The organism is Aquimarina macrocephali (assembly GCF_051627225.1).
Classification (GTDB): Bacteria; Bacteroidota; Bacteroidia; order Flavobacteriales; family Flavobacteriaceae; genus Aquimarina; species Aquimarina macrocephali.
Genome location: NZ_CP151795.1, coordinates 403,699 through 460,914, shown reverse-complemented (window position 1 = coordinate 460,914; position 57,216 = coordinate 403,699). Strand labels below are relative to the sequence as shown.

General features: G+C 33.0%; 60 protein-coding genes and 2 tRNA genes (2 of these 62 cut by a window edge). 29 read left to right on the top strand and 33 right to left on the bottom strand.

Going from position 1 to position 57,216, the window contains the following annotated elements; translation table 11 throughout:
* The 4 genes from lgt to folE form a co-directional block, all read right to left on the bottom strand.
* Window positions 1-151 carry the 5' end (the start) of a prolipoprotein diacylglyceryl transferase gene (lgt, locus tag AAFU52_RS02050; protein WP_024770790.1) on the bottom strand. It extends 779 nt beyond the left edge of the window, so the window shows 151 of its 930 coding nt (coding positions 1-151); its start codon is at window positions 149-151; its stop codon lies off the left edge, out of view.
* 124 nt (window positions 152-275) lie between these two features.
* The gene (gene yidD / locus AAFU52_RS02045; protein ID WP_024770789.1) at window positions 276-524 is read right to left on the bottom strand and encodes a membrane protein insertion efficiency factor YidD; all 249 of its coding nucleotides are present in this window, start codon (window positions 522-524) and stop codon (window positions 276-278) included.
* A gap of 24 nt (window positions 525-548) precedes the next feature.
* Complete coding sequence (gene cysS, locus AAFU52_RS02040) at window positions 549-2,045, bottom strand: cysteine--tRNA ligase (RefSeq protein ID WP_438425050.1); 1,497 nt, start codon at window positions 2,043-2,045, stop codon at window positions 549-551.
* A gap of 38 nt (window positions 2,046-2,083) precedes the next feature.
* Window positions 2,084-2,761, bottom strand: a complete 678-nt coding sequence (gene folE / locus AAFU52_RS02035) for a GTP cyclohydrolase I FolE (RefSeq protein WP_024770787.1) — start codon at window positions 2,759-2,761, stop codon at window positions 2,084-2,086.
* Window positions 2,762-3,059: 298 nt separating this feature from the next.
* On the opposite strand from folE, the gene AAFU52_RS02030 reads away from it, so the two are divergent.
* On the top strand, window positions 3,060-4,547 hold the full coding sequence (locus AAFU52_RS02030) for a T9SS type B sorting domain-containing protein (RefSeq protein WP_438425049.1): 1,488 nt from the start codon (window positions 3,060-3,062) through the stop codon (window positions 4,545-4,547).
* Between the two features lie 71 nt (window positions 4,548-4,618).
* Here the strand turns inward: AAFU52_RS02030 and AAFU52_RS02025 are convergent, their stop codons facing one another.
* Entirely contained in the window at window positions 4,619-6,130 is a 1,512-nt protein-coding gene (locus tag AAFU52_RS02025) for an OmpP1/FadL family transporter (RefSeq protein ID WP_438425046.1), read from the bottom strand.
* 98 nt (window positions 6,131-6,228) lie between these two features.
* Complete coding sequence (locus tag AAFU52_RS02020) at window positions 6,229-7,302, bottom strand: hypothetical protein (protein ID WP_438425044.1); 1,074 nt, start codon at window positions 7,300-7,302, stop codon at window positions 6,229-6,231.
* A gap of 99 nt (window positions 7,303-7,401) precedes the next feature.
* Here AAFU52_RS02020 and proS point away from each other — a divergent pair, with 99 nt between their 5' ends.
* From proS to rpsT, 4 genes are all read left to right on the top strand, one after another.
* On the top strand, window positions 7,402-8,880 hold the full coding sequence (proS, locus tag AAFU52_RS02015) for a proline--tRNA ligase (protein ID WP_024770783.1): 1,479 nt from the start codon (window positions 7,402-7,404) through the stop codon (window positions 8,878-8,880).
* Window positions 8,881-8,956: 76 nt separating this feature from the next.
* Window positions 8,957-9,028 (top strand) — tRNA-Glu (locus AAFU52_RS02010).
* Between the two features lie 66 nt (window positions 9,029-9,094).
* Window positions 9,095-9,166: transfer RNA gene (locus tag AAFU52_RS02005), tRNA-Glu, on the top strand.
* 34 nt (window positions 9,167-9,200) lie between these two features.
* A complete protein-coding gene (gene rpsT, locus AAFU52_RS02000; protein WP_024770782.1) occupies window positions 9,201-9,449 on the top strand; it encodes a 30S ribosomal protein S20 in 249 nt (82 codons plus the stop codon).
* 125 nt (window positions 9,450-9,574) lie between these two features.
* Here rpsT and AAFU52_RS01995 read toward each other — a convergent pair whose 3' ends face one another.
* The 3 genes from AAFU52_RS01995 to AAFU52_RS01985 form a co-directional block, all read right to left on the bottom strand.
* Window positions 9,575-10,816, bottom strand: coding sequence for a glycosyltransferase (locus AAFU52_RS01995; protein WP_024770781.1), 1,242 nt, complete (start codon window positions 10,814-10,816; stop codon window positions 9,575-9,577).
* A 63-nt stretch (window positions 10,817-10,879) separates the two neighbouring features.
* Window positions 10,880-11,656, bottom strand: a complete 777-nt coding sequence (locus tag AAFU52_RS01990; RefSeq protein WP_024770780.1) for a zinc ribbon domain-containing protein — start codon at window positions 11,654-11,656, stop codon at window positions 10,880-10,882.
* 3 nt (window positions 11,657-11,659) lie between these two features.
* Window positions 11,660-12,754 carry a Nif3-like dinuclear metal center hexameric protein gene (locus AAFU52_RS01985; RefSeq protein ID WP_438425039.1) on the bottom strand — a complete coding sequence of 365 codons (1,095 nt, stop codon included), beginning with the start codon at window positions 12,752-12,754 and terminating at the stop codon, window positions 11,660-11,662.
* A 105-nt stretch (window positions 12,755-12,859) separates the two neighbouring features.
* Here AAFU52_RS01985 and lpxK point away from each other — a divergent pair, with 105 nt between their 5' ends.
* Window positions 12,860-13,870, top strand: coding sequence for a tetraacyldisaccharide 4'-kinase (lpxK, locus tag AAFU52_RS01980; RefSeq protein ID WP_024770778.1), 1,011 nt, complete (start codon window positions 12,860-12,862; stop codon window positions 13,868-13,870).
* A gap of 95 nt (window positions 13,871-13,965) precedes the next feature.
* Here lpxK and AAFU52_RS01975 read toward each other — a convergent pair whose 3' ends face one another.
* The 3 genes from AAFU52_RS01975 to lipA all read right to left on the bottom strand — a co-directional run bounded on the left by AAFU52_RS01975 (window position 13,966) and on the right by lipA (window position 18,125).
* Window positions 13,966-16,095, bottom strand: coding sequence for a response regulator (locus AAFU52_RS01975; protein WP_084050378.1), 2,130 nt, complete (start codon window positions 16,093-16,095; stop codon window positions 13,966-13,968).
* Between the two features lie 126 nt (window positions 16,096-16,221).
* Window positions 16,222-17,226: a type I glyceraldehyde-3-phosphate dehydrogenase gene (gap, locus tag AAFU52_RS01970; RefSeq protein ID WP_438425037.1), complete on the bottom strand. Its 1,005-nt coding sequence runs from the start codon at window positions 17,224-17,226 to the stop codon at window positions 16,222-16,224.
* Window positions 17,227-17,252: 26 nt separating this feature from the next.
* Entirely contained in the window at window positions 17,253-18,125 is an 873-nt protein-coding gene (gene lipA / locus AAFU52_RS01965) for a lipoyl synthase (RefSeq protein ID WP_438425034.1), read from the bottom strand.
* Between the two features lie 276 nt (window positions 18,126-18,401).
* On the opposite strand from lipA, the gene AAFU52_RS01960 reads away from it, so the two are divergent.
* Entirely contained in the window at window positions 18,402-18,632 is a 231-nt protein-coding gene (locus AAFU52_RS01960) for a hypothetical protein (protein ID WP_024770774.1), read from the top strand.
* A gap of 15 nt (window positions 18,633-18,647) precedes the next feature.
* On the opposite strand, the gene AAFU52_RS01955 is transcribed toward AAFU52_RS01960, so the two are convergent.
* From AAFU52_RS01955 to AAFU52_RS01940, 4 genes are all read right to left on the bottom strand, one after another.
* Window positions 18,648-19,220, bottom strand: a complete 573-nt coding sequence (locus AAFU52_RS01955; protein ID WP_024770773.1) for an RNA polymerase sigma factor — start codon at window positions 19,218-19,220, stop codon at window positions 18,648-18,650.
* Window positions 19,221-19,258: 38 nt separating this feature from the next.
* Window positions 19,259-19,465 (bottom strand): hypothetical protein, encoded by a 207-nt coding sequence (locus AAFU52_RS01950; protein ID WP_024770772.1) that lies wholly within the window; start codon window positions 19,463-19,465, stop codon window positions 19,259-19,261.
* Window positions 19,466-19,615: 150 nt separating this feature from the next.
* On the bottom strand, window positions 19,616-20,629 hold the full coding sequence (murB, locus tag AAFU52_RS01945) for a UDP-N-acetylmuramate dehydrogenase (protein ID WP_438425030.1): 1,014 nt from the start codon (window positions 20,627-20,629) through the stop codon (window positions 19,616-19,618).
* 136 nt (window positions 20,630-20,765) lie between these two features.
* Window positions 20,766-21,959, bottom strand: coding sequence for a pyridoxal phosphate-dependent aminotransferase (locus AAFU52_RS01940; protein ID WP_024770770.1), 1,194 nt, complete (start codon window positions 21,957-21,959; stop codon window positions 20,766-20,768).
* 137 nt (window positions 21,960-22,096) lie between these two features.
* Here AAFU52_RS01940 and AAFU52_RS01935 point away from each other — a divergent pair, with 137 nt between their 5' ends.
* Window positions 22,097-23,443 carry an aspartyl protease family protein gene (locus tag AAFU52_RS01935; RefSeq protein ID WP_084050370.1) on the top strand — a complete coding sequence of 449 codons (1,347 nt, stop codon included), beginning with the start codon at window positions 22,097-22,099 and terminating at the stop codon, window positions 23,441-23,443.
* A gap of 79 nt (window positions 23,444-23,522) precedes the next feature.
* Entirely contained in the window at window positions 23,523-24,872 is a 1,350-nt protein-coding gene (locus AAFU52_RS01930) for an aspartyl protease family protein (protein WP_438425026.1), read from the top strand.
* Window positions 24,873-24,933: 61 nt separating this feature from the next.
* Here AAFU52_RS01930 and AAFU52_RS01925 read toward each other — a convergent pair whose 3' ends face one another.
* Complete coding sequence (locus AAFU52_RS01925) at window positions 24,934-25,338, bottom strand: DUF1573 domain-containing protein (protein WP_035092068.1); 405 nt, start codon at window positions 25,336-25,338, stop codon at window positions 24,934-24,936.
* A 256-nt stretch (window positions 25,339-25,594) separates the two neighbouring features.
* On the opposite strand from AAFU52_RS01925, the gene AAFU52_RS01920 reads away from it, so the two are divergent.
* Window positions 25,595-28,228, top strand: a complete 2,634-nt coding sequence (locus AAFU52_RS01920; protein ID WP_438425024.1) for a valine--tRNA ligase — start codon at window positions 25,595-25,597, stop codon at window positions 28,226-28,228.
* A gap of 64 nt (window positions 28,229-28,292) precedes the next feature.
* Here the strand turns inward: AAFU52_RS01920 and AAFU52_RS01915 are convergent, their stop codons facing one another.
* The 6 genes from AAFU52_RS01915 to rsfS all read right to left on the bottom strand — a co-directional run bounded on the left by AAFU52_RS01915 (window position 28,293) and on the right by rsfS (window position 33,075).
* Window positions 28,293-28,559 carry an acyl-CoA-binding protein gene (locus tag AAFU52_RS01915; protein WP_024770766.1) on the bottom strand — a complete coding sequence of 89 codons (267 nt, stop codon included), beginning with the start codon at window positions 28,557-28,559 and terminating at the stop codon, window positions 28,293-28,295.
* A gap of 2 nt (window positions 28,560-28,561) precedes the next feature.
* Window positions 28,562-29,209, bottom strand: a complete 648-nt coding sequence (locus tag AAFU52_RS01910; protein WP_024770765.1) for a phosphatidylserine decarboxylase family protein — start codon at window positions 29,207-29,209, stop codon at window positions 28,562-28,564.
* Window positions 29,199-30,008 (bottom strand): phosphatidate cytidylyltransferase, encoded by an 810-nt coding sequence (locus AAFU52_RS01905; RefSeq protein ID WP_024770764.1) that lies wholly within the window; start codon window positions 30,006-30,008, stop codon window positions 29,199-29,201. The genes AAFU52_RS01910 and AAFU52_RS01905 overlap by 11 nt, the downstream gene beginning before the upstream one ends.
* Before the next feature lies 1 nt (window position 30,009).
* Window positions 30,010-30,621, bottom strand: a complete 612-nt coding sequence (locus tag AAFU52_RS01900) for an LUD domain-containing protein (RefSeq protein WP_024770763.1) — start codon at window positions 30,619-30,621, stop codon at window positions 30,010-30,012.
* A 116-nt stretch (window positions 30,622-30,737) separates the two neighbouring features.
* Entirely contained in the window at window positions 30,738-32,690 is a 1,953-nt protein-coding gene (gene ftsH / locus AAFU52_RS01895) for an ATP-dependent zinc metalloprotease FtsH (protein WP_024770762.1), read from the bottom strand.
* 13 nt (window positions 32,691-32,703) lie between these two features.
* Complete coding sequence (rsfS, locus tag AAFU52_RS01890; protein WP_024770761.1) at window positions 32,704-33,075, bottom strand: ribosome silencing factor; 372 nt, start codon at window positions 33,073-33,075, stop codon at window positions 32,704-32,706.
* Window positions 33,076-33,164: 89 nt separating this feature from the next.
* On the opposite strand from rsfS, the gene AAFU52_RS01885 reads away from it, so the two are divergent.
* Window positions 33,165-33,896: a biotin--[acetyl-CoA-carboxylase] ligase gene (locus AAFU52_RS01885; protein ID WP_024770760.1), complete on the top strand. Its 732-nt coding sequence runs from the start codon at window positions 33,165-33,167 to the stop codon at window positions 33,894-33,896.
* Here the strand turns inward: AAFU52_RS01885 and AAFU52_RS01880 are convergent, their stop codons facing one another.
* Entirely contained in the window at window positions 33,897-34,289 is a 393-nt protein-coding gene (locus tag AAFU52_RS01880) for an orotate phosphoribosyltransferase (protein WP_024770759.1), read from the bottom strand.
* Window positions 34,290-34,304: 15 nt separating this feature from the next.
* Window positions 34,305-34,946, bottom strand: a complete 642-nt coding sequence (gene pyrE, locus AAFU52_RS01875) for an orotate phosphoribosyltransferase (protein ID WP_024770758.1) — start codon at window positions 34,944-34,946, stop codon at window positions 34,305-34,307.
* A gap of 8 nt (window positions 34,947-34,954) precedes the next feature.
* Here pyrE and AAFU52_RS01870 point away from each other — a divergent pair, with 8 nt between their 5' ends.
* The 3 genes from AAFU52_RS01870 to AAFU52_RS01860 all read left to right on the top strand — a co-directional run bounded on the left by AAFU52_RS01870 (window position 34,955) and on the right by AAFU52_RS01860 (window position 37,427).
* Window positions 34,955-35,563, top strand: coding sequence for an NUDIX hydrolase (locus tag AAFU52_RS01870; RefSeq protein ID WP_024770757.1), 609 nt, complete (start codon window positions 34,955-34,957; stop codon window positions 35,561-35,563).
* A 67-nt stretch (window positions 35,564-35,630) separates the two neighbouring features.
* Entirely contained in the window at window positions 35,631-36,092 is a 462-nt protein-coding gene (gene lysM, locus AAFU52_RS01865; RefSeq protein ID WP_024770756.1) for a peptidoglycan-binding protein LysM, read from the top strand.
* Window positions 36,093-36,194: 102 nt separating this feature from the next.
* Window positions 36,195-37,427, top strand: coding sequence for a glycosyl hydrolase family 18 protein (locus tag AAFU52_RS01860; protein ID WP_438425017.1), 1,233 nt, complete (start codon window positions 36,195-36,197; stop codon window positions 37,425-37,427).
* 21 nt (window positions 37,428-37,448) lie between these two features.
* On the opposite strand, the gene AAFU52_RS01855 is transcribed toward AAFU52_RS01860, so the two are convergent.
* Window positions 37,449-39,194: a M14 family metallopeptidase gene (locus AAFU52_RS01855; RefSeq protein ID WP_438425015.1), complete on the bottom strand. Its 1,746-nt coding sequence runs from the start codon at window positions 39,192-39,194 to the stop codon at window positions 37,449-37,451.
* Between the two features lie 158 nt (window positions 39,195-39,352).
* On the opposite strand from AAFU52_RS01855, the gene AAFU52_RS01850 reads away from it, so the two are divergent.
* Window positions 39,353-41,194 (top strand): SulP family inorganic anion transporter, encoded by a 1,842-nt coding sequence (locus tag AAFU52_RS01850; RefSeq protein ID WP_438425014.1) that lies wholly within the window; start codon window positions 39,353-39,355, stop codon window positions 41,192-41,194.
* A 150-nt stretch (window positions 41,195-41,344) separates the two neighbouring features.
* Here the strand turns inward: AAFU52_RS01850 and AAFU52_RS01845 are convergent, their stop codons facing one another.
* Window positions 41,345-42,478 (bottom strand): hypothetical protein, encoded by a 1,134-nt coding sequence (locus AAFU52_RS01845; protein ID WP_438425013.1) that lies wholly within the window; start codon window positions 42,476-42,478, stop codon window positions 41,345-41,347.
* A gap of 311 nt (window positions 42,479-42,789) precedes the next feature.
* On the opposite strand from AAFU52_RS01845, the gene AAFU52_RS01840 reads away from it, so the two are divergent.
* From AAFU52_RS01840 to AAFU52_RS01825, 4 genes are read left to right on the top strand one after another with little or no spacing between them, the layout of a single operon-like run.
* Complete coding sequence (locus AAFU52_RS01840; RefSeq protein ID WP_438425010.1) at window positions 42,790-43,527, top strand: prolipoprotein diacylglyceryl transferase family protein; 738 nt, start codon at window positions 42,790-42,792, stop codon at window positions 43,525-43,527.
* Window positions 43,524-43,979 (top strand): lysozyme inhibitor LprI family protein, encoded by a 456-nt coding sequence (locus AAFU52_RS01835; protein ID WP_024770750.1) that lies wholly within the window; start codon window positions 43,524-43,526, stop codon window positions 43,977-43,979. Before AAFU52_RS01840 ends, AAFU52_RS01835 begins: the two co-directional genes overlap by 4 nt.
* Before the next feature lie 56 nt (window positions 43,980-44,035).
* A complete protein-coding gene (locus AAFU52_RS01830; protein ID WP_024770749.1) occupies window positions 44,036-45,430 on the top strand; it encodes a radical SAM protein in 1,395 nt (464 codons plus the stop codon).
* Complete coding sequence (locus tag AAFU52_RS01825) at window positions 45,427-45,648, top strand: hypothetical protein (RefSeq protein ID WP_024770748.1); 222 nt, start codon at window positions 45,427-45,429, stop codon at window positions 45,646-45,648. Before AAFU52_RS01830 ends, AAFU52_RS01825 begins: the two co-directional genes overlap by 4 nt.
* Window positions 45,649-45,914: 266 nt before the next feature.
* On the opposite strand, the gene AAFU52_RS01820 is transcribed toward AAFU52_RS01825, so the two are convergent.
* Window positions 45,915-46,202, bottom strand: coding sequence for a hypothetical protein (locus AAFU52_RS01820; RefSeq protein ID WP_438425006.1), 288 nt, complete (start codon window positions 46,200-46,202; stop codon window positions 45,915-45,917).
* A gap of 196 nt (window positions 46,203-46,398) precedes the next feature.
* On the opposite strand from AAFU52_RS01820, the gene AAFU52_RS01815 reads away from it, so the two are divergent.
* On the top strand, window positions 46,399-46,716 hold the full coding sequence (locus tag AAFU52_RS01815) for a roadblock/LC7 domain-containing protein (RefSeq protein WP_035092063.1): 318 nt from the start codon (window positions 46,399-46,401) through the stop codon (window positions 46,714-46,716).
* 43 nt (window positions 46,717-46,759) lie between these two features.
* Window positions 46,760-47,134 (top strand): hypothetical protein, encoded by a 375-nt coding sequence (locus AAFU52_RS01810; protein WP_024770745.1) that lies wholly within the window; start codon window positions 46,760-46,762, stop codon window positions 47,132-47,134.
* Between the two features lie 81 nt (window positions 47,135-47,215).
* Here the strand turns inward: AAFU52_RS01810 and AAFU52_RS01805 are convergent, their stop codons facing one another.
* The 4 genes from AAFU52_RS01805 to AAFU52_RS01790 all read right to left on the bottom strand — a co-directional run bounded on the left by AAFU52_RS01805 (window position 47,216) and on the right by AAFU52_RS01790 (window position 49,661).
* The gene (locus tag AAFU52_RS01805) at window positions 47,216-47,674 is read right to left on the bottom strand and encodes a GyrI-like domain-containing protein (RefSeq protein WP_024770744.1); all 459 of its coding nucleotides are present in this window, start codon (window positions 47,672-47,674) and stop codon (window positions 47,216-47,218) included.
* An 85-nt stretch (window positions 47,675-47,759) separates the two neighbouring features.
* A complete protein-coding gene (locus AAFU52_RS01800) occupies window positions 47,760-48,149 on the bottom strand; it encodes a VOC family protein (RefSeq protein ID WP_024770743.1) in 390 nt (129 codons plus the stop codon).
* A gap of 9 nt (window positions 48,150-48,158) precedes the next feature.
* Complete coding sequence (gene coaD / locus AAFU52_RS01795; RefSeq protein ID WP_024770742.1) at window positions 48,159-48,614, bottom strand: pantetheine-phosphate adenylyltransferase; 456 nt, start codon at window positions 48,612-48,614, stop codon at window positions 48,159-48,161.
* 63 nt (window positions 48,615-48,677) lie between these two features.
* Entirely contained in the window at window positions 48,678-49,661 is a 984-nt protein-coding gene (locus AAFU52_RS01790; RefSeq protein ID WP_024770741.1) for a D-alanine--D-alanine ligase, read from the bottom strand.
* A 198-nt stretch (window positions 49,662-49,859) separates the two neighbouring features.
* Here AAFU52_RS01790 and AAFU52_RS01785 point away from each other — a divergent pair, with 198 nt between their 5' ends.
* The 3 genes from AAFU52_RS01785 to AAFU52_RS01775 all read left to right on the top strand — a co-directional run bounded on the left by AAFU52_RS01785 (window position 49,860) and on the right by AAFU52_RS01775 (window position 51,838).
* Window positions 49,860-50,456 carry a PASTA domain-containing protein gene (locus AAFU52_RS01785; RefSeq protein WP_106791760.1) on the top strand — a complete coding sequence of 199 codons (597 nt, stop codon included), beginning with the start codon at window positions 49,860-49,862 and terminating at the stop codon, window positions 50,454-50,456.
* Window positions 50,453-51,508: an RluA family pseudouridine synthase gene (locus tag AAFU52_RS01780; RefSeq protein ID WP_438425002.1), complete on the top strand. Its 1,056-nt coding sequence runs from the start codon at window positions 50,453-50,455 to the stop codon at window positions 51,506-51,508. Before AAFU52_RS01785 ends, AAFU52_RS01780 begins: the two co-directional genes overlap by 4 nt.
* 138 nt (window positions 51,509-51,646) lie before the next feature.
* Window positions 51,647-51,838 carry a cold-shock protein gene (locus AAFU52_RS01775; RefSeq protein ID WP_024770737.1) on the top strand — a complete coding sequence of 64 codons (192 nt, stop codon included), beginning with the start codon at window positions 51,647-51,649 and terminating at the stop codon, window positions 51,836-51,838.
* A 72-nt stretch (window positions 51,839-51,910) separates the two neighbouring features.
* Here AAFU52_RS01775 and AAFU52_RS01770 read toward each other — a convergent pair whose 3' ends face one another.
* Window positions 51,911-53,287, bottom strand: coding sequence for a glycoside hydrolase family 71/99-like protein (locus AAFU52_RS01770; protein ID WP_438424999.1), 1,377 nt, complete (start codon window positions 53,285-53,287; stop codon window positions 51,911-51,913).
* 415 nt (window positions 53,288-53,702) lie between these two features.
* Between AAFU52_RS01770 and AAFU52_RS01765 the strand changes: the two genes are divergently transcribed.
* The 5 genes from AAFU52_RS01765 to AAFU52_RS01745 all read left to right on the top strand — a co-directional run.
* Window positions 53,703-54,104 (top strand): VOC family protein, encoded by a 402-nt coding sequence (locus tag AAFU52_RS01765; protein ID WP_438424996.1) that lies wholly within the window; start codon window positions 53,703-53,705, stop codon window positions 54,102-54,104.
* 93 nt (window positions 54,105-54,197) lie between these two features.
* Window positions 54,198-54,959, top strand: a complete 762-nt coding sequence (yaaA, locus tag AAFU52_RS01760; RefSeq protein ID WP_438424995.1) for a peroxide stress protein YaaA — start codon at window positions 54,198-54,200, stop codon at window positions 54,957-54,959.
* Between the two features lie 132 nt (window positions 54,960-55,091).
* Window positions 55,092-55,592, top strand: a complete 501-nt coding sequence (locus tag AAFU52_RS01755) for a TRAP transporter small permease subunit (RefSeq protein ID WP_438424993.1) — start codon at window positions 55,092-55,094, stop codon at window positions 55,590-55,592.
* Between the two features lie 2 nt (window positions 55,593-55,594).
* Entirely contained in the window at window positions 55,595-56,941 is a 1,347-nt protein-coding gene (locus AAFU52_RS01750) for a TRAP transporter large permease (RefSeq protein WP_438424992.1), read from the top strand.
* 86 nt (window positions 56,942-57,027) lie between these two features.
* A protein-coding gene (locus tag AAFU52_RS01745; RefSeq protein WP_438424991.1) for a TRAP transporter substrate-binding protein crosses the window boundary here: on the top strand, window positions 57,028-57,216 show its start. Its footprint extends 942 nt past the window's final position; the window shows 189 of its 1,131 coding nt (coding positions 1-189); the start codon lies at window positions 57,028-57,030; its stop codon lies beyond the right edge, outside the window.

Here is a 57,216-nt window from a genome sequence, read left to right as displayed (position 1 = left end):
CCATAGAGACATTCTCTCGGATATAGATTTTCTTCATTAGATACCAGCCTAATGTAAAGGCAATTACAAACATTAAGCTGTAAAAACGAATAACAAAAAAGCCGAGATCTATTCCTTCAACTGGATTCCAGGTAATTTTTGTAAATATCATGCGTGAGTTTTATTTTTTAAAAGTAAATATAAGTATTTATATGAGAAACGTATTACACATTTATATATTGAGAAAATGACCGAACGTTTTATGAATACAATCATTATGAACGTATTTTTTTCATTCATTTTTTAATTGATTCGTTCTCAACATCAGGAACCGGATCATAGCCACTGCCTCCCCAGGGGTGACAGCTAAAAATACGTTTAATTGAAAGCATTCCTCCTTTAAAAAGCCCATGTTTTTGTAATGCTTCGAGGGTATAATGCGAACAAGTAGGTTGATAACGACAGGTAGCCGGAGTTAATGGTGATATCAGGTTTTGATATAGCTTAACCAATACCACAAATGGAAATATTAAAATTTGTTTTATAGTCGTCTTAAAAGCCAAAACGATTTAATTTAATGAAAAACTAGTGCCATCTCGGCCATCCTTAAGTTGAATACCAATTTCTATAAGTTCATCCCTTATTTTATCACTAGTAGCAAAATCTTTATTGGCTCTTGCTTCTGCTCTTAGGTTAATCAATAATTCTACAGTTCCAGAAAGCTTATCACTTATATCTGAAGCAGTTTCATTTATATTCACTAATCCAAGAACATCAAATACAAAACCATGTATGGTTTTACGCAATAATTCAAGATCTGCTGCAGAAATTGTAGCCTTTTGTTCTTTAATTGTATTAATAAACTTAACAGCATCAAATAACTTAGCAATTAGGATAGGACTGTTAAAATCATCGTTCATCGCATCATAGCATTCCTGTCTCCAGGCTTGTATATTAAATCCTTTGGTAGCAGAACTAACTGATAGTGAATCGATAGCTTGTATGGCATCTATTAATCTGTAAAATCCCTTTTCTGAAGCTTCTAATGCATCATTAGAAAAATCCAGGATACTTCTGTAATGTGCCTGAAGCATAAAAAACCGAACAATAGTAGGGTCAAATGGCTTATCTAAAAAATCATTGTTTCCCGAAAACAATTCTCCCGGAGAGATAGTATTTCCAGTTGATTTAGACATTTTTTTGCCATTAAGAGTAAGCATATTGGCATGCATCCAATAATTAACAGGGGTTTGACCACAAGCGGCTTCGCCCTGTGCAATTTCACATTCGTGATGAGGGAATTTTAAATCCATTCCTCCTCCATGAATATCAAATCGTTCACCTAGATATTTGGTGCTCATTACAGTACATTCTAAGTGCCAACCTGGGAAACCATCACTCCATGGCGATGGCCAACGCATAATGTGTTGAGGTTCTGCTTTTTTCCAAAGTGCAAAATCCTGAGGATTTTTTTTGTCACTTTGAGCAGATAACTCCCGGGTATTTGCAATCATATCCTCGAGATTACGCCCACTTAACTTCCCGTAATTGTTAGTTTCATTAAATTTTTGAACATCAAAATATACAGAACCATTGGATTCATATGCAAAACCATTACCAATGATGGTTTTGATAATCTCAATTTGTTCTACGATATGCCCCGTTGCTGTAGGTTCTATACTTGGCGATATTGCATTAAATTTAGACATAACATTATGAAAATCTAATGTATATCGCTGAACGATTTCCATGGGCTCTAACTGTTCTAATCGTGCTTTTTTTGCAACTTTATCTTCACCTTCATCTGCATCATTTTCAAGATGACCAGCATCCGTAATATTTCTAACATAGCGAACTTTATACTCCAAATGTCTTAGGTATCTAAATACTAAGTCGAAAGAAATAAATGTACGACAGTTTCCTAAATGTACATTGCTATAAACCGTAGGGCCACATACATACATACCTATATTACCTTCTGTAATAGATTTAAATGTTTCTTTTTGACCTGAAATAGAATTATAAATTTTTAATTCCTGAGTTTTATACAACGAAGTTGCTGCCATAATGTAGAGTGATGCTTATGATTTTGTTGAAAATAAAATTAAAAGGTAGTGTCTAATTTGATATAATCTAAAAATTCTCTTTTTACAGATTGCTCTTTAAATTTACCACCGAACTCACTAGTAACGGTACTGCTTTCTATGTCTCTGATTCCTCGTGAATTTACACATAAATGCTTTGCATCGATAACACAAGCTACATCCTTTGTTCCTAGGACTACTTGTAAATCTTGAACAATTTGCATAGTCAGGCGTTCCTGTACTTGTGGGCGTTTTGCATAATAATCAACAATACGATTCATTTTGGATAACCCAACGACAGTGCCATTAGATATATACGCCACATGAGCCCGACCAACTATAGGAAGTAAATGATGTTCGCAAGTAGAATATACAGTAATATTTTTCTCTACCAGCATCTCTCCATATTTGTAATGATTGTCAAATGTAGAGGCATCAGGTTTTCTTTGAGGATGAAGGCCTGAAAAAATTTCATTTACAAACATTTTTGCTACACGTTGAGGAGTACCTTTAAGACTATCATCGGTTAGATCTAGTCCCAAAGTTTCCATAATATGTTTTACATCTTCTTTAATCAAAGCAATTTTTTCGGTATCACTAAGTTTAAAGGCATCTTCTCTAAGAGGAGTGGTAGCGCTAGTAGCTACATGATTATCACCTAGCGCTTCAATAGCTTCAAGGGCCTTGTCAATTTTCACACTTCAAAATTTTATAATTTATCAAAATTCTCACAAAAAAATAGTAAAGCAAAAAAAGTCATGCATAGAAGTATTTCTTAGCCAATTCTTACTTTTTTGTTTTTTTTGTAACATAAATAGAACAGTATTAATTAATACCTTCTATATTATGGTGTGCAAAGATACGATTTTGTTGTTTTACTTAGTAAAAGCTATGTTAAACAATTGTAGATATTAGTTTTCTTGGAGAAGTTCTGTATATTTAAGTCCCAAATTGAACTGTAACACACGAAAAATAAAGTTTTAACGTTATATGAAAATGGCAAAAGGATTACCTCAAATTTTGTTGCTTTTTAGCATTCTTGTTTTTAAAAGTACTTTTTTTTATGCTCAGGACTTTGATGTAGCTTGTAGAGCTGCTCAACCTTTTTGTTCTGATGCTTCTTTAGAATTGACCTTCCCTAATGTAACTGGTGATATGGATGGCCTTGGTGAAGTAGGTTGTTTAAATACGACTCCTAATCCAGCATGGTACTTTATTCGTATTGATCAACCAGGAGAATTGATTTTTGATATCCAGCAATGGGTTGATGGTAATGATAATAGTAATTTAGATAGAGGAGAAAGGCAACTTGATGTAGATTTTATTGCCTGGGGACCTTTTACCACCTCATTTGTGAATTGTGATATTCTCTCTCAGGGATGTGATAATAATGGGGACGGAGATAATATACGTCCAGCAGAATGTGTAAATAATGTCGATGATCCAGATTATTATATTAATAATATGGACAATACTAATATTGTGGATTGTAGTTATGCAAGAACGCCAGATGATGATATTTATATAGAGACACTAACGATACCTAATGCTCAATCTGATGAGTACTATATTATTCTAATTACTAATTTTGCAGATGAGGCAGGAGTTATTCAACTTCAGCAAACCAATCTTAATGAAGATAATGCAGGAACTACAGATTGTAGTATTTTAGAACCAGGTGTAGGACCTGATATTGCGACATGTGGTGAATTTCCGATTACTATAGAAGGAAGATTTCCTAGAGCTGTAACCTATCAATGGGCTAGAGCAGATGTAGGGACTACTAATTTTGTAAATGTTCCGGGTCCTCCTGGAGTAATACCATTTTTAGAAGTTACTACAGAAGGAGTGTACCAATTGAGAGGTTTTGATGAAACGGGAACCGAAGTTCCGGATTCTCCAGATGATTTGGTGGTTCTGGATGTTTCAGATGCTGTTGTTTCTGTAGGGTATTCTATCGCAGAAGAATCTTTTGCAGGTGGGTATACGATTACAGCAGAAGTAGTAGCTGCTCCTGATGTAGAAGCTGCAGGGTTTGATGATTTTGAGTATAGACTTGACCGAGATATAGGGAATGGTTTTTTAGAATATAGACCTTTTCAATCTTCTCCCGTATTTTCTAATGTTCCTCCAGGAGATTATTTTGTTACGGCCAGATATGCAAACTGCCCTGCCAGTGAAGAAATATCTGATGTTATTATGATTTTAGGATATCCTAAATATTTTACACCAAATGGTGATGGTTTTCACGATACCTGGAGTCTGATTAATATCGAAGGCCAGCCTACAGCACAGATTTATATATTTGATAGATATGGTAAGTTGCTAAAACAACTAAGAGCCGGAGGTCCGGGATGGGATGGTACTTATAACGGAAAAAATATGCCTTCTTCAGATTATTGGTTTAGAGTAGAATTTAATGAACCCAGAGATCCGAATATGCGTCGGAGAGTTTTTGCTGGTAATTTTTCATTAATACGATAAAATACTTTTATATAAAAAAACCGAGATTATAGTATCTCGGTTTTTTGTTGTTGTATAAGGTAAATATTATTCTAAAAATTCATACCAAAAGTAAATGTAAGGTTTTGGGTATGACTATCTACAAGAGTAGTGTTATTAAAACCAGAATTAGGATAAAATTGCTCGGTATGTTCTTGTTCACTGTAATCATAAGCAATATCAATTTTAAATTTTCCAAAAGAATACCCTGCTCCAAAAGAATATCCTGTTTTTTCTCCAAGAATCAAATCATTTTTATAAGGACTCTCTTCAAAACGATATCCGCCTCTAATGCTCCAGTTTTCAACCCTCCATTCGGTACCAAGTCTTATGGTAGAGACGGCTTGTAAATTGTCATTAATCTCTCGATTAAGATTAGAGAAGCTAATATTTTCATCAGAGCTTAGTTTTGTTGTAGAATAATCTTTGTAAGAATAATCCAGACTGATTAAGCCATGTTGTTTGAATAATATAGCAATACTACCTGTCGCTTTTGCTGGTGTACGTAATTTATATTCAGGAAAAACATTGATAACATCAGGATCTACAATGGATCTTCCGTCTGCATCGCTAAATGTTTCTAGGCGTTGAGTGGTCTCTTCTTCGATATAATACCAGGTAGGTGATTCAAAAGAAGCTCCTAAACGAATCATTTCAGAAACTTTGGCAATTCCACCAACTTGAGCAGAAAACCCTCCACCGGTAGTGGATAATTTATTGGTAAATGTTACTTCATTAACATTACTGCCGGCATTGTTATTTCCTTCAAAAAACTCGGTAACTCTATCATAATTAATAAAGTGCGAGTTTATATTGAGTCCTACATAAAAAGTTTGATTAATTTGTGCGCCTCCATTTAAAGTGAATTTTCCATTTAGACCAGTGCTTTCATGATAATATTCCTGGTCAAAAACGCCAGGTGCAATATTCGAAAAATAAGAAGTGTTGTCAGGGTTATTAACATCGGTTGCTTCTATGACAAAGGCTTCACGGCCTAAGAAAGCTTGCTGAGTAGCATATCCTTCAGATTCTCCAAGAAAACTATAAAGTTGATCTACAGATTCTCCTGCTCTTCTTGAAATCAAATCCAGAGGGAGTCCTTGTGCTTCAGAAAGAAAAAAGTTATCGATTGAATTAGAACTTCTTCCTAGGGCAACAAATTCATTAGCGTTATTTGCAGTTTGATCATAGGCTAGTCCTAATGAAAGTTTATTAATAATCGATTCATCATTGTAATGATCGAAAACAAAAACTGCTCCTACTTGATTAAAATTTAAGTTTCTAGAATCACGATTAGTTAAACGATCAGAATAGTTTGCGTCGTTATCTATATGGGTTGTAGAAAGAGTAACTGAGCCATGAGGATTCAGAAAAACTGCTGATCCTGCCGGGTTAATTTGCAGAGCAGATAAATCTCCCCCTAGAGCACCAAAAGCACCACTCATAGCTCTATAACGTGCAGTACCAAGGATATCTTGTTGTGAATAACGTAATGCATCAGTAATATCTTGAGCACTCAAAAAAGACATAGACAGTATACCTATGAATAAGAATAGCTTTTTCATCAATTTTTTAAATTTTGAATTACAGAATACCCCAAAAATAAATAAGATATTCGGGAAAGTTATCTAACAATTGTTTTTTTAGGTTAGAATTAAGGTTTTTAGTTTCTTCCGCGACTTCTGCTTCTGCTACCACCACGACTTCCGCTGCTTCTAGATCTGCTACTGCTGCTTCTTGCCGAAGAACCACTACTACGAGGAGCGCTACTTCTTGAGTACCCAGAACTTCGACTTCTTGATGAACTGTTCGATGAAGGAGAATATCCTCTGCTTCTGGTTGAAGAATTACTTCTTGATCTTGTCGTCGTTGTAGGGCTAGAGTATCTTGTAGAATTATTTCTTCCTACAGAAGATGATCGTGAACGAGAATATGTGTTATTTGAAGACCTCGATCTGTTATAATAGTTATTTGTTGAAGATCGTGTTCTTCTGGCAGCATTAACTCTTCTGTTAGCATACCCTTGTCTGCTTCTGCTATAGTTTGATGCTTTTCGTGATCTGGTACTGTAACTTGAATTGTATGCTCTGCGACTTCTAGTAGAATATACGTTTCTTGAACCTCTGTTATAGGCTAGATACCTACTTCTTCCATAGTATGGATATCTGTTGTAATAAGGACGATAATAACCTCTGTAGTAACCGGCATAACCTCCATAAGAGTAAGGAGGGCAATAGTATCCGCCATACCAGTATGGATTGTTCCAGCCAATTCCCCATCCAGGGCCATTCCATCCCCATCCATTGCCGTACCAGCCATTCCATCCCCATCCAGGGCCCCAGTTATTCCAGCCGGTATTGTAAAGATTAACGCTGATTTCAGTAGGATTACTGCCCCATGCTGGTTGTCCAACTTCATAGTTTAATGCAGTAGCAGTAGTATCTGCTACATCATATCCTTCGCTAGAATAAGAATCAATGTCGGTAAAAATTACATCTTGCTCAATTGCTGTATCGATTTGTGCAGATTTTTCAGAAAAATAACTAGAATAATAATTAGATTTTTCATCTGTATTATTAGGTTGAGTCTCAAGATTTTTTTGGCTTCCTGCGTCACTATAAATACCATCTCTATAAGGAGTATATTCATAAGAACCACAAGACGTCAACATAATGATGGCAGCCAAAAGTAAAAAACCTATAGCTCCACTTCTCTGAAAATAATTTTTAAGTCGCATATCTTCTTATTTTATTGTTGAACATTACAAATTTAGTTAGTTTTGCGCTAACTAAATTATATTTAACAGAGCCACAACATTTGTGCCAAATAGAAGTTTATGAGCAAGAATTTAACAAAGCGTAGTGAAGATTATTCAAAATGGTATAACGAATTGGTTGTCAAGGCTGATCTGGCCGAGAATTCGGCAGTAAGAGGATGTATGGTGATTAAGCCGTATGGTTATGCTATTTGGGAAAAAATGCAAGCAGAATTAGATAAAAAATTTAAAGAAACAGGGCATCAAAATGCTTATTTCCCATTATTTGTGCCTAAAAGTTTGTTTGAAGCAGAAGAAAAAAATGCAGAAGGATTTGCTAAAGAATGCGCTGTAGTTACTCATTATAGATTAAAAACTGATCCTGAAGACAGTTCTAAACTGGTTGTAGATCCTAAAGCTAAGCTAGAAGAAGAGTTGATTGTACGTCCAACTTCTGAAGCTATTATTTGGAATACATATAGAGGATGGATACAATCATATAGAGATTTACCGCTATTAATTAATCAATGGGCTAATGTGGTGCGATGGGAAATGCGTACCAGGTTGTTTCTTAGAACGGCAGAGTTTTTATGGCAAGAAGGACATACAGCTCATGCCACAAGGCAAGAGGCAATTGCTGAAACAGAACAGATGAATAATATATATGCAGATTTTGCAGAGCAATTTATGGCTATTCCTGTGATAAGAGGAAGAAAAACAGAGAGTGAGCGTTTTGCAGGAGCAGAAGATACGTATTGTATCGAGGCACTAATGCAGGATGGGAAAGCGTTACAAGCAGGTACTTCACACTTTCTTGGGCAGAATTTTGCAAAGGCTTTTGATGTGAAATTTACTTCAAAAGAAGGTAAGCTAGATTATGTTTGGGCGACTTCGTGGGGAGTTTCTACTCGTTTGATGGGAGCTTTAATTATGACTCATAGTGATGATAATGGTTTGGTGTTACCACCTAATTTGGCTCCTATTCAGGTAGTAATTGTTCCTATATATAAAGGAGAAGAGCAATTACAGCAAATTTCTGAAGTTGCAAATGAATTGGTTGCTGATTTAAGATCTAAAGGAGTTTCTGTTAAGTTTGATAATAGAGATACGCACAGGCCTGGAGCCAAATTTGCTCAATACGAACTACAAGGAGTTCCTCTTAGGATTGCAATTGGGCCTAAGGATTTAGAAAAAGGGACTGTAGAGCTTGCTCGACGAGATACATTAACAAAACAGTTTGTTTCTAAAGATGAGGTTGTTGTAACTATAGAATCATTACTTGTAGAAATTCAGGAAAGTTTGCATCAAAAAGCAGCTCAATATAGAGATGAACATATTACAGAAGTAAATTCTTTTGATGAATTTAAAGATGTTTTAGAGAATAAAGGAGGATTCATCTCGGCACATTGGGATGGTTCTGCAGAAACAGAACAAAAGATAAAGGAGCTTACTAAGGCTACGATACGATGTATTCCTTTTGATGCAAAAGAAGAAGATGGGGACTGTGTGTATAGTGGTAAGCCATCGAAAATCAGAGTGTTATTTGCTAAGGCTTATTAAGGTTTTAGAAAAAAATAAAATAACACTTGCAGCATTAAAAAATAGTTGTATTTTTGCATCCGCAATTAGACAACATGGCCCGTTCGTCTATCGGCTAGGACGCCAGGTTTTCATCCTGGTAAGAGGGGTTCGATTCCCCTACGGGCTACAATAATGAAATTAATTGCAAATTTAAAGTGAAAGCTATAAATTTGCAATCCTTGAAAAGGGAAATGGCCCGTTCGTCTATCGGCTAGGACGCCAGGTTTTCATCCTGGTAAGAGGGGTTCGATTCCCCTACGGGCTACAAATTTTATAGTAAGAAATTTAATAGAAGAGAGATGGCAAATCATAAGTCAGCATTAAAGAGAATAAGAAGTAATGAGACAAAGCGTCTTAGAAACAGATATCAGCATAAAACTACACGTAATGCTATAAAAAAGTTACGTGAGTCTGATAAGAAAGAAGCGGAGACTTTGTTTCCTACTGTTGTTTCTATGCTTGATAAGTTAGCTAAGAATAATGTTATTCATAAGAATAAAGCTGCTAACTTAAAATCACAATTAGCAAAACACGTAGCTGCGCTTTAAGTAGTACGTTTTTTATATAATATATAAGCTTTTCCATAATATGGAAAGGCTTTTTTTTGTTTTCTAAATAAAACGAAAATATAGATGATGTAGGGGGTACTGGTTATTAATGCTGAATTCTTATTTTATTTACTTTTGTTTTTTTCTTCTATCCATCGAGACATGAATTCTGTGCTTCGTAGTGTGTGATACTGTAGTAAATTGCCTATGAAATTTTTGGCACGATGTTTATTAAGGTTTTTTTGAAGTTTAGAAACCTGATCCAGAAATGGGTTGCAGAAGATTTCTTCCTGAAATCGTGTATTTGTAATCTCTATTCCGTTTTGTTGTGATTGCTGCCAAAGGGTTTCGTTATTGTATAATCTTACGGCTGCTTTGGTAAATTCTGAGGGATCATCGGTTATAAAACCGTTCCAGTCAGATTCCTCATCGAGCATTCCTTCTGCTCCTATAGAGGTTGTTATGCTTGGTGTGCCACAAAGCATGGCTTCTGCAAGTTTTCCTTTAATTCCTGCTCCAAATCGCAATGGAGCAAGGCAAACACGTGCTTGTGACATTATTTCTTTTGCATTTTTTGCCCACCCTTTGATGTAAAATCCTTCTTTGGGATTGTGCAGCTGTGTTGCCTTTGGAGGGGGGTATGCCCCATAAATATGTAATTCTGATTCTGGAAGCTCTTTTCTGATTAATGGCCAAATGGTCTCTTTAAGGTGTAGTACGCTGTTCCAGTTAGGTTCATGACGAAAGTTTCCTATCGTAACAAAATGTTTCCTGTTTTTGTACCCAGGCCATTCTTTTTTTGTTTCTGTAGTGATAGGTTTAAACAGAAATGGTAAATAGAATAATAAATCCTTGTCTATTTTAAAGGTTTCTTTAAGAAGTTTTATTTCAAAATCAGAAATAATTAAAGAAAGGTCGCATCGATAGATGCTTGCGATCTCTCGTTTTGTAATGTCGTTTTGTAAAAGTTGATTACTGTTAAAAACCGTATTGCTTTTAAATGATTCTTGCCGTGTTTTTCTAAGGCTATGTAGGTCTTCTGTATTTAATATTTTTAATGCGTCGGGACAATGTTTTGAAACCCTCCATCCAAATTGTTCTTCTGTCATAAATCGATCAAACAGCACTATATTGGGTTGTTGTTCTATGATAAAATCATCAAAACTGGAGTTATTGAGTTCTATAGTTGTTTTAGAGATGTCTATGTTTTCGAGACTAATCATGTGCTCTGTTTCTGCTGCAGGACTGGCAAATGTGATTTTCCAGTCTTGAGTCTTGAATAGTGCTATAAGTTGCATCATTCTGCTCCCTGCTGCCGAAGAATTGGGTTCTGGCCAAACAAAGCCTATAATGAGGATGTGGTTCATTGTTTGTACAATCAAAAAAGCCTCAGTAAAACTGAGGCTATATATTATTTAACTATCTTTTTGCTATAATTTTGCAAAAAGCGCGTTCATTTTTTCTTTTTCTTCCTTTGCAAGTTCTTGATCAACTAAAATTCGACCACTGTGTTCGTCTGTAATGATTTTCTTGCGAGAAGCGATTTCCATCTGTACCTGAGGCGGAATAGTGAAAAATGATCCTCCAGAAGCACCTCGTTCTATTGGTACAACAGCAAGTCCATTTTTTACATTGCTACGTATTCTTTTATAAGCACTGATTAAGCGATCTTCGATTTCTTTTTGGTAATCTTCAGATTTAGAAATTAAAGCTTGCTCTTCTTTTTCAGTTTCAGCTAAAATAGCATCAAGTTCTCCTTTTTTATGAGAAAGGTGTGAGTCACGTTCACCAAGTTTTCCTTTGGTTTGGTCGATAATCTCGTTTTTTTGAATAATCTGAGCTTTGTGCTCTTTGATATGCTTTTCTGCTAATTGAATTTCTAACTCCTGAAATTCAATTTCTTTACTAAGTGAATTGTATTCACGATTATTACGAACGTTTTTTTGTTGCTCTCCGTATTTTTTGATCAGCGCTTTAGCTTCTTCAATTAAATTTTTCTTGCTACTAATACCTTCGGCGATAGTCTCAAGATCATTGTTTAGCTTTTCTAATCTTTTATTTAATCCGGCTACTTCATCTTCAAGATCTTCAACTTCTAATGGTAATTCTCCGCGTACGTTTCTAATCTCATCAACTCTAGAGTCTATTAATTGCAAGTCATATAAAGCTCTTAATTTTTGCTCAACAGTAACTTCTTTCTTTGCCATATTTTATATGTATTGAATTGGATTGGTATTTTTATCCGATAAAATGATTGCAAAATTACTGATTTTTTTTCTAAGATAACTAACAATTAGGTTTTTTGTGTATTGTTCGCTTTCATAATGACCAATATCGGCCAATATTAATCTACCTTCGGCTTCATAGAATTGATGATATTTTAAATCTGCGGTGATAAAAATATCTGCACCTGCGTGATGTGCATTAGTAATTGCAAAACTACCGCTGCCTCCTAAAACAGCTACTTTTTTGATGGGTTTGTTTAGTAATGCCGAGTGCCGGACACATCCTGTTTTGAAAACATTTTTGATATGTTTTAAAAAATCAAGCTCTTCTATTGGATTTGGTAGTTCTCCAATCATGCCCATTCCAATATTTTGATTTTTATTTTCGAGAGTAGTAATTTCATAGGCGACTTCTTCATAAGAATGATTCTCAAAAAGCGTTTTAAGGATTTTACTTTCACAATGTTTGGGGTATGTTACCTGAATCTGAGTTTCTTTTTCGCGATGTGTTTTTCCGATTTCACCAATTGAAGGCTTTGCAGTATCTAAAGCTCTAAATGTTCCTGTTCCTTCAGAAGAAAAACTACAATTGTCATAATTGCCAATGGTTCCAGCTCCTGCTTCAAATAGTTTGCTGCGGAGTATTTCAGCTTCAGCAATAGGAGCGAAGGTGACTAGTTTTTTAATATTTCCGCTTTGTGGGATAAGAATTTTACGATTCACAAGTCCTAATTGCTCACACATCATATCGTTTACACCATATATCGAATTGTCTAGCGCAGTATGAATGGCAAAAATGGCAATATCATTTTTGATAGCTTTCATTATTACTCGCTCTACATAGTTGCTACCATTAAACTTTTTGAGTCCCTTAAATACGATTGGGTGAAAGCTTATAATCAAATTACACTTGTTTTCTATAGCTTCATCTACTATGTTTTCCAGAGTATCCAGAGTTACCAGAATTCCTGTTACCACAGTTTCGGGACTACCAACCAATAAGCCAACATTATCAAAGTCTTCTGCGTATGCGATTGGAGCTAAAGTTTCAAGATGCTGTATAACCTCTTTTATTTGCATTATAATATGTTTTTGAATAAAAATTGAATGTAAAAAAACTTTTATCAATAATCAAAGTTTCGTTTTATACTTTTGTTGCAGTGATACATTGAAAATTTTAAACGTGTGAATTTACTGCGAAAAATACTTTTACCATTTGTTCCTTTTTATTTTCTGGCTACCTGGTTGAGAAATAAATTATATGATCTGGGGATTAAAAAATCTACAACATATGACTTTCCGTTAATAGTAGTAGGAAATCTAAGTGTAGGAGGAACAGGTAAATCGCCGATGATAGAATATTTAGTGACTTTGCTTAAAGATAAGATACCATTAGCAACACTTAGTCGGGGATATAAAAGAGAAACCAAAGGGTTTAAACTGGTTGATACGTCTTTTACTGCAAAACAAGTAGGAGATGAGCCGCTTCAGTTTAAAAGAAAATTTACAGATGTTGTAGTGGCGGTGGATGCTGATAGATGTAGTGGAATTTCTAATTTAAGATCATTAACACCCAAGCCAGAAGTAATTTTACTAGATGATGCTTATCAACATCGTAAGGTAAAAGCAGGGTTCTATATTTTGCTTACTGCTTATTATGATCTCTACTGTAATGATATTGTCTTACCTACAGGAAATTTAAGAGAACCGAAAAAGGGAGCTGACCGGGCTGATATTATTGTAGTTACAAAATGCCCCAATCCATTATCTTTTGAAGAAAGGAAAAGGATTACGGATAAACTAGCAATAAATTCCAATCAGGATTTGTTTTTTACCACTATTGATTACGGAAATAATATCGTAAATATTTCTGAAACAAAACCAATCAACTCCTTGCAAAATATCCACTTTACATTGGTAACCGGTATTGCTAACCCTACTCCTTTGTTAGATCATTATACTTCTTTAGGGTTGAAATTTGATCATATTAATTTTCCTGATCATCATAATTTTACAGATACTGAATTAAAAAAATTGAATACTCTAGAATTTATTATTACTACAGAAAAAGATTATGTGAGATTGGCTCCGGATATTTCTGAAAAGAAACTATGGTATCAGCCAATAGAAGTAAGGTTTATAGAAGGAGCTACTTCTTTTGATGATAAAATATTAAAGTTTATTGAAAAAAAATAAGACCCTTTTAAAGGGTCTTATTTTTTAATTCTGGCTAACTCAAATAAAGTTTATATTTATAAACTCGGTTAACCTTTTTCAAAAGCTGTGCCAAATCACGAGGCTGTGGCCTGTTTTTTTACCAATGCTTTGTGAAGTTTTGTAAAGAACTCTTCGGTTTTATATGGTTTTGGTATAATATCATTAAACCCATTATCATAGAATTCATCTAGATTATCATCCAGAGTAACTGCTGTTAATGCTATAATTGGAATTTCTTTGTTGAATTTTCTAATTTGTTTTGTAGCTTCAATTCCACTGATTCCTGGCATATGAATATCCATAAGAATGAGGTCGAAGGTGTTTTCTTTTGTTTTATTTACTGCAATATCACCATTATCGGCAACATCACATTTTATCTCATTCTTTTCTAAGATTTTTCTTGTAATTAATTGATTGATTTTATTGTCTTCTACCACCAATATGCGTTTATCAATCATTATACTGTAATCAATTTTCTTAGCCTCTTCGGTATAATTAGTGCTTTTGTCTTCAAAAATATCGAATTTAAGATCAAATAAAAATTTAGATCCCTTGCCCAATTCACTTTCTAGTTTGATTTCACTATCCATTAAGGATAACAAATTTTTCACTATCGATAACCCTAGACCTGTACCACCAAATTTTCTATTAATTTGTACAGAACCTTGAGTAAAGTTTTCGAAAATACTAAGTTGTTTCTTTTCTGATATTCCTACTCCATTATCTTCAATTTCAAAACTAAGTGAGACTTTGTTTTCAATTTGACTAATGGGTTTTACTCGTATCCAAATATCCCCGTTTTGCGTAAATTTTATAGAATTTCCGATAAGATTGATTAAGACTTGAGAAACTTTAAGAGGATCTCCTTTAAGTTTAGTCGGGATAGACTCGTCAAACTCGTAATGTAAATTATTATTTCTGTCTTTGGCAGATTTACCTAGAGCTATTAATACATCGTTTATTCGTTTTTTCAGATTAAATGATGTGTTCTCTAATTCTACCTTGTTTGCCTCAAGTTTATTGAGATCGAGAATATTATTAATTAATGACAAGAGATATTCTCCAGAAAATTTGAGAGAATTAAGATGTTCTTTTTGGTTAGGTGTAGGGCTTTCTTCAAGTAACAGATGTGTTAATCCTGTAACAGCATATAATGGTGTTCTTAACTCGTGTGTTATTGTAGAGAGGAATTGAACTTTGGCTTCACTAGCTCTTTCTGCATTCTCTTTTGCTAGTATAAGTTCTGTGTTTTTATTTTGTAATAATTCATTTGCTCTCGCTCTGAGATTATTATTTTTATAAAGAGAAAGAGTTAAAAGGGACAATATTGTTATTAAAGCAATACTTAGTATTGTGGTAAGACGTCCTAATTTTAAAGATCTTTGCTGTTGTATGTTTTCTTCTGTCAATTCTTCTATTAGAACATTGTTTTCATTTAGGTTTAATTTTGCGCCTGCTTCTTGAGCTATGATTTCTTTGTTGGTATTGAATAGAGCATCTTTTATTTTTTCGTGTGCTCTAAGGTTTTCAAGAGAAGCGGGATAATCTTCTTTTCGTTCATAGATCTGGCTATACAGTTCGAAACATTCTGATCGTATTTCTGCATACTCCATATCTTCACCAATCTTCATAGCCAAATCATTGGTTTTCATGGCTTCATCGGGCTGGTTTATTGATAATTGTGCTCTAGCTTTATTGGTGTAGAGTTTTGCTTTAAAATAATGCTGATCAAATGAATTTATAATAGGAAGTCCACTATTAAAGTGTTTTATAGCCAATTCGGGATTTTCTTGAGCAAGTGCTAAAAGTCCAAGGTTTAATTTTATAGGTCCTTCCTGACTTTTGAAATCTTTTTTTTTGGCTATTATAAATGCGTCTTCAAGAAATTTTAATGCTGTTTTATATTTTTCAAGCTTTGTAGCAATTGATCCATATATGGTATATGAAGAAACAAGCATAAATTCATCATTGGTTTCATTCTGAAAAGCAATAGCATCAAGAATTTGCTCTTCAGCTTTTTTTAGATCTCCCAATTCCCGATATAGCTTAGCAAGTACCATATTGGTTTTTGCTATATAAATTTTGTCTTGTTGTTGTAATGCAAGCTCTTTTGCGTTGATAATATTAGAAAGTGCAGGTTCTAATCTAGTTTGATCAATAGATTGAGAAGCATTTTCCAAATAACTCTCAATAGAGTCATTCATTTGATTGTTTTCTGAGAGCTCAGACGTCTGTGCATAACTAAAAAAACAACAAATAAGTAAAAATTGCGCTATAAAGTATTTGATTTGGGTTGGCATTTTTCCTCTGAAATATCTCAACTAAGATAGTTATTTCTTACAAATGTTAATAATTAAATCAATTATTCTATTACTATATCCTATTTCATTGTCATACCAACCTATGATTTTTACCATTTTTCCTATCACAGAAGTCATTAGAGAATCAAATGTGCAAGAGTATGGATTACCAAGTATATCAACAGATACGATTGGGTCTTCTGTGTATGATAAAATACCTTTTAGGCTAGTTTGAGAAGCTTTTTTAAATTCGTTGTTGATTTCTTGAATAGAAGTTTGCCTTTTAACATTAAAGGTAATATCTGTGAGTGATCCATTAGGAACAGGAACCCTTATACCACATCCTCCTATTACATCGCTTAGCTCGGGGAAAATTTTTGTTAATGCTTTTGCTGCACCGGTTGTTGTGGGAACTATAGATTGACTGGCAGCTCGTGCCCGTCTTAAATCTCTATGAGGTTGATCGTGTAAACTTTGATCAGTAGTGTAGCTGTGTACAGTAGTGATATAGGCTTGTTCGATGCCACATAAATCATTGATCACCTTGATCATAGGTGCTGCATTGTTTGTGGTGCAAGAAGCATTAGATAAGATAGTTTCTGACCCGTCAAGGACATGGTCATTTACACCCATAACAATAGTTTTTATACTATCTTCTACAGATGGAGCAGATAAAATAACTCTTTTTGCACCAGCCTTTAAGTGTTTTTCTGCATCGGGTTTGGTTTTAAATTTCCCTGTTGATTCGATAACAATGTCTATATCATATTTTTTCCAGTTGCAATGTTCTGGATCTTTTTCATTAAGTAATGGGATTGATGTGCCTTGTACTATAATATGATCTTTGGTATGAGATACCTCAAAAGATAAAATACCATGTATACTATCATATTTAAGAAGGTGACTTAATGTTTTTGAATCGGCGAGGTCGTTTATTGCTACAACTTGTATGCTAGGATGATTGATTAATAATCTAAACAAGTTACGGCCTATTCTTCCAAAACCGTTGATAGCAATTCTAATAGGTGTATTCATTAAATCCTTACTACTGTTTTTTTGGATTAAGTTAAATGCTTTTGAGCTTTATATGAAGATCTTACCAAGGCACTACTTTCTACATGCCTGAATCCCATTTCTAAACCTATTTCTTCATATTTTTTAAACTGATCCGGAGTTATAAATTCTTTTACAGGAAGATGTTTTTTACTTGGTTGTAGATATTGCCCTATAGTAACAATGTCTAAACCTACTGTTCTAAGATCACTTAGTGTTTGTATAACTTCATCTTCTTTTTCTCCAAGCCCCAGCATGATTCCGCTTTTTGTACGTTCAATACCATTTTCTTTAAGATATTTCAATACTTGCAAGCTTTGTTCATATTTGGCCTGGATGCGAACTTCTCGAGTCAACCTCTTTACAGTTTCCATATTATGAGAAACCACTTCTGGTTTTACTGTAATAATTCTATCTATATTTTTTGTTTTCCCTTGAAAATCTGGAATTAATGTTTCTAATGTAGTTTCTGGATTCATTCTACGAATAGCTTGAATAGTTTCTGCCCAGATAATTGACCCACCATCTAACAAATCATCTCTATCTACAGATGTAACAACAGCATGCTTTATATTCATCAATTTTATAGATCGCGCTACTTTTTCGGGTTCTTCCCAATCTACAGTTTCTGGTCTTCCGGTTTTAACACCGCAAAAACCACAGGAACGTGTACATGTATTACCTAATATCATAAAAGTAGCAGTTCCTTCACTCCAGCATTCTCCCATATTAGGACAACTACCCGAAGTACAGATGGTATGTAGGTTATACTTATCTACTAATCCCCGAAGTTCTGTGTATTTCTTTCCCGTAGGAAGTTTAACACGTAACCATTTTGGTTTTCCTTTAGGAGGTGCTACGCTAGCAACATTGTTATTCATACAAGCAATATTTTTAGCAAAAATACAAAGAAAGCTTAGATTAAAATGAAGTTTTGAATAAAGTTAATAGATCATTACAAGAGGTATCTTAAATTTTAAAAAAGAAGTACGCTATTAAACTATGTTATGTTAAAGGAAATAGGGGTTGTAATTTCTAGATATTTCTTCTTACAGTAAAACCATATCTATACAAAGTCTTAACATCAGGTTAAAATTAAGTTAACATAAAATTTTTTTTGAATTTGACAGTTATCTTTTTTGATAAAGAGAAAAATCATGCCCGAAGAATTGGTAAGTCTTAAAAAAACAAAAAACAATCGAAAGCGTGTAGAAAAATGGTTGCTTAATAATCAGAGGTATATTAATATCACTGCTATAGAAAAAGAGATTTCTGCACCAAAAGGATTGATACAAAAGTTTGTGAAATACGATAAAAAAATCAACGACAAATGGATTGATCCATTGTATGGTGTTATCAAAAGGTTTACTTCTTTTACCTTGAGATAGTTTTTTGTTTAAAAATTAGTGCTTTGCATTAGTAATTATTTCAGAAAGTAGTTTTCTGGCCCTCAATAACTTTACTTTGACATTGTTTATAGGTTCGTTGAGGTGATCAGCAATTTCTTTATAACTCAATTCCTGAAAATACCTTAAGTTAATTACTTTTTGGTAATTAGGTTTTAACTGTTTAATGTAGAGAAGTAGCTGAGCTAAATTTTGCTCGGTAATTAGTTTGTCTTCTGGAGTTGGATTATGATCGATGATCTTATATACAGCATCGTCTACTTGTGTTGTAGTTTTGGATTGTATTGATGCATTTTTTTTTCGCAATAGGTCTATATGGATGTTTTTTGAAATCTGAATCAACCACGTTTTAAAGTTATATTCTTCTTTAAACGTGTTAATTTTATCAAATGCTCGAGAAAAACTTTGTATAGTTATGTCTTCAGCTTCATACTCATCTTGAGTTTTTTTCAACTGAAAATTGTAAACATCATTCCAAAAAGTGTCAAGAAGGTAATTAAAAGATATTTGCTTCCCTTCTTTAGCTTTTTTTATATGATCTTCTAAGAGGATGAGATTTTCTTTTTTCAATGCATTGTTTTTGAGTGAAATAGATAATCGATAAAATGCTATTCAGCGTGTTTTTCTTCGTTACAGTTTGAGTACTGATCTGGAGTTTTGCCACAAAGAGAACATGATTCACCATCCTTATTTAAAAATGGACTTTGACTTGCACATGTACCAGCAAATTTACCATCTTTTTTCGCCCATAATTTAATTGCGATACCACCAAATGCTAATAGTAATAAAACAATTGTAAGTAATAAAAGCTTCATAATAATATTAAAAATCAAAATTGGTTACAAAGATACAAAGAATGTATGGTATGGCTAAGAAGCTATTAAACAAAAAATTAAGAATAATGTATTAATTCTTGATTGATATCAGTTTTTTTTGATTAGATATACTCATTTAATGCTTTAATTTCATATAATATTAACTTCAGTTTCAAGAAGAATATCGAATTTTTCTTTTATGTCGGTTAAAATTCTTTTGGATACATTCAAAATTTCATTTCCAGAGGCATTATCGTAGTTTACCAAAACCAAAGCTTGTTTTTCATGCACTCCTGCATCACCCCAGCGCTTTCCTTTAAAACCAGATTGCTCGATCAACCAGCCTGCCGGAATTTTAATATGCTCTTCATCTATTTTATAAAAAGGAATGTTAGGATATGTTTTTTGAAGCCTGGTAAAATGATTAACATCAACAACTGGGTTTTTAAAAAAACTACCACTGTTTCCGATTTGCGAAGGGTCGGGGAGTTTGCTTTTGCGTATTGCGATCACTGCTTCAGATACATCTTTAATTGTCGGTTTGGAGATTCCCTGATCGATCAAAGCATTTTCTATAGCGCCATAGCTTGTGTTAAGAGTATGTTCTTTTATGGTTAATCTAAAGGTAACTTTTGTAATTATATATTCACCTTTTGCATCGTTTTTAAAAACAGAGTTACGATATCCAAATTTGCAATCTTTATTTAAAAATATATGTTTCTTTCGGGTAGTAATATGAATCGCTTCGCAACTCGTCATTGTATCTTTAAGTTCTACACCATAGGCACCAATATTTTGAATTGGAGCACTGCCAACATATCCGGGAATTAGAGATAAATTTTCTAACCCACCGTAGTTGTTTTTGATACAGTATTGTACAAAATCATGCCAGTTTTCTCCAGCATTTACAGATACAGATACATAATTGTCTGATTCTTCTGTAACTGTAATTCCTTTTATAGCAATATGTAATACTAACATGTCAAGATTTTTTGTTAGTAGCATATTGCTTCCGCCGCTCAAAATGAAAAGAGGGTTTTTGTTGTTTTTTGAAAGCATAGTATCAAGTTCGGATTCTGATGTAATAGCTGCAAATTCTGCGGCAATGACATCAATTCCGAAAGTGTTGTACTTTTTTAAGGATTTATTATATTCAATTTTCACACGTTTAAATTTTAGTAATTATTTGATGATAAATTAATTATAAAATTGAGAACATGTATAATCACTACGCTCTCTCATTAAAAATTTTAAACATTTCCTTTTTGGAAAATATACTTGACATTTTTTAATGTTAGTTTCATCGATCATTATATTTTTCAAGGGCTATTTTTAATATTTCAATTGCCTTTTTAAGATCTCTTCTATTTAGAACATATGCTATTCGTACTTGGTTTTTTCCTTTGTCAGGACCCGAATAAAACCCAGAGGCTGGCGCCACCATAATAGTTTGCTTATCTAAGTCAAATTCATCCAGAAGCCATTGTGCAAAGTGATCAGCATCTTCGATTGGTAATTCTGCAATACAGTAAAAAGCACCTTTAGGAATTCCTACTTTTACTCCTGGGATTTCTTTAAGACCAGCTACCAGGGTATCTCTTCTGGCTTTATATTTTGCAACAGTTTCTGTATAGTATGATTCTGGAGCTTCTAATGCTGCTTCACTAGCAATTTGTGCAAGGGTAGGAGGGCTTAGCCGTGCTTGTGCAAATTTCATAGCAGTTTCCATTACACTTTTGTTTTTACTTATCATACATCCGATACGTGCCCCACACATGCTATATCGTTTAGAGACAGAGTCTACAATAATGGCATGTTCATCAAGACCTTTTTCTTGTAATATCGAGTAATGTTCTGAATCGTCATATACGAATTCTCGATACACCTCATCAGAGATCAAAAATAAGTCATATTTGATAGCAAGTTCTGCTAATTGTTTTATTTCTTCTTTGCTGTAAAGGTAGCCCGTTGGATTACCAGGATTACAAATTAGTATAGCTTTGGTTTTTTTTGTAATTAATTTTTCGAACTCTGCAATAGACGGCAAGGCGAATCCAGTTTCTATTTTAGAAATAACAGGAACTACTTTAATAGTAGATTGCGTCGAAAAACTATAATAATTTGCATAAAAAGGTTCTGGAACTATAATTTCATCACCAGGGTCTGTAATACTACCCATGGTAAAAATTAATGCTTCGCTGCCCCCGGTAGTGATTAAGATATCATCAGAGGACACATTAATATCATGTTTTGCATAATAGCCAGCTAATTTATTTCTAAAACTTTCAAATCCGGCAGAGTGACTATAAGCTAGAATTTCTAATTTATGGTTTCGTACGGCATCCATGGCTTCAATCGGTGTTTTTATATCTGGTTGACCGATATTTAGACGGTAAATATGTTTACCTTCTTTTGTAGCTTTTTCTGCAAAAGGAACTAATTTTCGAATTGGTGATTCGGGCATAGCTCTACCTTTATGCGATATTATTGGCATCTGATCTGATTTAAAAAAATAAAATAGCGGTAAATTTCTTAAATATTTTAAGAAATTGGGGCATACTTGATACTATTTTTTAGCTATTTTTTTATATTTAATGCGATCAAGCTTCTGTGACTTAATTTTTTTCTTTTATGAGAGGTAGACTTTTAATGATACTTTTGCTTTTCAATTTTGTTCTTCATGCGCAAAATGATTTCAGATTACCTTTTAGAAAAAACAACACTAAGGTTAAATTCCAATTAATAAATAACCTTATTGTTATTCCTGTTGTTGTAAATGGCGCTAAACTTTCTTTTATTCTGGATACTGGTATTGGGTCTACAATTGTTTTTAGTGTTGATGATACAATTTCTTTGAAACATAAAAATATTTCAAAGATTCAGCTTAGAGGATTGGGTAATGATGACCCGGTAGAAGCAATACGATCTGTTAATAATGTGATGACGATTGGAGAAGCGTTAAGTATTAATCATACCATTTATCAGGTTTTGGATAAATCTATTAATTTTTCACCTAGAATGGGAACTGTCATACATGGGGTTATTGGCTATGATTTTTTTAAAGATTTTGTCTTTGATATTAATTATACAAAAGAATTTATAAAAGTTTATAGGCCAGAATCTTATGCTTATAAAAAATGTAGAAAGTGCTATCGTGCTAAGCTTGATCTAAGAGATGAAAATAAAAAACCATTTGTAATTGCAAAATATCTATCTGAAGAAAAATTGATTGATGTTAATCTTTTGCTGGATTCGGGTTCTGGATCTTCTCTCTGGTTGTTTGAAGATGTAAAAAAAGGTATTAGAGTAACAAGAAACTCGTTTAGGGATTTTTTGGGTAAAGGGTTTAGCGGAAATGTATACGGCCAAAAAACTAAAATCAAAGAGTTTCATGTTGGTGATTTTATATTGAAAGAAGTAAAAGCTTCTTTTCCAGATTCTATTTATATACAGAGAATGTCTCTCGATGATAGAGAAGGATCGTTGGGAGGTGATATTTTACATAGATTTAACCTTATTATAGATTATTCTCGTCAGAAAATATCTTTTAAAAAGAATAACTTCTATAATAAGCCTTTTTATTACAACATGAGTGGGCTTACTATTCAGCATAGAGGTTATACAGCTGTAAATGATTACAATGTTAGTGGTATAAAAAAAGAAGCTTATGTAGAAAAAAATGAAGCTTATCTGGGAGTAGATAATATGGTAAGTGAACAAAGGTTAGTGGTTTCAAATAATTTTGTACTTAAGCCTAAATATGAGATTTCTAATATTAGACTTGGTTCACCGGCAGATCTTGCAGGTTTAAAAAAAGGAGATGTTATTTTGCAGGTGAATGGGAAAAATGCGTATAGATATAAACTCTCGGATCTTAATAACCTGTTTTCTTCTGAAGAAGGTAAAAAAATTAAGATAAAAATAGAACGATTGGGAGTAGAAATAAAGTGCGAATTCTATCTGAAAAAGATAATCTAATTAAAGAATAACTTATTTGAATTTGTAAATCCTTATTTAGTTTGTAGGTTTTTCAACTATATTTTTTATATTTAGAGTAATGAAGGTATTTCTACTAGATTTTTGTCATTTTCTTAAAAGTAAGATTTTAGTACTATTTCTGATCTTTAATGCCGCTCTTTTTGCTCAAGAAAGCTTCCAGTTGCCTATTGGGAAAAAAAGTGATAAGATTAGATTTGAATTGGCAAATAACCTTATTGTAGTTCCTGTTATTGTAAATGGTGTCGAACTTTCCTTTATTTTAGATACTGGTGTTGGATCAACAATTATTTTTAGTGTAGATAATAAAAGTTCCTTAGAGCTTAAGAATGCTTCGAAAATTTACCTTAGAGGGTTAGGTGACAATAAACCGGTAGAAGCCATAAAATCAATCAATAATGAGGTAAGGATAGGTGATGCGGTTAGCACTAATCATAAGATTTACCTGGTTTTAGATGAATCAATTAACTTTTCTCCCAGAATGGGATTTCCTGTACATGGCATTATAGGTCATGATTTTATTAAAAATTTTGTTTTGGACATTAATTATGCAAAACAGTACATAAAAATGTATAATCCAGGATCGTATACATATAAAAAGTGCAAAAAATGTTATCAAACTAAAATTGATTTTAGAGAAAAAAAGAAAAGACCATTTATTACAGCTCAATATGAATCTGCTAATGGATTGATTGATATTAATCTTTTATTAGATTCGGGGTCTGGCTCTTCGTTATGGTTATTTGAGAATAAAGAAAAAGGAATATATGCTGGTGATAATTCCTTTAGAGATTTTTTGGGTAAAGGTTTTAGCGGAGATATATATGGAGAAAAAACTAAGATTAAAGAACTTCATATTGGTGATTTTAAAATGAAGGAGGTAACAGCTTCATTTCCGGATTCTATATATATACAAGGAATATCTTTAAATAATAGGCAAGGGTCTTTAGGAGGAAATGTCTTAAGAAGATTTAATCTTATTTTAGATTATACTCGCAAGAAAATATCTTTTAAAAAGAATGCCTTTTTTAATAAACCTTTTCATTATAACATGAGTGGGCTTACTATTCAGCATACTGGTTTTACAGCAGTAAGAAACTATAAAGAAGAAGACAGGGTATATTTAGGACTAAATAAATTAATAAACCAAAAAACGATCGAACTTACAAATAACTTTATTCTTCAGCCTAAGTATGAAATTTTAGATGTTAGACCCAATTCGCCAGCCGATCTTGCAGGTCTAAGAAAAGGAGATGTTATTTTACAAGTAAATGGTAAAAATGCATATAGGTATAAACTTTCTGATCTAAATGATATGTTTTATTTTGAAGAGGGAAGGAGAATCAAGATGAAAATAGAACGATTAGGGATAGAAATAAGCTACAATTTCTCTCTTAAAAAAGTAATTTGAAAACAAAAAAAAGGATACTCTGGAGTATCCTTTTTTTTGTTGCTATTTATTGTATAAGTGTTTAGTTTTTCTTTTCTAAAACACTTTTATCAAGTACAGTTCCTTTAATTTTTATAGCCATTGTAGGAGTATCTCCTGCGTTGGATGTTACTGTGATAGTTTTGCGAATTGGTCCCACTCTTTTGGTGTCATATTTAACTTCGATAACACCAGATTCTCCTGGAGCAATTGGTTGCTCTGGTTTTTTAGGAATGGTGCATCCACAGCTTGAATATACTCTGGAGATGACTAAAGGAGCATTTCCTGTATTTGTAAATTCAAATTTGCGTACACCGTCACTGCCTTTGGCGATTTCGCCATAATCAACAACTTCGGATTTAAATTTTATTTGTGCTTTATTAGTGTCTTGTGCATTTAAGGTTGTGCCAAGAACACCAATAAATAAAATTATCATTATTTTTTTCATGATGTAGGTTTTTATTAAACGTAAAAGTACTTACTTTTTATTCAACTGCAAAATGAAGCCTAAAAGTAAAAGGTCAAAAGCTAGAGGTGTGAGGTTAGAAATTTTAATATAATGCAGGCTATAAACTATTATATTTTTATAGGTGCATTATTTAATTTCATTACTCGGTTTTTTTTAAATTTTCATATTTCTAACTTCGTACTTCATACTTTAATAAGTACTTTTGCACTTCTAAACTCAAAAATTAGACCAAAGTATGTCTTTAGCAGGAAAATATGATGCAAAATCGGTAGAAGAAAAGTGGTATGCCTACTGGATGGAAAATAACTATTTTCATTCAGAGGTTGATGAAAGAGAAGCGTATACTATTGTCATTCCGCCGCCAAATGTTACTGGTGTTTTGCATATGGGACATATGCTTAACAATACAATTCAGGATGTATTAATCCGTAGAGCCCGTCTAAAGGGGTATAATGCATGCTGGGTACCGGGAACTGATCATGCATCAATAGCAACAGAGGCTAAAGTCGTTGCTAAGTTAAAAGAAGAAGGAGTTGATAAAAACGATCTTACCCGAGAAGAGTTTTTAGAACATGCCTGGGAGTGGACCCATAAACATGGTGGCATTATCCTGGAGCAATTAAAAAAATTAGGAGCATCTTGTGATTGGGAGCGTACTGCTTTTACAATGGATGACAACTTGTCTTCGTCTGTAATTAAGGTTTTTGTAGATCTTTATAATAAAGGATTGATTTATCGTGGCTATAGAATGGTAAATTGGGATCCCCAGGCTAAGACTACTTTATCTGATGAAGAGGTTATTTATGAAGAAAAACAAGGGAATTTATATTACCTGAACTATAAAATAGAAGGAACAGAAGATACACTAACTATTGCGACCACTCGACCAGAGACAATTATGGGAGACACTGCAATATGTATTAATCCAAATGATGATCGATTTACACATCTTAAGGGTAAAAAAGCTATTGTGCCTATCGCTAACCGCATTATACCTATAATCGAAGATGAATATGTGGATATGGAGTTTGGTACAGGGTGTCTTAAAGTGACACCTGCTCATGATCTTAACGATAAGACTTTGGGAGATAAGCATAATCTAGAAGTTATAGATATCTTTAATGATGATGCTACATTGAATTCTTATGGATTGCAGTATGAAGGAAAAGATCGTTTTGTGGTTCGTAAAGAGATTGTAAAGGAACTTGAGCGTATTGGAGTACTTGCAAAAACTGAAACACATCTTAATAAAGTAGGGACTAGTGAGCGTACCAAAGCTGTGATCGAACCAAAATTAAGTGATCAGTGGTTCTTAAAAATGAAAGACCTTGCTCAGCCAGCATTAGATGCTGTTTTAGATAAAGAGGTAAACCTGGTTCCCGAAAAATTTATAAATACCTATCGGTACTGGATGGAAAATGTTAGAGATTGGAACATTTCACGCCAGTTATGGTGGGGGCACCAAATACCGGCATATTTCTATGGGGATGGCAAAGAAGATTTTGTAGTAGCAGAAAGTAGAGAAGAGGCTTTGGTTTTGGCTAAAGAAAAGACAGGAAATACCGAGTTGACCAATGCAGATCTTACTCAGGATCCTGATGCTTTGGATACCTGGTTTTCTTCTTGGTTATGGCCTATGAGTGTTTTTAACGGTATTTTAGAACCAGATAATAAAGAGATCAATTACTATTATCCAACTAATGATCTGGTTACTGCACCAGAAATCTTATTCTTTTGGGTAGCGCGTATGATTATTGCTGGATATGAGTATCGAGGAGAAAAACCTTTTACTAATGTATATCTTACAGGTATTGTAAGGGATAAGCAACGCCGTAAAATGTCTAAATCTTTAGGTAACTCTCCAAATCCTTTGGACTTAATAGATCAATATGGAGCAGATGGTATTAGGGTAGGAATGTTACTAAGTTCTCCTGCAGGGAATGATTTAATGTTTGATGAAGACTTGTGTAAGCAGGGTAGTGCCTTTGTTAATAAAATATTTAATGCCTCTAGACTTATTCTAGGGTGGGAGATTGATGCTACTATAGATCAACCAGAATCTTCTGCTATGGCGATAGCATGGTATACCTCAAAATTTCAGAAAACACTCTTGGAACTCGAAGATAGTTATACAAAATATCGTATTAGCGATGCTTTGATGACTACGTATAAGTTGGTGTGGGATGATTTCTGTAGTTGGTTATTAGAAATGGTTAAACCTGCATATGGGAGTCCCATTGATGGTAAAACATACCAGGAGGTAATCAAAATTTTAGAAGATAATTTAAAGGTTTTACACCCTTTTGTACCTTTTATTTCTGAAGAAATATGGCAACAGATCACAGATAGAACACCAGAAGAAGCATTGATCATTGCCAGTTGGCCAGAACCACAAGCAGTTGATGAAAATTTGATTGCAGAATTCGAGATTGCGGCAGAAGTAGTTTCTGGAATTAGAACAATACGAAAAGAGAAAAATATAGCGTTTAAAGAAACTATCGAATTATCTGTATTAAATAGTGAAAATAATAGCGCCTCTTTTGATACGGTAATTAGTAAGCTCGGAAACTTGTCGGCATTAAACTATGTAGATGCTAAGGTTGAAGGAGCACTTTCTTTTAGAGTGAAATCTAATGAGTATTTCATTCCGGTTTCTGGAGCGATCAATGTAGAAGAAGAAATTAAGAAATTAACTGATGAACTATCGTATACAGAAGGTTTCTTGAAATCTGTTCAGAAAAAACTACAAAATGAACGCTTTGTAAATAATGCACCAGACCAGGTTATTGCTAACGAAAAGAAGAAACAAGCTGATGCCGAAGCTAAAATTGCTACTATAAAGTCAAGCCTTAAGAGTTTGAGCAATTAGATATAATTAGGTAGTATAATAATTAATAAAAAGGCCTTGATTTATATAAATCAAGGCCTTTTTATTAATCGGTTATATATTTATTTACCAATTCGATATATTTTTCTTTGGCTTCTTTTGGGGTAAGATTTTTTGCTTGAAAAAATGCATTTAGTTTAAATGCATTTCTAAGTTCGCTATCCCCTGAAGGAGTGAAAAAACCTTCTGTATGCGTTGCTCTTTTGTAATATGCATAGAAATGAAGCATAACATCGGGTGGCAATTGTATTTTAGTATTGCAGGCACGCTTATATGCGTTATCGAAGGCAATATTTAATTCTTCTTCGGTCATGATTAAAGATTGGCAATAACACTTTCTCCTCCTTTTACTTTTTGGTTTAAAGTAACACTTACTTCGGTTCCTATAGGCAAATATACGTCTACTCTGGATCCAAATTTAATGAAACCACTATCAGAGCCCTGAGTTACCTTTTCTCCTTCTTTAGCATAATTTACAATTCTTTTTGCAAGAGCTCCTGCTATTTGTCGATAAAGTACTTCTATGCTATTGTTTTTTACAACAACGGTAGTTCTTTCATTTTCTTCAGAGGCTTTTGGATGCCAAGCTACAAGGTATTTACCAGGATGATATTTGCTAAAAGTAACTTTTCCGTTTATAGGGTGTCTTGTTACATGAACATTTACCGGAGACATAAAAATTGATACCTGTAAACGATTATCTTTAAAATGTTCTTTTTCGTATACTTCTTCGATAACTACTACTTTTCCATCAACGGGTGCCACCACAGTACTATCACTAACTGTTGTGTTTCTTTTAGGGTTTCTGAAAAACTGTAAAATCAAAATCAGAAATACTAATGTGACCGAAAATATAGCAATTTGCCATTCGTCTACCTGAATAGCTACGTAAGAGGCCAAATTAATGCCTAGAAATAATACAAGTGCTACTGATATTATTTTATATCCTTCTTTATGAAACATGCTTTAATATTTGTAAAAATGCATATAAAAATGGGCTGGCAAATATAACACTATCTAATCTGTCATATATGCCACCATGGCCTGGCATTATAGTACCACTGTCTTTAACTCCAGCCTGTCTTTTGAACTTAGATTGGATTAAATCTCCCAGCGTTCCAAAAATACTCATAATTATGCTTATAATCAACCAAATGTTTATTGATAAAGTGTCAGAGAATATGGCCATTAAATATCCTGCTAGTATAGAGAAAATAAACCCTCCAATGAATCCTTCAATAGTCTTTTTTGGAGATATTCGTTCTAATAGTTTGCGCTTACCAAAGTTTTTCCCAACCAAATATGCAAAAGTATCATTAACCCAAGTGATTAAAAATGCTCCTGCAATAATAGAAGGTTGATATTCTCCTGTATAATACGGCACAAGAGTTAAAAACACAATAGATGTGATTAGATAAAAAATACTGGTACGATATTTTCGTTTCTCGAACATTGGGATAATACGAATCGTAACTAAATCTTTTACTAAAAACAATTCTGTAATAATAGTAAGGGCCAAAATAGGAAGTACTAGATAAAAATAAAGTTTATCCTGAAATATGTTTAACACCGCTAAGAGGATAATGAATATTACATACAATCTTTTATTTCTAAGATGGACTAGTTTTTGAAATTCATATATCGTGATTACTCCAAAAACCAAAAATATCCCAATAAAAGTATATCTATTGATACATATTGATAATAGTAAAATAGAGACATATAAAAGCCCCGATAAAGATCTTGTAAGCAGTTCCTTCATATTATAAATCTTCCAGCAGCAGCAAATATAAATTTTTTGAACTATTTCCATAGCTTAAGAAATCCTTTTCTTTTTGCGGTTCAAAATCTTTAATTGTAGTAATGTTAGAAGGAATAGAATTTTTGTTTTTATTTTTTATGCCTTTCAATCCTTCGCCGATATTTTTAACTAGCTGACTGGTAGCTGCTAAAATCACAAAATTGTCAGGAAGTTCGGTGAGTTTTTTCTCTCTAAGTTGGTTTGAAGACACTAATATAGATCCGTTATCCGCAATTAAATATTCACAAGTAGCAAAAAAGAAAGAGGCAGAAAAGTTTTTAACATAATTTAGATTGAAATCAGAGAATTTATGTTCCAAAGCAATATCAAAACAACATACATCTTTCTCATACCAATCATTTTCCAAAAGAATCTTATCAAAAGAATCAGAAACTTCATTTTCATCATCACAATAAAGAAACTTACCACCGTTTCTTTTGAAATTTATCATAAAGCTTTCATCAATCGGTAAATCGATTTCTGGCATATATTTACTGCGATCATCTAAGTGACGTTCCTTGCTCTTCTGGTCTGATTTAGATTTTGAGGAAAATATTCTTCTAAATAGACTCATTTTTTAGATTAAGATTGGGAAATTACGGTTTTACATTACCTCCAAAGATAAAAAAAATCTTAACCTAATATTCCGTTAGGTTAAGATTTTTCAATTTACAAGTAAAAATAATATCTTTAAGAAGGTTCTTTAATGATTTCTTCTTCTTTTTTGCCGAATGGTCTTTCGCCAAAAATTTTCTCTAAGTTATCTTTAAAAATTACTTCTTTTTCTAATAAGACTTCAGCTAATTCTGTTAGTTTGTCTTTATTCTTTTCTAATAATTTAATTGCACGTTGATACTGCTCTTCAATTATATTCGAAATTTCTTTATCAATAAGCTCACTGGTTTGTTCACTATATGGTTTTGTGAAATTATATTCACTTTGTCCCGAAGAATCGTAATAGGTAAGGTTTCCTACTTTCTCATTTAATCCATATACTGTAACCATAGCTCTTGCTTGCTTAGTTACTTTTTCTAAGTCACTTAGAGCACCTGTAGAAATTTCATTAAATATAACTTTTTCTGCAGCACGACCTCCTAAAGCAGCACACATTTCATCAAGCATTTGATTTGGTCGTACAATTAGCCTTTCTTCTGGTAAATACCAAGCAGCACCTAAAGATTGCCCTCTGGGTACAATAGTAACTTTTACCAGTGGAGCAGCATGTTCTAACATCCAACTTACAGTTGCATGACCTGCTTCATGAAAAGCGATAGCTCGTTTTTCATCAGGGGTAATAATTTTATTCTTTTTCTCTAATCCTCCAACAATTCTATCTACTGCGTCAAGAAAATCTTGTTTCCCTACTGCTTTATTTCCTTTTCTTGCAGCAATCAAAGCAGCTTCGTTACATACATTTGCAATATCAGCACCAGAGAATCCTGGAGTTTGTTTTGCCATGAATTCGGTATCTAATTCATTTTCAACTTTCTTTAACGGCTTTAAATGAACATCAAATATCTCTTTACGCTCACGAATATCCGGGAGATCTACATATATCTGGCGATCAAAACGACCAGCACGTAGTAATGCTTTATCAAGTACATCTGCGCGGTTGGTAGCTGCAATAACAATTACATTAGTGTTTGTGCCAAAACCGTCCATTTCTGTAAGTAGCTGATTTAGTGTGTTTTCTCTTTCGTCATTAGATCCCGAAAAATTACTTTTACCTCTGGCTCTACCTACAGCATCAATTTCATCAATAAAAATAATAGCAGGAGATTTCTCTTTTGCTTGTTTAAATAGATCCCGAACACGAGAAGCTCCAACACCCACAAACATTTCTACAAAATCTGATCCAGATAAAGAAAAGAATGGCACTTTTGCTTCACCAGCTACTGCTTTTGCTAATAAAGTTTTACCGGTTCCAGGAGGTCCTACTAGTAAAGCTCCTTTAGGAATTTTACCTCCTAAAGAGGTGTATTTTTCTGGATTTTTTAGAAAATCTACAATTTCTTGTACTTCTTCTTTGGCACCTTCTAATCCAGCTACATTTTCAAAAGAAACTTTAACTTCAGTATTTTGATCAAAAAGCTTAGCCTTAGATTTTCCGATATTAAATATTTGCCCTCCGGCACCGCCACCAGAACCACCACTCATTCTTCGCATGATGAATATCCATACTCCGATTATTAGTGCGAATGGTAAGAGAGTAATAAAAATTTCTCCCCAGACATTACTTTCGGTATCGTAATTTACCTGGGTTGATAATCCATTCTCTTTTTTTATTGTAGCAATTTTATTTTCAAAATTCTGTAAGTCACCAAATTCAAATTGATAGTCAGGATCATTTGGACTTGCTGGTAATAAAGATTTGCTTTTGTTTTTTTGATGTTTATCTAATGATTTAGCTTCACCGGTAAGAAATACCTTAGCATTTCGGCGATTTACAATCACTACTTTTTCTACTTCTCCGTTACTTAAAAACTCCTGAAATTCAGAAGGAGAAGTAGTGGGAGCAGATCCTAATCCACTTCCACCCATAAAATTCAATACTAAAAAACCAATGATAATAATTGCATAAATCCAATATGCACTAAACTTTGGTTTTTTATTCGGTTCTGTTTTTTTATTTTCTTTCGCCATTTACGGTTTTCTTTTAATAATTTGTTTCGATAACTGTAGTTTTTGCATCCCCCCAAAGTCCTTCTATGTCATAGAATTCTCTGATGTGTTTTTGGAAAACATGCACAACAACATTAACATAATCAATTAATACCCATTCTGCATTTTCACTACCTTCTATATGCCAAGGTTTGTCTTTGAGTTCTTTACTTACCGTTTTTTGGATAGAGCTTACAATTGCATTTACTTGCGTATTAGAAGTTCCGTTGCAGATTACAAAGTAGTTACATACTGTATTTTCGATATCTCTGAGATCTAAAATATTAATATCTTTACCTTTTACTTCTTCAATACCTTTTAATATTTGAGTAATTAATTGATCGTTACCGATTTCTTTTTTAGTCATGCATTTTTTTAATTTGTGTAAAGTTATTACTTTTTATGATTTTAATGTCTGTATTAGTCGGACATTTGTAAAACTTTTACACCATATACATGCATATAATCAAAGTTGATGCCATTGACTCGACAAATACTTTTCTAAGAGATCTGAATCGCGAAAAGCATTTTACTGCTCCAGTTTGTGTAATAGCAAGAAAGCAACTGTCGGGTAAGGGGCAGATGGGTACAACTTGGCAAAGCAATCCAGGAGAAAACCTCACGTGTAGTGTGTTTATGCCTGTTGAGGGGTTACCACTAATGGATCAGTTTTATGTTTCTATAGCTACATCGTTGGCTGTTTATGATACTTTAAAGCGCCTTGTAGTTCCTAAATTATCTATAAAATGGCCTAACGACATTCTGTCAGATAAACAGAAATTGTGTGGTATTTTGATAGAAAATGTGGTAAAGAATGGCAGTATGATTGGAGCTATTATCGGGATTGGAATTAATATCAATCAGACAGAGTTTAATAACCTACCACAAGCTGGGTCTTTAAAACAAGTTTTAGGTCATAATTTAAACATTGAAGAAATTTTACAATCCTTATTGATTCAATTAGAAAAACGATTTTCTGAGTTGTGCGTTTCTAGTTTTGTAAAACTTAAAAAAGAATACGAAGCAGTACTTTTTAGAAAAAACAAACCCTCAACATTTTTAGATGCAGAGGGTGAATCTTTTGTTGGGATTATCCAAACTATTACCAACGAAGGCAAACTTCAAGTTTTAATAGAAGACGAGATTATCTCTGATTTTGATCTCAAAGAAATTAAACTACTTTACTAATTATAGTTTACCAATATTTTCAATTAGTGTATTGATGAAATTCTGAATGGGATTTTTGATCATCATTGACATCATAGTATTAAACTGACCATCAAAAGTAAGTTTTGCTGTGCTTTTTCCATCTCCAGAGTCAACAATATCAGCAGTTAATGTAAAAGGAAGCTTGTCACTTGCTGCTCCAAGAACTACTTGGCTTGGACTCGTATTTTCTTTTTGATCTAATACTAATTCTGGCATTCCTTTTAATTGAAAAAGAAATCTGGAATCGTTTATTTTTTCAAATTTTTGCTTGCTTTCTGGCATAAGTTGCTCAAAGTTTTCAACCTTAGTCAAAAAATCGAATACATCTTCTGCCGTTTTATTTACAGTAACAGTAGGGCTTTCTAAGTTCATAATGTTATCAAATTGTTATATGTTCCACTCGGCAGGATTTGTTTTCCAGCTTTGTAATGTTTGTTGTTGTTCTTTTGTAATATATTCAGTATCAACTGCCTGTTCCAAAAGGTTCTCATAATTACTTAACGTGTGCAAAGACAATGCCGCTTCTTTAAAATTCTGTATCGCAATATCAAAGCCATAATTAAATATAGCTACCATTCCTTTTACATTAGCATCAGCTTCTTTTAGTGCTTTTACAGCATTAAGACTACTTTTTCCTGTGCTAATTAAATCTTCGACAACCACAACATTTTTATGGGTTGGAACGATACCTTCAATTTGGTTTTTTCTACCGTGCTTCTTTGCTTCGGGGCGTACATAAATAAAAGGAAGATCTAATTGTTCTGCAACGAGAATCCCTATACCAATAGCACCAGTAGCAACTCCAGCAATTACATCGGGTTTACCATACTCTTTTTCTATAAACTCAGCAAGATGCTTACTTAGGAAATTTCGAATTTCTGGATAAGAAAGTGTAATTCGATTATCACAATAGATAGGAGATTTCCATCCAGATGCCCAAGTAAATGGTTCTTGCGGTTTTAATTTAATTGCATTAATTTGCAGTAGTAGTTCAGCAGTTTTTTTTGCTGTATCTTTATCAAAAATCATAGTTGCAAATGTATAAAGTTTTTGTGAATAATACCCCTATTATTCTATCTACAAAAAAGTCGATTGAGGATTATGAAATGATCCCGATAAAAGAAGCTAGCTTTCCGGTAATTATAAGAGATATTCTTGATAAGGAAGCAATACATGAAGAAGCAAAATATCATCTCTATCATAAAAAAGAAGATAAACTAATAGAACATTTATATTCGAAATTGCCAGTAGTTGTTGCTGGAGGAGGAAAGGTATATAATGAGAATAAAGAAATCTTGTTTATTCGCCGTAATGGAAAATGGGACTTGCCAAAGGGTAAGGTTGAAAAAAAGGAAGATATGGAAACCGCTGCAATGAGAGAAGTAGAGGAAGAGACAGGGGTTTCGGGATTAGAGATTACCAAATTCTTATATCGAAGCTATCATATCTTTAAAAGAAATGGAGAGTTTCGGTTAAAGGTTACGTATTGGTTTGAGATGAAAACCAACTATGAAGGAGAGTTAGTACCACAAAAAAACGAAGGAATTACCAAAGCGAAGTGGAAGAATACTAAAAAAGCTAAAAAAGCTTTGCAGGATTCTTATTCGAATATTAAGCTATTATTTTCACATGATTATTTGTCATAATGTTGTTTTTTAATTTTATTAAAAATATTTTTACTACTTAATCAATTACTAACTAAAACAAAACATTATGGGTTTATTTTCATTTATTAAGGGAGCGGGAAAAAAACTATTCGGTATTAAAGATGAAGCAGTCAAAGAAGAAGTAGTAACACCAAAAAGTAAGACAGATTTATTAAAAGCCGAAATTGATCGTTTAGGGATACCTGTTTCTGGTCTTGATGTTTCTGTTTCTGAAATGGTAACTGTATCGGGGCAGACAGAGACTAATGCAGATAGAGAAAAGATTATTCTGGCAATGGGTAACATCGATTGTATTGGTTGTGTAGAAGATAATATTACAGTAACTAATCCAGAGCCTGAAGCAAAATTTCATGTGGTTAAGAGCGGAGATACACTTTCAAAAATATCTAAGGAAGTTTATGGAGACCCTATGAAATACAACGTTATTTTTGAAGCAAACAAACCAATGTTGGAACATCCTGATAAGATTTACCCTGGACAAACATTACGAATTCCTGTAATGAGTTAATATAATACAGGTATAGTATAAAATGAAAAAGGGAGATAATATATCTCCCTTTTTTATATAATAATAAGTAATTAGTTTTAAAATTTGATACTCGATAACAAAATGAAAATTAATGTATACGCACTTTTTTCTCTAATTCTTTTTTTTGTGGCAGCCTGTAATACTAAAGAAAGTAAAGAAAAAACTATTTCTAGTGATCTCGATTCTACTAAAGTATATACGGGCCCTAATCATTCACATTATACACAATTTTCTGACTATAATTTTACAACAGAGGGACAATGGGATAGTCTAAATAATATGACTCATCATTTTAAATCTGCACCCAGATATAGTATTCATAAAGACTATAAAACTTTTGGATGGCATATATTCTCTAAAGGATCTGCTTATAAAAGTTATAATTTCTCACTATTATGGGGTGTTTCATATTTTTCATACATGGTTAATGCTAAGACAGGAAGCTATGATAATATTCATCAATGGAAAACAACCGCTATGGTGGATAGTGCAAAAGTGAATAATTGTAAAGTATTTCTTAGTGTATCTAATTTTGGTGAAAAAAGAAATGCTCAATTTTTAAAGAATCCAAAAGCCCAGAGAACTCTTGCAGATAGTTTAAGTGTGTTGCTGGGCCTTAGAAAAGCAAATGGTATAAACATAGATTTTGAAGGAGTTTCATCAAAAAACAAAAAAGAATTTAATCAATTCATTGTTACATTATCAGATCGATTGCATAAGGTGAATCCTGATTATATGGTTTCAGTAGCTTTATATTCAGTTGATTATCATAAAATATTTGATATAAAAACAATTGATTCTTCAATCGATTTTTATACACTAATGGGATATGATTATTATGGAGGATTTAGTAAACATGCGGGACCAGTTTCTCCTTTAAAAAGCAGTAAACGATGGGGGATACATAGTGTTGAGTCTTCTGTTGATTATTATATGAATGAGGGTGTTAAGCCAAGTAAGCTAATAGTAGGGTTACCCTATTATGGAGATAAATGGAAAACAGAAGATACTCCTATACCAAGCAAAGCCGAAAAATTTCTTTCTCACGATATGTATAGCACAACTCGAGAATTACTTGATACAAAAAAATATAAAATTAGTTTTGATACCTTAAGTTCTACGCAGTATGGTATATATGAAGAAAAAGGAGTGACAAAACAACTTTGGTTTGATGATAGTCTTTCATTATCCTATAAATATGATTGGATTAAACATAAAAAGCTAGCAGGAGTAGGAATATGGGCTTTAGGCTATGATCATGGTTATACCGAATTATGGGAGCTCATGGCTAATAAATTTGGACAAAAACAATAGACTACAATAGCCTTTCATATTTTATTTCAAAATTCGATATATCGGATATCTCATATGTGCCTTTTCATAATTATTTGATTGTTTATGTATCCAATCTAGTTGCGCATACCAATTATTAGCAAAAGCCGTATCTTTTTTCTTATTCTGAAATTGTATCCGTAACTCATTATTGTTACTTAATAATTCTGCAGCTTTGTCTTCCCATACATAAGGAGAAAACCCTTCTTTCTGTTGTAAAATAGTATCAAAAAAATTCCAATTAAAGAAAGAATCCGGAGCTTCTGGTTCTAAAGTTTCCATAAGATACCTAAATGCTTTTTGATCCGTCTTAACAATAATATCCCCTTTTTTTAGAGTGATTTTCTCAGTATTCTTTTTAATTGAAACCCGGTAGTGTAAATAATGCCCTTCATAAGGTGATGTTCTTGTTTTATAATCTTTAATATGATACACTTCGGCAGTAATTGTAGAATCTTTTTCCAGGTGCATAAACTCTACTTGATTAAGCGTTAATAATTCAACTACTCTCCACTGACCCTGAGGGATAATATAGGCTTTCGGAATACTAATTTTGGTTGTAGCGGTAAAATAGTTTTTATAAGTTACTTCTTTTGTATAAGGCTTGTTCTGGTGGTATTTTAGTCGTTTTGCTCCAGTGATCTCGCTATCAATAAATTCTCCTTCATACCCTTTAAAATTAAAAGTAGTGACCTGGGTAGTATCAACTTTCCAATGTGTTGGATATGTTTCTTGTTTGGCTTGTTTGGCAAAGGTTTTTTCTCGTATTGAACGAATTTTGGCACCGTCCTTTTCTGTAATTTCAATCATAGATTTCATAAGCTCATAAGTGCCTTCAACTCTTGGTTTGTAAGGTTTTAACATATGTGTTTCTACCATCATTCCCAGAGTATTCCAAAGCGTCGTATATCCTGTAGAATATCGTGGAGAGTCCATAAATTGAGTCCAACCTTTTTCGGGAGTAGTCCCCCATACATTCACATAAGGAGTGATATCCCATTTTTTAGCTTGGAGCGATGCTTCTAGTTGTGGGTGCATTTCTTTATGCAAATAACTTCCTAATTCGTTACCTAATTTATTATGCTGAGTAAATAAATGTGTAAGTGTATATTGGTAATCTGCGCCATTGCTTACATGGTTATCAATAAAAACATCAGGTTTTGTTAAGTGAAATACTTTGGCAAAGGCCTGTGCGTTTTTGGTGTCATTTTTTATAAAATCCCGATTCAAATCGTAATTACGTGCATTGCCTCTAAAACCATATGCTTTAGGACCATTCTGGTTGGTTCTCGTTCCCGAATTTCGGTTTAAGGCTCCACCAATATTATATATGGGAATGGTAGCCAAAACTGTAGTTGAAGGAGCACTAGTTTTACCCTGAGCAATATCTCTAAATAACAGCATTGTCGCGTCAATACCATCACTCTCGCCAGGATGAATCCCATTATTAATTAAAAGCACACGTTTTGTTTGTCTTATTTTTTCAAAATCAAAAATTGCATCAGGGTTTAATGTCACGATATGCAGTGGATTTCCGCTATCGGTCATTCCGATTTCCTGTATGTGAATTGAAGGATAGGTTTCTGCCAAATTTTTATAATACGTAATAACTTCTGAATAAGTAGGAGTTTCAGTTCCGTTACTTTTTTCAAAAGTAGTGGTGAAATCAAAATTTTGAGAATTTTGTTTTTCAGTGGTATTACAAGAAATAATGCTTAGAAAGCTAACAATGAGAGTGATTTTTCGCATCTGTACTATATATAGGAGGCTAAATATACTAAAGATTTCAAGTTTTAAAATTCTGTGTAAGGTTTTAGCACAATTTTATGAGATATAAGATAAGAACCTTGTTTTACTTGTAGAGCTATAAAATAACTGTATTTTTGCAGCCTCAAAATATCACAACTATGACTGAGTTTGTAAGAAAAAGAGTAGCGAATGCTAAAAATGATATTTTATCCGGGTTAACGGTAGCGTTAGCTTTGGTTCCCGAAGCGGTTGCCTTTGCCTTTGTGGCGGGGGTAGATCCATTAGTTGGATTATATGCTGCGTTTATGATCGGGTTGATTACTTCGATTTTTGGAGGACGCCCAGGTATGATCTCTGGTGCCACAGGAGCACTAGCGGTTGTTATGGTTAGTCTTGTCGCAGAAGGAAATGAAATGGGAGCCCCCGGAGAAGAATTAGGACTATATTATCTTTTTGCAACTGTTATCCTTATGGGGATTATACAAATGTTTGCAGGAGCTTTTAAGCTGGGTAAATTTGTGCGTTTGATTCCACATCCTGTAATGATGGGGTTTGTAAATGGTTTGGCGATTGTGATCTTTCTTTCGCAATTAGGAATGTTTAAAGAAGCTAAGAAAGATGTATTTAATAATAACAAATACGTTACAGAATCTCTTGAGAAAAAATTTGAAATTAGAGAAGATAACATCGCTTATGATATAGCAACAAATAAAGCTCTGTTTAGTTTTGAAAACAATAGGTTATCAGATGTAGATTCTAAAGAAGGAAAATATATTGTGTATGAAGGACAGGTTTTTGACCTGGATACCAAAGAAGTAGTTTTTAATTATGAAGATAATGTGATTTATAGTATTACCAAAAAAGGAAAAGCAAAATCCTGGCTACCTACAAATCAATTATTATTAATGTTAGGACTGGTATTACTTACAATATTAATCATGTGGGGATTACCTAAATTAACAAATAAACTTCCAGAAGCATTATTGGCTATTATTGTGGTTTCTGCTATAGTGATTTTAGGAAAGTTGGATGTGGCTACAGTTGGTAGTTTTATTAGAGATGGAGGAGGAGAAGGTCTTAAAGGAGGTTTGCCACAGTTTCAGCTTGATATTTTTAGAAAAATCCCGTTTACCTGGGAGACATTTCGATTTATAGCACCATATTCGATAATTCTTGCGGCAATTGGATTGATAGAGTCATTAATGACTTTAAATCTGATTGATGAATTAACCGAAACCAGAGGTAGCTCGAATAGAGAATGTATGGCTCAGGGAGGTGCTAATATCATTACGGGGCTTTTTGGTGGAATGGGAGGTTGTGCAATGATCGGTCAATCAATTATTAATATTAAAGGAGGTGGTCGAACTCGACTTTCGGGTATTGTTGCTGCGGTAACGTTACTATTATTTATTTTATTCGCTTCTGGATTAATAGAACAAGTTCCTATCGCAGCACTAGTTGGTGTGATGTTTATGGTAGTAATAGGAACCTTTGCATGGTCTAGTTTTAGAATCCTTAATAAAATTCCTTTGGCAGATGCTATTGTATTGATAGCAGTTTCTTCATTAACTGTATTTTTTGATTTGGCAATAGCAGTAATAGCTGGTGTTATTATGTCTGCTTTGGTATTTGCCTGGGAAAATGCAAGACGTATTCGAGCAAGAAAACATATACTCGAAAATGGAACCAAAGTTTATGAAATATGGGGCCCGCTTTTCTTTGGAAGTATTCAAGCATTCAATAATAAGTTTGATGTCGCAAATGACCCCGAAAATGTAGAGATTGATTTTATAGAATCACGTGTTAGTGATCACTCGGCATTAGAAGCTATTTTTAATCTTGTTGGGAAATATGAAGATGCAGGGAAAAAGGTAAAAATTAAACACCTTAGTGAAGAATGCCAAGCTCTTATGATTAAAGCTTCACCTAGATTAGCCAGTGTTATAGAACACGATATTGATGATCCAAGATATCATGTAATGGCAGAAGCAATGGAATAAGATCTGATCTTATGCCAGGAAATACTCTAAATTCTTACTAACAGAAGAAGATAGATATGAAAACAGGATTATGATTTTTAAATCATAATCCTGTTTTTTTATATACCGGTGTCTTTGTAGACACAACTGTCTATGTTTTTATAGCTATTCTTAATTACTTGGAGTAACTTCTGCTTTGCTAATCATGTAAATATTTGCACTTAGAGGCTTGTCAATTTCAAAACTATGAGCTGTAGTAGAAGCATCAAATTGTTTAGAATACTCGCTAGTAATGCTAGTTTTAGAAGTTCCATAATTAAAACTTAATCCGCACATCTCGTAACCTGTACTTAATTGATACTCAATTTTTAACTTCGTATCACTTATCGATGATATGTTTATATGTCCTACATCCGAGCTATTTGTGATATCACATCCATCAGGATTTATAAGAAGCTCTATATCAACTCCTTCGTCACCTTTACTATTGATAAAAGTATGAGCTAGGAAAGTAGTGAAAACATTGTTTTCGCAAAATCCACAAGCGGCATGAAATCCATATGCCTGAATACACTCAACTTTGCACTCTTGTTTGCAATATCCAAAAGATCTTACCCAATCACCATAATAAACACAACTCCACCATCCGTAATAGCTATATTGTTGATCTAAAGTTTTATCATAAGCAAAAGATGTATAGTAACAACGACTATCTTTGTTGTATACTTTAGAATACGCTACGATTTCAAAACAATCAAGATCTATTGAAGATAATGGAATCACATAAGTAGCTTTCTTCATTCCTCCATAGTAATAAGGAAAAGCTTTGTAATTAAATTTACGAAGATTAGGAAACCCATTAGAATAAAAAGGTATATTTTCTTTTGCTCCAATATAAAGGTATACCTTCTTCATAAGGTTACGGTCGTTGGCTTCAAAATTCAGATATAGATTTTCACCATCATTAGATACGGTAACGCTTCCAACTTCTAGTTTTCTAGAACCGACTAATAGAGGCATTGTTGTAGTGTCACCACAAGCTTCAATATCAACGTCAGATGGTGTAAGTAACGTATAGTTACAATGTCTGTAGCTTTTTGAATTAGTGTCTGTTGTAAGGATAGGTTCTTCTTCATCCAGTTGTAATTCGTCTTCGATACCTTCAGAACCATCATTTTTGATAAAATCTGGCTCAATAGCGGTTTTTTCAGATTCAACAACAACTTCATTTTCGTCTTTGCTACAAGAAGAAAAAATTAAAAATAAGGCAATGAACCAATACCCCAATGCGTAATTTGTTTTCATATAAAGTGTTTTAATTAATTAGTGCGGCAAAACTAACAAAAAAGTGTATTTCTGATGCTAAAAAAAACAAATAAATAAATAGAATTTTTATTGTATATTACTGAAAACTAAATAAATAGGTTTATTCTTACACGCGACCTTTATGAGATTTGATGAAGTGCAAAATTAATCGCTAGAAGTATGTGTTTAAGGGAAATTTCTCCTAAATCACTTTGTTGCTTACACTAAATTTATTGTCTAGAATTGATTTTAGCTATTTGAATTCTATAAATAAACTTATATTTCGGTGATAAAAACGAATTAATTACTGCATGGATATCCCTTTTGAACCTATTGTCTTTGGCTATAAAGTAAATATCCATTTGATTTTAGAATACGCAGCTTTCTTTATAGGATTTCGATATTATATATATCTTAAAAAACATACTCAAGACTCTATTTCATCATCAAATAGGTTATCCATAATCATTGGTGCAGTATTTGGAGCATTCTTTGGCTCTCGTTTTTTTGGTTTTTTAGAAAACCCGATCTTTTCTTTTAGCCCAGAATTTATAGTTCGGTTATTAAGTATAAAAACTATAATGGGAGGTCTTTTTGGAGGTTTGCTCGGAGTAGAGTTGGCTAAGAAGATAATCGGTGAGAAACATTCTTCGGGTGATTTATTTACATTTCCTATTATATTAGGAATCATCATAGGAAGAATAGGCTGCTTTTTGGCTGGAGTTAAAGAATTTACTTATGGTAGGCAAACCAGTTCATTTTTAGGAATGGATTTAGGAGATGGTCTGTATAGATATCCGATAGCATTATTTGAAGTTGTTTTTCTATTGGTTTTATGGAGAATTTTGAAACGTTTTCAAATAAAATCCAAAATTGAAAGTGGTTTACTATTCAAATATTTTATGATTTCTTATTTTCTATTTAGATTTTGTATTGAATTTCTGAAACCTAATACTTTTTTTATACTAGGTCTTAGTAGTATTCAGTATTTATGTATCTTATGCATGATTTATTATCAAAAAACTTTACGACAATTAGTTTTCAAATGAGCAAAATCAGGATAATCATAATTATATGGTTTTTAATCTGCCTAAATGTTATAAACCTATCTGCTCAGGATATATCTGATGCTTTGCGATTAAAAGAGCTATCATATATGAAATATGCTAAAAGAACAGATTGTAATAGTACTATGGGAACCACTCTTGAAGACAGGATTTGTTTAAATCTAAAGTTTCAGCAGACTGATTCTATTATGAATGTGAAACTCAAAAAGATGTTGCATACTATTACTAATGACACGATCAAAACCACCATCAAAACCTATCAAAATGCCTGGGTACATCATAGAAGAATGAAAAGTGAAATTGTTTCAGAAGGATACAGAGGTCACATGCTTGGGATTATATATCTGGGGTGTATGTTAGAAACAACAATGCAGCGTATTAAAGAAATTGAGGAGTTATCGGGTAAAATGATTGATTATGATACAGATAATTAAAATAATTCTTCAATATCCATTTGTTTTGATATATGAATTTCAAAAATAACAGATAAATGCCCACTAGAAATTATACGTATTACGATTTTACACTAAGTTTATGTCCTACTTGTCTAAAAAGGATTGAAGCCAAAATTGTTTTTGAAGAAGATAAAGTATTTATGCTCAAGAGATGCCCAGAGCATGGGAGGTCTAAAGTTTTGATTGCAGATGATATAGCCTATTATAAGAATATTAGAAATTATAATAAACCTTCAGAGTTTCCCTATCAATTTAATACAGCTACAGATTATGGATGTCCTTATGATTGTGGATTATGCCCGGATCATGAGCAGCATTCATGTTTGTCGATTATCGAGGTAACAGACCGATGTAATTTGACTTGTCCTACCTGTTATGCTTCTTCGTCTCCTCATTACGGCAGACATCGATCATTAGATGAAATAAAGAAAATGCTGGATACGATAGTCAAAAATGAAAAAGAACCAGATGTAGTACAAATAAGTGGAGGAGAACCCACAATACACCCTCAGTTTTTTGAAATTCTGGACTATGCAAAACAATTACCTATCAGGCACTTAATGGTAAATACAAATGGAATTCGTATTGCTAAGGATATTAAATTTACCCAACAGTTGGCTGGCTATATGCCTGATTTTGAAATCTATCTTCAGTTTGATGCTTTGGATGCCGAAGTATTACAAAAATTAAGAGGAGAGGATCTGACCAAAATTAGAAAACAAGCCATCGAGAATCTCAATAGTGTAAACCTGTCCACTACTCTGGTTGTTACATTAGAAAAAGGATTAAATGATACTCTAATTGGTGATATACTAACATTTGCAACACAACAAAAATGTGTGAGAGGGGTTACATTTCAACCTACTCAAATAGCAGGGCGACTAGAAGATTTTGATACTCAAACCGATAGAATAACATTGACCGAGGTGCGAAGAAAAATTTTAGAACAATTTCCTGTTTTTGAATCTGATGACCTTATCCCTGTGCCTTGTAACCCAGATGCTTTGGTTATGGGGTATGCACTAAAAAATGAAGATGGACTTCTACCTCTTACCCGATATATTAATCCGGCAGATCTTTTGGATAATGGTAAAAATACGATTGTATATGAACAGGATGAAGAGTTGCATGGTAAAGTCCTGGAATTATTTAGTACCGGAAATTCTGTAGAAACAGCTTCAGAAAATCTAAAATCTATAATGTGCTGTTTGCCAGAGATCGATGCTCCGGATTTAGGATATGATAATCTGTTTAGAATTATAATTATGCAATTTATTGATGCTTATAATTTTGATGTGCGAGCGATTAAAAAATCTTGTGTGCATATTGTAAATAAAGATTACAAAATCATTCCTTTTGAAACGATGAACTTATTTTATAGGGATGATAAGCAGGAGTATTTAGAACAATTAAGAAAAGAAACGATATGATAGCAACAAATACCATTTTTTTGGAAGTAGGGAACCTCGATGGATTGGTGTATTTAATTCTTTTGATCCTCTTAGGACCTCCAATATTTCTTTCGATTATTGGTCTAATCTTATTCAAGACTAAAAACCGAAAAGCAGGAAAAATTTTCTTTATCCTTGCTGGGGTATACCTTGTTGTAGGATTAGGAATCTGTGGAGCTCTTATGGCTGGATTTTAAAGTAAAACCGTCACAAATAATTGTATTGCAGAACCCTCTGCGGTGGATACTAACGTTTGCTTATAGAAAAAAGGATTTTCTTGATTATACTACATTGCGTTGTCTTTAGAGATACTATTCATAATAGAAAGGAATTAGAAGATTTGTTTTTGTGTTGTTTTACCAATCTTTATTAATGCCTTTATAATACAATCTAAACATCGATATAATAAATGAAGTTTTATGAATTAGCATAATGACATTATTATTGTAAGGTAGAAATCATATTAAAAACGACTTCTTCTTTTTCCAAAATAACCTCCTTTTATTTTTTCGGTATATGTTTTTGTAGCTTTAGTGGTATCGTTTGAACTCATAAGATCATCTGTGCCTGATTTCTTTTTCTTTTTAGAGGAAATTTCTGCCTCCTTTTGGGTTATTCGTTCTATTATCTCAGAAACATCTTCAGTTTTAAGAGAAACTTGTTCTTTTCCAACCCTATAGGAATTAAATTTATCTTTTCGGGTTTTTAAAATTGCTTTTAACTCAGAGTTTGGCAGATTAATTAGGGTCATAGTTTAGATATGGTTTCTATTGTTAAATTTCTTTTAAATCAATTTCATTTTTGTAGGAATTTTTCTACAAAAATAATTTCACACAAGATAGTAATAATCGTTTAAAAGTAAAAAAAAACGATGAAAGAATTTTTTTAAGTAATTATTGTTACTATATTTACAAAACAAAGAACAAAAATATCCAAATTTTAGACATATGATTGATCTGAAAAAGATTAAAGAAGATACCGAAGTTGATAGCGTAATTATTGCCGATAATAGTGGTAATGTAATAGATGCATTAGATACTCAGCATGATACTAATGTTGCCTTAATGATGGAAACAGCATTTTCGATGTGTAATGATATGGTTAAAGATTTACTTAATGGTGACCTTGATCAATTGATGGCAAAATCTTCAAAAGGTTTTCTTATTGCAAATAGGATCAAATCTGATTCAATCATATTGGTTGTATCTAAAAAAATGTCAAAACTGGGGCTACTGCTTAAGTATATGAGCTCTTTAGATAAATAATTTTATAAACAATATTATTAATAATTAAAATCAAATTAAAACTATGTCAAATTTTTTAGAACAATTCATTGAGGATGTTAAATCTAATGTGCCTGGTTATATCGCGGTTACTGTTACAGAAGTAAGCACAGGTGTATGTTATGTCTCTAATTCTGATAAAAAAGATTTTGATCCTGAAACTGCTTCTGCTTATAATTTGGAAGTTGTAAAAGCTAAGAAAAATGCTATCGAAGCATTAGGTTTGAAATCAGCAGTTCAGGATATTATAATTACACTTACAAATCAAATTCATATTATTGACGTTTCTGAAAACGGTGAATACTTTATTTATTTGGCTGTTGATTCTACAAAAGCAAATCTCGGAATGACACGTGCACTCTTGAAAAAATATAAGAAAGATGTGGTATCACAACTATAATTAAAAAGCTTTTTTATGTAAATAATATTACTTTTATAAAACCTCACAAGTTTAAACTTGTGAGGTTTTTTTATGGTAATTTTATTCAATTGCTACAAAAATATCCACTTCGGCATTTGTAGGATTTACAGCGTCTTCCCCGTATACTTCAAAATCGGTAGTATATGTCCTGTCTAGATCTATTTCCCATATATTGACCCATTTATCATAGATTACACCTTTAGTAATATCACCTTTGGCGGTAAATCGAGAGTAGATACTTCTTTCGATTTTTACACTGGTCATTCCCGGCGGGATATTATCTAAGTTTGCAACTTTGCATCCTATGATTGTAGTATATCCTTCGGTATGGTCACTTTCATAATCAGTGTACACAGCATAGATAGAATCTTCAAGCTTATTAGGGATTTTATGCATTGTACCTTCAGACATAAAAGTATTCCATAAATTAGGGATATCGTTTGCAAATTGCTCGTTTTTTTTAGTTGTACGTACCGAAATTCCAACGATCCAAAAAGGTTCAATTTTTGTTTTTATCATAATTTTTAATATTAGAAATTAATAGTATGACAAAACTAAATACAGGTAGTGACAAAGGTATGTCAGGAAGGGTTTGTAATTTATATTATTTTAATTCGAGCAAGTCCCATTTGGTGCCATATAAATCTTCAAAAACAACAACGGTTCCGTAGGATTCTTCTCGTGGTTGTTCCAGAAATGATACTCCTTTAGATTTCATGGTATGGTAATCTCTCCAAAAATCATCGGTATGAAGAAATAGAAAAACCCGTCCACCTGTTTGATTTCCAATTGCTTTTTCCTGTTCGGGAGTGGCTGCTTGAGCCAGGAGAATGGTAGTTTCTGTTTGGTTATTAGGAGCAATGAGAACCCATCGTTTTTTGTGATCAAGTCTGGTGTCTTCTATAAGTTTGAAATTAAGCTTTTCTATATAAAATTGAATAGCTTCATCATAATCCTTTACAACCAGGGTAATAGCACCTATTTTTCTTTTCATAGTAAGGTGTTATTTTACACGAACTGTATCCGGGACTAATCCTGAAACATCTCCACCATTACGAATTACATCACGAACAATAGAAGAAGAGATATAACTTTTACCAGAAGAGGTTAATAAAAACACAGTTTCGATATCCGACATTTTTCTGTTGGTATGTGCGATGGCTTTTTCAAACTCAAAATCACCTGGATTGCGAAGGCCTCTTAATATAAATTCGGCATTTTGTTGTTTGCAAAAATCAACAGTTAGCCCTTTGTAAGTCATTACTTTAATTTTAGGCTCATTCTTAAAAGCTTCTTCGATAAATTGCTTTCGCTCTTCAAGAGAAAACATATATTTCTTCTCAGAATTTACGCCTATGGCAAGGATAACTTCATCAAATAAGGTAAGACCTCTTTCGATAATGTCATAATGTCCTAATGTAATTGGGTCGAATGATCCAGGAAAAACAGCTCTTCTCATTGGTGATTATTAATTGTTGTATTTACAAAGATAATTCAAATTATAAATTTATAGATTGAACCTCTATTTTTGTAAATGGATACAAGATTCTATAGCATTAGAAAATAATTCTTTTAAGCTAATCCCAGCTTTTTCTGCTTGTTGAGGTAAGATACTAGCTTCACTTAATCCGGGATTAGTGTTCATTTCTACAAAATAAGGCTCTCCATGATGAAAAATATATTCGCTTCTTGAAAATCCTTTCATTTTTAAAATCTGATATACTTTTAAAGCCAGATTTTTGACTTTTTGAGTATCCTCATCAGATAAACGGGCGGGAGTGATTTCTTCCGACTTTCCCATGTATTTAGCTTCGTAGTCAAAAAACTCATTTTCGGATACAATTTCTGTTATTGGTAATACTGTATCTTTTCCATTATGTTGGATAACTCCTACAGATACTTCGGTCCCGCTTAAAAAAGATTCAATAATAATTTCATCATCTTCTTTGTAAGCTACTTCTATTGCAGGTAGAAGATCTTCTATAGTTTTAACTTTAGAAACTCCATAACTACTACCAGCTTTATTTGCTTTTACAAAGCAGGGTAATCCTACCGTATCCACAATGGCGTTGCTATCTATTGCATCACCTTTATTTAAAAAATAGTTGGTGGCAGTAGGGATGCCATAAGGTTTTAAAGTACTAATACAATCTCGTTTATTAAAAGTAAGTGCTGCAGGATAAAAATCACAAGCTGTTTGAGGAATCTCGATCAATTCAAAATAGGCCTGTAGCAAACCATCTTCACCAGGAGTACCATGCACCGTATTAAAAGCAGCATCAAAAGTGATTTTAGTGCTTTCTAATGTTAATGAAAAATCGTTTTTGTCAATACCATACTTCTGGTCGTTATCATCTACATAATACCAGCCGTCTTTAGTAATATGAACACGAAATGGAACATATAAATCTCTATCCAGATATTTATATACTACATTTCCACTTTGAATCGAGATTTTAAACTCGCTAGAATACCCACCCATTAAAATGGCAATGTTTTTCTTCATAGAGTGACTTTTGAAAACAAAAATATCATTTATCTTATAAGAAAAGCTTAAAACTTTCCGTTTTTATATATTTGTCCAAATTATGAAATAAGCCATTACAATAAAGTTAGTACTAATAATTAGAATGATTATTGGTTAATTTTGTTTACATAATCAAGAAGGTTATGTTTGACTATAAAAATAACAGGTATAAAACAGATGAGTGTATTTATAAATTTCTTCAGAGATCTATTCAAATTTATTTATAGTAAAATATTTTTGATACAATTGGTTATAGCGGTGGCAATGCTTGCTATCTTATCTTATGTTGCACTAGAGTGGTTAGAAAGTACAACAAATCATCATCAGCGTATTGTAGTACCCAGTTTAAGTAAAAAGACATTGGATGAGGTAGGGAAGGTACTAGAAGAAAAAGAGCTGAGATATGAAGTTCAGGATTCTGCAAACTTTAATCCTGATTATCCAAGGTATTCTGTATTAGAACAGAACCCTGTTGCGGGTAGTGAGGTAAAAGAAAATCGTAAAATATATGTAACCTTAAATCCATCGGGTTACCGTAAAATAGAAGTTCCTAATGTAGTACAGAGAACCAGAAGACAGGCAGAACCAAAATTGGTTGCTCTTGGGTTTAAGATAGGTTCTGTTACATATCAGCCCAATATTGCAAGAGATATGGTATTAGAATTAAGACATAATGGTAAACGGTTAAAACCTGGAACAAAACTAATGAAAACCTCTGTTATAGATTTGGTTCTGGGGAATGGAGAAGGAGGAACGATAAACTTATCTAATTGATTTTGAAAGAAAACGAAGATACAGGAGATTTTGATGCTAATGAGGGCGACCTCTATGAACATCATCGTTTTGTGGCCGGAGCTGGCCAGGTACCCTTAAGGGTGGATAAGTTTTTAATGAATTTTGTAGAGAATGCAACACGTAATAAAATACAACAGGCTGCAAAAAATGGAAGCGTTTTTGTAAATGATATTCCGGTAAAATCAAATCATAAGGTGAAACCAAATGATATTGTACGGGTATTGTTCTCTCATCCTCCTTATGAAAACTTACTAACTCCAGAGAATATTCCTTTAGATATTGTATATGAAGATGATGTATTACTAGTTGTTAATAAACCAGCAGGGATGGTGGTACATCCTGGTCATGGTAACTATTCGGGAACCTTAATTAATGCTCTGATTTATCATTTTGATAACCTTCCTAATAATAGTAGTGATCGACCAGGATTAGTACATCGCATTGATAAGGATACCAGTGGACTGTTGGTGATTGCCAAAACCGAAGAAGCAATGACGCATCTGGCAAAACAATTTTTTGATAAAACCAGTCAACGCGAATATGTAGCAATTGTATGGGGGAATGTGGATGAGGATGAAGGAACAATAGAAGGTAATATAGGACGACATCCTAAAAACAGACTACAAAACACTGTTTTTGAAGACGATGAAGGCGATAAAGGGAAACCGGCAATCACACATTATAAAGTTATAGAGCGACTAGGATATGTTACCTTGGTTTCTTGCAGATTAGAAACTGGAAGAACGCATCAGATTCGGGTACATATGAAATATATTGGTCATACTTTATTTAATGACGAACGCTATGGCGGAGAGAAAATATTAAAAGGAACTACGTTTACCAAATACAAGCAATTTGTAGAAAACTGCTTTAAGATTTTACCTCGACAAGCTTTACACGCCAGAACTCTCGGTTTTGAACACCCCGTGACTAAAGAGCATATGCATTTTGAAACGCAAATCCCAGAAGATATACAACAGTGTATAGAACGTTGGAGGAAATATGCTAAAAATCAATTGTCAGAAGAATAAATTGAGCTGGTATAGAGAATATTATACTGTTACTAAAGTATTTGTAAAGTATTAAATAAAGGTTATTAAGAACATTATTTTGAAATAAATATGGATTACTGATCAAATAATAGTACCTTTGCGTTTTAATAAATTATAATGAACAAAGGAACAGTAAAATTTTTTAATGACTCCAAAGGATTTGGATTCATAACAGAAGAAGGATCAAACAAAGATCATTTTGTACACATTTCAGGTTTAATCGACGAAGTGCGTGAAGGTGATGAAGTAGAATTTGATCTACAAGAAGGTAAAAAAGGATTGAACGCGGTAAACGTGAAAGTATTATAATATACATTTGACTTTTTTAAAACACAAGCCTGTCGATTAGACAGGCTTTTTCTATTTTAGAACTTAAATGACTCAATAAAATCTTTTAATAGCTTTTAAAACCTTATCAGCACGTCCTAACCTTAGTTTTTTAATGTACTTATAGGATCGGTTTAAGATATTCTGTACCTCTGCATTTTTTTTATATTCTTTTCTGATATGATACAGATCCAGGGCTACCTGTAGATCATTGGGAGAAAAAGAAACTCCCGTATATTGTTGTAAAAGTTGTAAGTAGGTAAAACCAAACTCTTGTGTGGGTTCTATCATAGTACCTTCCCCAAAATCATTCCAGGTAATGATTTGAATAAAGTCTGAAAGTTCATGATGAGTATAGTTAAGAGTTTCTACAAAAGTATGACCAGAATTAAGGTCAATGCTCCAATCATTACTGCCATCAGACCATCCGCCTTCTGTATAAAAACTCCTAAAACCGGGATAAGAAGATCCCACAGTTATTGTATTGGATGCTTGATAAGTATCATAATAATTTTGATGAGCAAGTAAATGATCTTTATCTACCCATAAAAATTCTCCCGATGCATTCACTCCAACGCGATCACTTGCAGCCCATAGTGTTAAAAAGCTAGGCTGATTTTCTGCAGGTAGTACATCAAATACCTGATTCCATTCGGTTTCTGTGGTTATATGATGTGGACCAAATACAAATAACATGTTTTTACCATTATATTGCATGTATTCAGGACTAGAAAAATAGGTGTCATTAATGTATGCAAAATCCTCTTGCGCAGCCTCTATGATATCAGTGGTAAGAGATTGCTCTGTAGCTTGGGCAGCTACACGATCCTCATACATAATTGAAAATTCAAGTCCCAAATCTTCTAGGACGTTAATAAAGGTTTCTGTTGATTTTTTTATCAATCCATAATCATGTAAATTTCTACTACCATACCAGTCAAAAATTACTCCATCAATCCCAGAGAGTTTCATCATTAAAAAATGATATTCATGCAAATCTGGATCACTAGAAGAATATGGGCCGATAAGAGGATAATAATATGAGGCAATTTGTGAATTACCATTTTCGTCTTTGATTTCAGGATTTTGGTTACTCATTGTCCAATGCTGACCCCAGTATCCATCAAAATCTTTATTCTGAAACCAGGGCAAATAATGTACATATACTTTTTTTGGATTTTCTTTAACGACATCCATACCAGAAATATCAACAATATACCCTTCTTTTTCTAGTTTTATAAACTCTATTTCTTCCTCCAGAACTTTTAGTAGTTCGGCATCAGTATATGTTGTGTCCTGAACAACTTCTGCTGCAGATTGTTCCTCAATCTGTTGTTGCTCAATTAAAATGACATCTTCTTTTTCACAAGAATAAAAGAAAATAATAAAAAGAAAAATGAAAAAAATAAAAGTACTCGAAGATCTTAACATATCACAAATATTAAATTAAACGTCAAACAAAATGTCTAAAGAGTTTTTATGTTTAGAAGAAAATTTGTGAATAATCAGACAATGTGTTCTAATGTTTAATGCATCAGAATTCATGCTTTTGTGACGAAAATGAGGGTTTCCCCTCTTTGTAATACGTTATTTGCACTAAAATTAGTTAATTTCTTTTTTTCTAAAAAGAAATATGTTGTTTTTTTATTCTTTATTACCTGAAAATCAATTATTTATATTTATTTCAAATAAGAACTAACGATAGTTATTAGTACTTCGATACATTACTCGGTATCATTAATCGTAACGATACATAGAGATAGCTAATAATTCAATAGATAAGAAATACTATGATCAATTTATGATTTTAGAATACAATCGTACTTTAACCACAAAATCTTTCAGGATGAAAATTAAAAGAACAGGGCTTATTTTATATGTTAAAAAATATGAAGAATCTATTGTGTTTTATGAAACTATTTTGGAGTTAACTATTTTATTTCAAAATGATGAATTAACATGTTTTGATTTATACGGCACTTATTTAATGGTTGAAAAAGAAGATAGGGAAGATTATCTGATAATGGATGATGTTAATGCAAAGGGATTTAGCTGTATACGAATGAATGTGGATAATGTGCAAAGAGTTGCAAACGATTTAAAGAGAAAAGGAGTAGCTGTTGATTATCAGGAACATCATTGGGGGAAAGTAGCAAAATTCTATGACCCTGATAGAAACCTGATAGCATTTAAAGATGAAGAGACTTTCGCTAAACAGATAGAAGAATATATCCCGAAATCAAAATAACTTTTTCAAATACCCAAATAGAGAATAAATACAGGTATAGATTTTAATTGTCCAAAGACAATTGTATTTTTGAATAACAAAAAAGTCACCTACATGAAAATTGTAATATCTCCAGCTAAATCATTAGATTTTGAAACAACATTACCAACTCAGCAGTATACGACTCCAGCTTTTCTTACAGAAATAGAGAAGTTAAATGGTGTGTTAAAGAAAAAAACACCTAAAAAACTTTCTGAGCTAATGAGTATAAGTGATAAGTTGGCACAACTTAATTGGCAACGTAATCAGGAGTTTCAACTTCCGTTTACAAAGGAAAATGCAAGACCTGCAGTATATTCGTTTAATGGAGATGTATATATCGGATTAGATGCGTATACTATTCCCGAAAAAAAGTTAGACACATTACAAGACCAATTAAGAATTCTTTCTGGATTGTATGGAGTTCTTAAACCTTTAGACCTAATGCAGCCTTATCGCCTTGAGATGGGAACTAAATTAAAAGTGGGACGAAAAAATAACTTATATGAGTTTTGGAAAAAAACGGTTACCCAGCACTTAAATGATGAATTGCAAGACGATGAATTATTTATCAATCTGGCAAGTAATGAATATTTTAGTGTAATTGATAAAAAAGCATTAAAAGTACCTGTGATTACTCCACAATTTAAAGATTGGAAAGGAGATAAGCTTAAAATGATAAGCTTCTTTGCTAAAAAAGCCAGAGGTATGATGGTTCGTTATATTATCGATACTGGTGCAGAAACTATTGAAGATTTAAAAGGATTTAATTACGAAGGATATGGGTTTAGTGAAGAATATACTACCAAACCTAATGAATTGGTTTTTGTGAGGTAATTTAATAGGATAATTGTTAATGTGTGGGTATTGAAAATCTTCGATATGCTTTTTGACAATTACTAACTTCCGTTTTCGAATGCATCTAATTTTAGTATCTTCAACCCAGATATTAGTAACACAAATCACTAGATGCAAAAAATTATCAATTTTCTTGACAGAGTTGGTGAGAAAATAGGAGTATTGGTTAGTTGGGTAGCAACACTACTGGCAATAATCATTGGCCTTGATGTAATTATTCGCTATGTCTTTAAATTCACATATGTTTGGATGATCGAAATAGAGATTTATCTCTTCGGGATGATATTTCTACTAGCGTCTGGGTATACATTTAAATACGAGAAACATGTACGGGTTGATGTTTTTTATACCAAACTTTCTAGAAAAGGAAAAGCCTGGGTGGATCTTTTAGGAGGTGCTTTTTTGTTAATTCCCTGGTGCTATGTAGTTATTGTTTCTTCTTGGTATTATGGATTGTCTTCTTTTATGATAGGAGAAAGCTCTCCTCAACCGGGAGGTTTACCTGCTCTATACGTACTTAAATTTTGTATTACTCTGGGTTTTGTTTTTCTGTTACTTCAAGGAATATCCCATATACTAAAATCAATTCAAATTATTTTTAATAAGGATTAGAAATGGAATATCTGGCAATAGTACTATTTGTAATTATCTTCATTCTTATTCTAAGAGGGTATCCGGTTGCTTTTACGTTAGGAGGGATTTCGGTAGCCTTTGCTTTTGGAGTATCTATTTTTGCTCCAGAAGTGTTTCAGATGTCTACATTTTATTTACTTCCGGCAAGAATTATGGGAGTAGTCAATAACTATGTATTAATGGCAGTTCCTCTATTTATTTTTATGGGAATTATGCTGGAGAAATCAGGTCTTGCAGAGAGTTTATTAGAAACTATGGCAATGATGTTTGGACGTGTGCGTGGTGGTTTGGCAATTTCTGTAGTGATTGTAGGGGCTTTGCTTGCAGCATCTACTGGAATTGTTGGAGCAACAGTTGTAACAATGGGGCTAATAAGCCTGCCTACAATGCTTAAACGAGGATATAAAACAGAACTTGCAACAGGAGTAATAGCATCATCAGGAACATTAGGGCAAATCATTCCGCCATCTATTGTATTAGTATTATTAGCAGATACAATCAATAGTTCGTCACGAGGGTCAGCTTCGGTAGATGTAGGAGCTTTATTTTCTGCAGCACTATTGCCAGGGTTGATATTGGTAGGATTATATATTGGCTATATTTTAATAAAGTCTTTCATTCACAAAGAAGATGCTCCCAGTATTCCTGCAGAAGAGATTGCAGAATTTAGAGGAACTAATTTCACTTCAAAAATTCTAAAAGCACTTTTCTTGCCAATACTTTTGATAGTATTGGTATTGGGCTCTATTTTTACAGGTATAGCTTCTCCTACAGAAGCTTCTGCCATTGGCGCAATTGGTGCAACAATACTAACCATAATTCAAAAAAAGTTTTCGTTTAAAATTCTAAAAGAAGTAGCTCAAGAAACTACAAAATTAACATCGATGGTGTTTTTTATTCTTTTAGGAGCAACTACATTTACCTTAGTGTTTAGAACATTGGGAGGAGATGCATATCTGCAAGAATTGATTATGTCATCTAATTTGACACCTCTTATGTTTTTGTTATTGGTCATGGTTGTGATTTTTATTGCAGGCTTTTTTATTGATTTTATTGAAATTGTTTTTATTATAGTACCGGTAGTGACTCCTATTTTTAATGCTTTTGGTATGGATATGTTGTGGGTTGGGATTTTGATAGCATTAAATCTACAGACATCGTTTTTGACACCACCATTTGGCTTTGCTTTGTTTTATCTTAAAGGTGTTGCGCCAGATAATGTAAAAACCAGCCAGATTTATAAAGGGATTATACCATTTATCATCATTCAATTAATTATTGTTGGTGTAGTTGTATTTTTTCCTGAAATTATTTTTATATCAAAATAGAATAATAAAATGTATCCTTTAGAAACCATAAAAAGAATATCCTTTTTACTTTTCTAAAGATGTTTAATAATGTATAAGTAAACCTTATGAAGTTTGTTACAACCCAAAAACATAAAATTTTAAGGTATTTGACCTTAGTAATTACTGTAGTATTGTTTCTTTCTTGTTTGGGAGATCCACCAGCAAGCATGCGAACTACTTCATATGATGTGACCAAACCTGATAAAGTGTTTTATTGGAAAATGACGACTACCTGGCCACCAAACTTTCCTGTT

What these genes read in the sequence shown, in the direction of transcription:
- cysS (WP_438425050.1), bottom strand. Translation starts at nt 2,045, where the DNA reads ATGGCAGCAACTTCGTTGTATAAAACTCAGGAATTAAAAATTTATAAT.
- AAFU52_RS02030 (WP_438425049.1), top strand. Translation starts at nt 3,060, where the DNA reads ATGGCAAAAGGATTACCTCAAATTTTGTTGCTTTTTAGCATTCTTGTT.
- AAFU52_RS02025 (WP_438425046.1), bottom strand. Translation starts at nt 6,130, where the DNA reads ATGAAAAAGCTATTCTTATTCATAGGTATACTGTCTATGTCTTTTTTG.
- AAFU52_RS02020 (WP_438425044.1), bottom strand. Translation starts at nt 7,302, where the DNA reads ATGCGACTTAAAAATTATTTTCAGAGAAGTGGAGCTATAGGTTTTTTA.
- proS (WP_024770783.1), top strand. Translation starts at nt 7,402, where the DNA reads ATGAGCAAGAATTTAACAAAGCGTAGTGAAGATTATTCAAAATGGTAT.
- rpsT (WP_024770782.1), top strand. Translation starts at nt 9,201, where the DNA reads ATGGCAAATCATAAGTCAGCATTAAAGAGAATAAGAAGTAATGAGACA.
- AAFU52_RS01995 (WP_024770781.1), bottom strand. Translation starts at nt 10,816, where the DNA reads ATGAACCACATCCTCATTATAGGCTTTGTTTGGCCAGAACCCAATTCT.
- AAFU52_RS01990 (WP_024770780.1), bottom strand. Translation starts at nt 11,656, where the DNA reads ATGGCAAAGAAAGAAGTTACTGTTGAGCAAAAATTAAGAGCTTTATAT.
- AAFU52_RS01985 (WP_438425039.1), bottom strand. Translation starts at nt 12,754, where the DNA reads ATGCAAATAAAAGAGGTTATACAGCATCTTGAAACTTTAGCTCCAATC.
- AAFU52_RS01975 (WP_084050378.1), bottom strand. Translation starts at nt 16,095, where the DNA reads ATGAATGACTCTATTGAGAGTTATTTGGAAAATGCTTCTCAATCTATT.
- gap (WP_438425037.1), bottom strand. Translation starts at nt 17,226, where the DNA reads ATGAATACACCTATTAGAATTGCTATCAACGGTTTTGGAAGAATAGGC.
- lipA (WP_438425034.1), bottom strand. Translation starts at nt 18,125, where the DNA reads ATGAATAACAATGTTGCTAGCGTAGCACCTCCTAAAGGAAAACCAAAA.
- AAFU52_RS01960 (WP_024770774.1), top strand. Translation starts at nt 18,402, where the DNA reads ATGCCCGAAGAATTGGTAAGTCTTAAAAAAACAAAAAACAATCGAAAG.
- AAFU52_RS01950 (WP_024770772.1), bottom strand. Translation starts at nt 19,465, where the DNA reads ATGAAGCTTTTATTACTTACAATTGTTTTATTACTATTAGCATTTGGT.
- AAFU52_RS01940 (WP_024770770.1), bottom strand. Translation starts at nt 21,959, where the DNA reads ATGCCAATAATATCGCATAAAGGTAGAGCTATGCCCGAATCACCAATT.
- AAFU52_RS01935 (WP_084050370.1), top strand. Translation starts at nt 22,097, where the DNA reads ATGAGAGGTAGACTTTTAATGATACTTTTGCTTTTCAATTTTGTTCTT.
- AAFU52_RS01930 (WP_438425026.1), top strand. Translation starts at nt 23,523, where the DNA reads ATGAAGGTATTTCTACTAGATTTTTGTCATTTTCTTAAAAGTAAGATT.
- AAFU52_RS01925 (WP_035092068.1), bottom strand. Translation starts at nt 25,338, where the DNA reads ATGAAAAAAATAATGATAATTTTATTTATTGGTGTTCTTGGCACAACC.
- AAFU52_RS01920 (WP_438425024.1), top strand. Translation starts at nt 25,595, where the DNA reads ATGTCTTTAGCAGGAAAATATGATGCAAAATCGGTAGAAGAAAAGTGG.
- AAFU52_RS01915 (WP_024770766.1), bottom strand. Translation starts at nt 28,559, where the DNA reads ATGACCGAAGAAGAATTAAATATTGCCTTCGATAACGCATATAAGCGT.
- AAFU52_RS01910 (WP_024770765.1), bottom strand. Translation starts at nt 29,209, where the DNA reads ATGTTTCATAAAGAAGGATATAAAATAATATCAGTAGCACTTGTATTA.
- AAFU52_RS01905 (WP_024770764.1), bottom strand. Translation starts at nt 30,008, where the DNA reads ATGAAGGAACTGCTTACAAGATCTTTATCGGGGCTTTTATATGTCTCT.
- AAFU52_RS01900 (WP_024770763.1), bottom strand. Translation starts at nt 30,621, where the DNA reads ATGAGTCTATTTAGAAGAATATTTTCCTCAAAATCTAAATCAGACCAG.
- ftsH (WP_024770762.1), bottom strand. Translation starts at nt 32,690, where the DNA reads ATGGCGAAAGAAAATAAAAAAACAGAACCGAATAAAAAACCAAAGTTT.
- rsfS (WP_024770761.1), bottom strand. Translation starts at nt 33,075, where the DNA reads ATGACTAAAAAAGAAATCGGTAACGATCAATTAATTACTCAAATATTA.
- AAFU52_RS01885 (WP_024770760.1), top strand. Translation starts at nt 33,165, where the DNA reads ATGCATATAATCAAAGTTGATGCCATTGACTCGACAAATACTTTTCTA.
- AAFU52_RS01880 (WP_024770759.1), bottom strand. Translation starts at nt 34,289, where the DNA reads ATGAACTTAGAAAGCCCTACTGTTACTGTAAATAAAACGGCAGAAGAT.
- pyrE (WP_024770758.1), bottom strand. Translation starts at nt 34,946, where the DNA reads ATGATTTTTGATAAAGATACAGCAAAAAAAACTGCTGAACTACTACTG.
- AAFU52_RS01870 (WP_024770757.1), top strand. Translation starts at nt 34,955, where the DNA reads ATGTATAAAGTTTTTGTGAATAATACCCCTATTATTCTATCTACAAAA.
- lysM (WP_024770756.1), top strand. Translation starts at nt 35,631, where the DNA reads ATGGGTTTATTTTCATTTATTAAGGGAGCGGGAAAAAAACTATTCGGT.
- AAFU52_RS01860 (WP_438425017.1), top strand. Translation starts at nt 36,195, where the DNA reads ATGAAAATTAATGTATACGCACTTTTTTCTCTAATTCTTTTTTTTGTG.
- AAFU52_RS01855 (WP_438425015.1), bottom strand. Translation starts at nt 39,194, where the DNA reads ATGCGAAAAATCACTCTCATTGTTAGCTTTCTAAGCATTATTTCTTGT.
- AAFU52_RS01850 (WP_438425014.1), top strand. Translation starts at nt 39,353, where the DNA reads ATGACTGAGTTTGTAAGAAAAAGAGTAGCGAATGCTAAAAATGATATT.
- AAFU52_RS01845 (WP_438425013.1), bottom strand. Translation starts at nt 42,478, where the DNA reads ATGAAAACAAATTACGCATTGGGGTATTGGTTCATTGCCTTATTTTTA.
- AAFU52_RS01840 (WP_438425010.1), top strand. Translation starts at nt 42,790, where the DNA reads ATGGATATCCCTTTTGAACCTATTGTCTTTGGCTATAAAGTAAATATC.
- AAFU52_RS01835 (WP_024770750.1), top strand. Translation starts at nt 43,524, where the DNA reads ATGAGCAAAATCAGGATAATCATAATTATATGGTTTTTAATCTGCCTA.
- AAFU52_RS01830 (WP_024770749.1), top strand. Translation starts at nt 44,036, where the DNA reads ATGCCCACTAGAAATTATACGTATTACGATTTTACACTAAGTTTATGT.
- AAFU52_RS01825 (WP_024770748.1), top strand. Translation starts at nt 45,427, where the DNA reads ATGATAGCAACAAATACCATTTTTTTGGAAGTAGGGAACCTCGATGGA.
- AAFU52_RS01820 (WP_438425006.1), bottom strand. Translation starts at nt 46,202, where the DNA reads ATGACCCTAATTAATCTGCCAAACTCTGAGTTAAAAGCAATTTTAAAA.
- AAFU52_RS01815 (WP_035092063.1), top strand. Translation starts at nt 46,399, where the DNA reads ATGATTGATCTGAAAAAGATTAAAGAAGATACCGAAGTTGATAGCGTA.
- AAFU52_RS01810 (WP_024770745.1), top strand. Translation starts at nt 46,760, where the DNA reads ATGTCAAATTTTTTAGAACAATTCATTGAGGATGTTAAATCTAATGTG.
- AAFU52_RS01805 (WP_024770744.1), bottom strand. Translation starts at nt 47,674, where the DNA reads ATGATAAAAACAAAAATTGAACCTTTTTGGATCGTTGGAATTTCGGTA.
- AAFU52_RS01800 (WP_024770743.1), bottom strand. Translation starts at nt 48,149, where the DNA reads ATGAAAAGAAAAATAGGTGCTATTACCCTGGTTGTAAAGGATTATGAT.
- coaD (WP_024770742.1), bottom strand. Translation starts at nt 48,614, where the DNA reads ATGAGAAGAGCTGTTTTTCCTGGATCATTCGACCCAATTACATTAGGA.
- AAFU52_RS01790 (WP_024770741.1), bottom strand. Translation starts at nt 49,661, where the DNA reads ATGAAGAAAAACATTGCCATTTTAATGGGTGGGTATTCTAGCGAGTTT.
- AAFU52_RS01785 (WP_106791760.1), top strand. Translation starts at nt 49,860, where the DNA reads ATGAGTGTATTTATAAATTTCTTCAGAGATCTATTCAAATTTATTTAT.
- AAFU52_RS01775 (WP_024770737.1), top strand. Translation starts at nt 51,647, where the DNA reads ATGAACAAAGGAACAGTAAAATTTTTTAATGACTCCAAAGGATTTGGA.
- AAFU52_RS01770 (WP_438424999.1), bottom strand. Translation starts at nt 53,287, where the DNA reads ATGTTAAGATCTTCGAGTACTTTTATTTTTTTCATTTTTCTTTTTATT.
- AAFU52_RS01765 (WP_438424996.1), top strand. Translation starts at nt 53,703, where the DNA reads ATGAAAATTAAAAGAACAGGGCTTATTTTATATGTTAAAAAATATGAA.
- yaaA (WP_438424995.1), top strand. Translation starts at nt 54,198, where the DNA reads ATGAAAATTGTAATATCTCCAGCTAAATCATTAGATTTTGAAACAACA.
- AAFU52_RS01755 (WP_438424993.1), top strand. Translation starts at nt 55,092, where the DNA reads ATGCAAAAAATTATCAATTTTCTTGACAGAGTTGGTGAGAAAATAGGA.
- AAFU52_RS01750 (WP_438424992.1), top strand. Translation starts at nt 55,595, where the DNA reads ATGGAATATCTGGCAATAGTACTATTTGTAATTATCTTCATTCTTATT.